General features: G+C 60.7%; 48 protein-coding genes and 1 tRNA gene (1 of these 49 running past the window's edge). 27 read left to right on the forward strand and 22 right to left on the reverse strand.

Annotated features, from left to right (window positions below; genetic code table 11):
- Positions 1-693 (forward strand): methyl-accepting chemotaxis protein (locus tag F624_RS0129000; RefSeq protein ID WP_019577892.1); only part of this gene is annotated, 693 nt, incomplete at its 5' end.
- A 158-nt stretch (positions 694-851) separates the two neighbouring features.
- Here the strand turns inward: F624_RS0129000 and F624_RS0129005 are convergent.
- The 4 genes from F624_RS0129005 to F624_RS0129020 all read right to left on the reverse strand — a co-directional run bounded on the left by F624_RS0129005 (position 852) and on the right by F624_RS0129020 (position 5,464).
- Entirely contained in the window at positions 852-1,283 is a 432-nt protein-coding gene (locus F624_RS0129005; protein WP_019577893.1) for a nuclear transport factor 2 family protein, read from the reverse strand.
- 25 nt (positions 1,284-1,308) lie between these two features.
- Positions 1,309-2,802, reverse strand: a complete 1,494-nt coding sequence (locus tag F624_RS0129010; protein ID WP_019577894.1) for a carbohydrate porin — start codon at positions 2,800-2,802, stop codon at positions 1,309-1,311.
- Between the two features lie 44 nt (positions 2,803-2,846).
- Positions 2,847-4,124 carry an MFS transporter gene (locus F624_RS0129015; protein WP_019577895.1) on the reverse strand — a complete coding sequence of 426 codons (1,278 nt, stop codon included), beginning with the start codon at positions 4,122-4,124 and terminating at the stop codon, positions 2,847-2,849.
- A gap of 62 nt (positions 4,125-4,186) precedes the next feature.
- Positions 4,187-5,464, reverse strand: coding sequence for an acyl-CoA dehydrogenase family protein (locus F624_RS0129020; RefSeq protein WP_019577896.1), 1,278 nt, complete (start codon positions 5,462-5,464; stop codon positions 4,187-4,189).
- A gap of 219 nt (positions 5,465-5,683) precedes the next feature.
- Here F624_RS0129020 and F624_RS0129025 point away from each other — a divergent pair, with 219 nt between their 5' ends.
- Entirely contained in the window at positions 5,684-6,190 is a 507-nt protein-coding gene (locus F624_RS0129025; RefSeq protein ID WP_019577897.1) for a flavin reductase family protein, read from the forward strand.
- A gap of 30 nt (positions 6,191-6,220) precedes the next feature.
- Here F624_RS0129025 and F624_RS33735 read toward each other — a convergent pair whose 3' ends face one another.
- The 3 genes from F624_RS33735 to F624_RS0129040 all read right to left on the reverse strand — a co-directional run bounded on the left by F624_RS33735 (position 6,221) and on the right by F624_RS0129040 (position 10,174).
- Positions 6,221-8,029: a tetratricopeptide repeat protein gene (locus tag F624_RS33735; RefSeq protein WP_157443683.1), complete on the reverse strand. Its 1,809-nt coding sequence runs from the start codon at positions 8,027-8,029 to the stop codon at positions 6,221-6,223.
- 196 nt (positions 8,030-8,225) lie between these two features.
- On the reverse strand, positions 8,226-9,404 hold the full coding sequence (locus F624_RS0129035; RefSeq protein WP_019577899.1) for an MFS transporter: 1,179 nt from the start codon (positions 9,402-9,404) through the stop codon (positions 8,226-8,228).
- A gap of 50 nt (positions 9,405-9,454) precedes the next feature.
- Complete coding sequence (locus tag F624_RS0129040; RefSeq protein ID WP_019577900.1) at positions 9,455-10,174, reverse strand: GntR family transcriptional regulator; 720 nt, start codon at positions 10,172-10,174, stop codon at positions 9,455-9,457.
- A 398-nt stretch (positions 10,175-10,572) separates the two neighbouring features.
- On the opposite strand from F624_RS0129040, the gene F624_RS0129050 reads away from it, so the two are divergent.
- From F624_RS0129050 to F624_RS0129090, 9 genes are all read left to right on the forward strand, one after another.
- Positions 10,573-11,505, forward strand: a complete 933-nt coding sequence (locus F624_RS0129050; protein ID WP_019577901.1) for a VOC family protein — start codon at positions 10,573-10,575, stop codon at positions 11,503-11,505.
- Positions 11,506-11,544: 39 nt separating this feature from the next.
- Positions 11,545-12,444 (forward strand): fumarylacetoacetate hydrolase family protein, encoded by a 900-nt coding sequence (locus F624_RS0129055; protein ID WP_019577902.1) that lies wholly within the window; start codon positions 11,545-11,547, stop codon positions 12,442-12,444.
- A 25-nt stretch (positions 12,445-12,469) separates the two neighbouring features.
- Positions 12,470-15,445: a molybdopterin-dependent oxidoreductase gene (locus tag F624_RS0129060; RefSeq protein WP_019577903.1), complete on the forward strand. Its 2,976-nt coding sequence runs from the start codon at positions 12,470-12,472 to the stop codon at positions 15,443-15,445.
- Position 15,446: 1 nt separating this feature from the next.
- Positions 15,447-16,307, forward strand: coding sequence for a 4Fe-4S dicluster domain-containing protein (locus F624_RS0129065; RefSeq protein WP_019577904.1), 861 nt, complete (start codon positions 15,447-15,449; stop codon positions 16,305-16,307).
- 73 nt (positions 16,308-16,380) lie between these two features.
- Positions 16,381-16,536, forward strand: a complete 156-nt coding sequence (locus tag F624_RS35175; RefSeq protein WP_157443684.1) for a hypothetical protein — start codon at positions 16,381-16,383, stop codon at positions 16,534-16,536.
- A gap of 49 nt (positions 16,537-16,585) precedes the next feature.
- Positions 16,586-18,040 carry an aldehyde dehydrogenase gene (locus F624_RS0129075; RefSeq protein ID WP_031256663.1) on the forward strand — a complete coding sequence of 485 codons (1,455 nt, stop codon included), beginning with the start codon at positions 16,586-16,588 and terminating at the stop codon, positions 18,038-18,040.
- A 34-nt stretch (positions 18,041-18,074) separates the two neighbouring features.
- Positions 18,075-18,968: an acetoacetate decarboxylase family protein gene (locus F624_RS0129080; protein WP_019577907.1), complete on the forward strand. Its 894-nt coding sequence runs from the start codon at positions 18,075-18,077 to the stop codon at positions 18,966-18,968.
- Positions 18,969-19,012: 44 nt separating this feature from the next.
- Positions 19,013-19,606 (forward strand): malonic semialdehyde reductase, encoded by a 594-nt coding sequence (locus tag F624_RS0129085; protein WP_019577908.1) that lies wholly within the window; start codon positions 19,013-19,015, stop codon positions 19,604-19,606.
- Positions 19,607-19,669: 63 nt separating this feature from the next.
- Positions 19,670-20,671, forward strand: coding sequence for a Bug family tripartite tricarboxylate transporter substrate binding protein (locus F624_RS0129090; protein WP_019577909.1), 1,002 nt, complete (start codon positions 19,670-19,672; stop codon positions 20,669-20,671).
- Positions 20,672-20,851: 180 nt separating this feature from the next.
- On the opposite strand, the gene F624_RS0129095 is transcribed toward F624_RS0129090, so the two are convergent.
- The 3 genes from F624_RS0129095 to F624_RS0129105 form a co-directional block, all read right to left on the reverse strand.
- The gene (locus tag F624_RS0129095) at positions 20,852-21,625 is read right to left on the reverse strand and encodes a pirin family protein (RefSeq protein ID WP_169426717.1); all 774 of its coding nucleotides are present in this window, start codon (positions 21,623-21,625) and stop codon (positions 20,852-20,854) included.
- 318 nt (positions 21,626-21,943) lie between these two features.
- Complete coding sequence (locus F624_RS0129100) at positions 21,944-23,494, reverse strand: linalool dehydratase/isomerase domain-containing protein (RefSeq protein WP_031256666.1); 1,551 nt, start codon at positions 23,492-23,494, stop codon at positions 21,944-21,946.
- A 90-nt stretch (positions 23,495-23,584) separates the two neighbouring features.
- On the reverse strand, positions 23,585-24,148 hold the full coding sequence (locus F624_RS0129105; RefSeq protein ID WP_211224189.1) for an SCO family protein: 564 nt from the start codon (positions 24,146-24,148) through the stop codon (positions 23,585-23,587).
- A gap of 111 nt (positions 24,149-24,259) precedes the next feature.
- On the opposite strand from F624_RS0129105, the gene F624_RS0129110 reads away from it, so the two are divergent.
- The 4 genes from F624_RS0129110 (at position 24,260) to F624_RS35180 (ending at position 27,091) form a co-directional block, all read left to right on the forward strand.
- Positions 24,260-24,925, forward strand: coding sequence for a TetR/AcrR family transcriptional regulator (locus F624_RS0129110; RefSeq protein WP_019577913.1), 666 nt, complete (start codon positions 24,260-24,262; stop codon positions 24,923-24,925).
- A 535-nt stretch (positions 24,926-25,460) separates the two neighbouring features.
- Complete coding sequence (locus F624_RS0129115) at positions 25,461-25,820, forward strand: hypothetical protein (RefSeq protein WP_031256670.1); 360 nt, start codon at positions 25,461-25,463, stop codon at positions 25,818-25,820.
- Between the two features lie 425 nt (positions 25,821-26,245).
- The gene (locus F624_RS0129120) at positions 26,246-26,821 is read left to right on the forward strand and encodes a flagellar basal body L-ring protein FlgH (RefSeq protein WP_019577915.1); all 576 of its coding nucleotides are present in this window, start codon (positions 26,246-26,248) and stop codon (positions 26,819-26,821) included.
- 114 nt (positions 26,822-26,935) lie between these two features.
- Complete coding sequence (locus F624_RS35180; RefSeq protein WP_169426719.1) at positions 26,936-27,091, forward strand: chalcone isomerase family protein; 156 nt, start codon at positions 26,936-26,938, stop codon at positions 27,089-27,091.
- Between the two features lie 182 nt (positions 27,092-27,273).
- Here F624_RS35180 and F624_RS0129130 read toward each other — a convergent pair whose 3' ends face one another.
- The 8 genes from F624_RS0129130 to F624_RS0129165 form a co-directional block, all read right to left on the reverse strand.
- The gene (locus F624_RS0129130; protein ID WP_019577917.1) at positions 27,274-28,479 is read right to left on the reverse strand and encodes an ABC transporter permease; all 1,206 of its coding nucleotides are present in this window, start codon (positions 28,477-28,479) and stop codon (positions 27,274-27,276) included.
- A complete protein-coding gene (locus F624_RS0129135) occupies positions 28,479-29,228 on the reverse strand; it encodes an ABC transporter ATP-binding protein (RefSeq protein WP_019577918.1) in 750 nt (249 codons plus the stop codon). Before F624_RS0129135 ends, F624_RS0129130 begins: the two co-directional genes overlap by 1 nt.
- On the reverse strand, positions 29,228-30,547 hold the full coding sequence (locus tag F624_RS0129140) for an efflux RND transporter periplasmic adaptor subunit (protein WP_019577919.1): 1,320 nt from the start codon (positions 30,545-30,547) through the stop codon (positions 29,228-29,230). Before F624_RS0129140 ends, F624_RS0129135 begins: the two co-directional genes overlap by 1 nt.
- Complete coding sequence (locus tag F624_RS0129145) at positions 30,544-32,040, reverse strand: efflux transporter outer membrane subunit (RefSeq protein WP_019577920.1); 1,497 nt, start codon at positions 32,038-32,040, stop codon at positions 30,544-30,546. The genes F624_RS0129140 and F624_RS0129145 overlap by 4 nt, the downstream gene beginning before the upstream one ends.
- Before the next feature lie 178 nt (positions 32,041-32,218).
- On the reverse strand, positions 32,219-34,612 hold the full coding sequence (locus F624_RS0129150) for an efflux RND transporter permease subunit (RefSeq protein ID WP_051107580.1): 2,394 nt from the start codon (positions 34,610-34,612) through the stop codon (positions 32,219-32,221).
- Positions 34,609-35,721, reverse strand: a complete 1,113-nt coding sequence (locus tag F624_RS0129155; RefSeq protein WP_019577922.1) for a WD40/YVTN/BNR-like repeat-containing protein — start codon at positions 35,719-35,721, stop codon at positions 34,609-34,611. Before F624_RS0129155 ends, F624_RS0129150 begins: the two co-directional genes overlap by 4 nt.
- A gap of 125 nt (positions 35,722-35,846) precedes the next feature.
- Positions 35,847-37,220 carry a DUF1329 domain-containing protein gene (locus F624_RS0129160; protein WP_031256678.1) on the reverse strand — a complete coding sequence of 458 codons (1,374 nt, stop codon included), beginning with the start codon at positions 37,218-37,220 and terminating at the stop codon, positions 35,847-35,849.
- 13 nt (positions 37,221-37,233) lie between these two features.
- Positions 37,234-38,865 carry a DUF1302 domain-containing protein gene (locus F624_RS0129165; RefSeq protein WP_245573765.1) on the reverse strand — a complete coding sequence of 544 codons (1,632 nt, stop codon included), beginning with the start codon at positions 38,863-38,865 and terminating at the stop codon, positions 37,234-37,236.
- A gap of 306 nt (positions 38,866-39,171) precedes the next feature.
- Between F624_RS0129165 and F624_RS0129170 the strand changes: the two genes are divergently transcribed.
- Positions 39,172-39,873, forward strand: coding sequence for a GntR family transcriptional regulator (locus F624_RS0129170; protein ID WP_245573766.1), 702 nt, complete (start codon positions 39,172-39,174; stop codon positions 39,871-39,873).
- A 460-nt stretch (positions 39,874-40,333) separates the two neighbouring features.
- Here the strand turns inward: F624_RS0129170 and F624_RS0129175 are convergent.
- Positions 40,334-40,416 (reverse strand) — tRNA-OTHER (locus tag F624_RS0129175).
- Positions 40,417-40,557: 141 nt separating this feature from the next.
- Here F624_RS0129175 and F624_RS0129180 point away from each other — a divergent pair.
- Together F624_RS0129180 and F624_RS0129185 are read left to right on the forward strand one after the other, a co-directional pair.
- Complete coding sequence (locus tag F624_RS0129180; RefSeq protein ID WP_031256683.1) at positions 40,558-41,856, forward strand: tyrosine-type recombinase/integrase; 1,299 nt, start codon at positions 40,558-40,560, stop codon at positions 41,854-41,856.
- A 273-nt stretch (positions 41,857-42,129) separates the two neighbouring features.
- On the forward strand, positions 42,130-43,398 hold the full coding sequence (locus F624_RS0129185) for an AAA family ATPase (RefSeq protein ID WP_019577927.1): 1,269 nt from the start codon (positions 42,130-42,132) through the stop codon (positions 43,396-43,398).
- A 175-nt stretch (positions 43,399-43,573) separates the two neighbouring features.
- Here the strand turns inward: F624_RS0129185 and F624_RS0129190 are convergent.
- Positions 43,574-44,820, reverse strand: a protein-coding gene (locus tag F624_RS0129190; RefSeq protein ID WP_425387347.1) for an IS3 family transposase whose coding sequence is annotated in 2 segments (ribosomal slippage) — positions 43,574-44,508 and positions 44,508-44,820 — 1,248 coding nt in all. Because the reading frame shifts where the segments join, the coding sequence is not laid out codon by codon here.
- A 97-nt stretch (positions 44,821-44,917) separates the two neighbouring features.
- Here F624_RS0129190 and F624_RS34465 point away from each other — a divergent pair.
- From F624_RS34465 to F624_RS34470, 3 genes are all read left to right on the forward strand, one after another.
- Positions 44,918-45,442, forward strand: coding sequence for an RloB family protein (locus F624_RS34465; RefSeq protein ID WP_019577931.1), 525 nt, complete (start codon positions 44,918-44,920; stop codon positions 45,440-45,442).
- A 12-nt stretch (positions 45,443-45,454) separates the two neighbouring features.
- Positions 45,455-46,108, forward strand: coding sequence for a viperin family antiviral radical SAM protein (locus F624_RS0129210; protein WP_211224190.1), 654 nt, complete (start codon positions 45,455-45,457; stop codon positions 46,106-46,108).
- Between the two features lie 202 nt (positions 46,109-46,310).
- Positions 46,311-47,858: an NYN domain-containing protein gene (locus F624_RS34470; protein ID WP_084679772.1), complete on the forward strand. Its 1,548-nt coding sequence runs from the start codon at positions 46,311-46,313 to the stop codon at positions 47,856-47,858.
- A 31-nt stretch (positions 47,859-47,889) separates the two neighbouring features.
- Here F624_RS34470 and F624_RS35185 read toward each other — a convergent pair whose 3' ends face one another.
- Together F624_RS35185 and F624_RS35190 are read right to left on the reverse strand one after the other, a co-directional pair.
- Positions 47,890-48,651 carry a hypothetical protein gene (locus tag F624_RS35185; RefSeq protein ID WP_157443689.1) on the reverse strand — a complete coding sequence of 254 codons (762 nt, stop codon included), beginning with the start codon at positions 48,649-48,651 and terminating at the stop codon, positions 47,890-47,892.
- A gap of 11 nt (positions 48,652-48,662) precedes the next feature.
- Entirely contained in the window at positions 48,663-52,352 is a 3,690-nt protein-coding gene (locus F624_RS35190) for a hypothetical protein (protein WP_157443690.1), read from the reverse strand.
- Positions 52,353-52,765: 413 nt separating this feature from the next.
- Between F624_RS35190 and F624_RS0129250 the strand changes: the two genes are divergently transcribed.
- The 6 genes from F624_RS0129250 to F624_RS0129275 form a co-directional block, all read left to right on the forward strand.
- A complete protein-coding gene (locus F624_RS0129250) occupies positions 52,766-53,254 on the forward strand; it encodes a JAB domain-containing protein (RefSeq protein ID WP_019577936.1) in 489 nt (162 codons plus the stop codon).
- 87 nt (positions 53,255-53,341) lie between these two features.
- Positions 53,342-53,662, forward strand: coding sequence for a glycine zipper domain-containing protein (locus F624_RS0129255; RefSeq protein WP_031256693.1), 321 nt, complete (start codon positions 53,342-53,344; stop codon positions 53,660-53,662).
- A 104-nt stretch (positions 53,663-53,766) separates the two neighbouring features.
- A complete protein-coding gene (locus tag F624_RS0129260) occupies positions 53,767-54,735 on the forward strand; it encodes a DUF932 domain-containing protein (protein WP_019577938.1) in 969 nt (322 codons plus the stop codon).
- Between the two features lie 159 nt (positions 54,736-54,894).
- Positions 54,895-55,899: a YqaJ viral recombinase family nuclease gene (locus F624_RS0129265; RefSeq protein WP_019577939.1), complete on the forward strand. Its 1,005-nt coding sequence runs from the start codon at positions 54,895-54,897 to the stop codon at positions 55,897-55,899.
- A gap of 96 nt (positions 55,900-55,995) precedes the next feature.
- Positions 55,996-57,060 carry a recombination directionality factor gene (locus tag F624_RS0129270; RefSeq protein WP_019577940.1) on the forward strand — a complete coding sequence of 355 codons (1,065 nt, stop codon included), beginning with the start codon at positions 55,996-55,998 and terminating at the stop codon, positions 57,058-57,060.
- A 263-nt stretch (positions 57,061-57,323) separates the two neighbouring features.
- On the forward strand, positions 57,324-57,671 hold the 5' portion of the coding sequence (locus F624_RS0129275; protein WP_211224191.1) for a hypothetical protein. 6 nt of this gene lie beyond the right edge of the window; only the first 348 of its 354 coding nucleotides appear in the window; the start codon lies at positions 57,324-57,326; its stop codon lies beyond the right edge, outside the window.

A 57,671-nucleotide genomic window follows, 5' to 3' on the forward strand; every position in this document is an offset into this window, starting at 1 on the left:
GATCTGAGCAGTCGAACAGAAAGCCAGGCCAGTGCGCTGGAAGAAACCGCGGCCTCGATGGAGCAACTGAGCAGCTCGGTGCGTCAGAACGCGGACAGTGCGCAAGTGGCCAACCAGTTGGCCCAAAATGCCAGCCAGGTTGCCGTGCGTGGCGGCGATGTGGTGACCCAGGTGGTGGAAACCATGAAGGGCATCCATGAGTCGTCCAAGAAGATCGCCGACATCATTTCCGTGGTCGACGGGATTGCATTTCAAACCAATATCCTGGCCTTGAATGCCGCGGTGGAGGCGGCCCGGGCCGGCGAGCAAGGGCGCGGGTTTGCCGTGGTGGCCTCGGAAGTGCGTAGCCTGGCCGGCCGCAGTGCGGCGGCCGCCAAAGAGATCAATACCTTGATTTCGGCCAGTGTCGAGCGAGTCGAGCAAGGCAGTACCCTGGTTGACCAGGCGGGCAACACCATGAGCGAAGTGGTCGCCTCCATCCGCAGACTGTCAGACATCGTGGCGGAGATCAGTGCCGCCAGCAGCGAGCAAAGCATGGGCGTGGCACAAGTCGGAGAAGCCGTTCAGCAAATGGACCTGGCCACGCAACAAAACGCGGCACTCGTAGAACAGATGGCAGCGGCAGCGGCCAGCCTGGAAGTACAGGCCCGCGATTTGGTGGGCACGGTCACCGTGTTCAAGTTGGACGCCTAGGGAACGCCAGGAGCTGCGGTCACGGGTAGGAGCTTCTGCCTCCGGCAAAGGCAGCGGTGATGCGGAGAACGAGGGCATCGACAGGCATGGACGCCCCGGGAAGCTGACGCGATGCCTTAAAAAGGCCAGGCGCAAGCGCCCTGGCCTTTGCATCGTCTTCAGCCGGGGTGCTTGGGTGGCGCGATCTTGTTGATGCTGCTCCAATGTTCGGCAAGCAGGCCGTCCTTGACCCGGAAGGTGTCGACGATGAAATAGTCATAGAACTCACCCGGGCGGTCTGGGTCGGGTTGCGGCAGCGCGCCGCCGATCGCGACGATGTCGTCTTCGGCGACGATGAACGCCGGCTTGTTGAGCATGTCGGGTTGCACCGGCAGCGGTGGTCGACCACCTGCCACACGGGCCACGAACTGCTCCAACCCCGCACGGCCTTGCGGCATGTGGCGGCAATGCTGGAGATAGTCCTCCCGCACAAAGTCTTTCACGGCGGCGGGATTGAGTGCGTCAAAGACGTGCCGGTACAGGTCGATCACGAGCTGCTTGTTCTTCTGTGCGCGCTCAATGCGCGCTTGTGCGTCGGGTGTGTGGTTCATGGGATGGGCTCTTTCAGTGGGTAGATCAGAAAATCTTGTCGCCAGGCATGCGGGAGAGGCCGGACACCACACCGAAATCGACCACCAGCATCAGGCTGGTCATGAAGCCGTTGCGGATGCGTTCGGTGGTGGCGGGGATCAGTGCATTGGGGTTCTTCAGGTACTGGACGCTGCCTTCCAGGAACACGCCCGGCATGAGGCCGACGCGGCCATGCACGTCGAGCAGGAACATGTTGCGGGGAACCCGCTCGTCCACGACGGGCACCGCGCCGCCGGTCATCATGTTCATGGCGGTGGTGTAGCCCTTGCGGGTTTGTTGCTCGAACAGGGCGCGCCGCTCACTCAGGCGGATGAAGCGCAGGGTGGACCCAATCATGGCCAGCGGGTTGCTGGGGGCAAAGCCGCTCCACTCCGTGCCCACATAGGCCTCCAAGGGATATTTCTCTCCTGCACCCGGGCTCAAGACCACGCCACCGTAGGCGGCCAGGTTTTCCGGTACGCCGGGGCTGCCACCGCGCCAGTACACCTTGCGCCCTTGGACATAGCCGCCGGATCGACCGTTGTGCTGCAGTGGTGTGCCGGCGCTGTTCTCAGCTTGCGAGCTGCCGTCGGTGTTGTACAGCGCGTCGCTGTAGCTTGATGTGGAATGGAACAACCCCGTCTCGAGCTTATACGGGAGCGGCGTGTCCTCGAAGCCGCGCCGCTGCGTGTAGTTCAACACGGCAATCGTGCCGATGGACGAGCCGTGACCCCAGTTCCAACCGGAGGTCTTCTGCCACTTGTCCGGGTTGTCTTCGAGGACCCCCAGCCCGATGGTGCGGTACGGGTCGAGCGCATAACGGGCGGTGGCACCCCACACCGACTTGGAGATACCAGGCTGGTTGAGCACGGTGGCCTGCGCGCTCAGGATGCAGCCGCTGCACATGTTGCCGACCATGAACTCCCTCGTCAGGTTCATGCGCCCGAATTCCAGCTTCAGCCGGTCATCCATTGACCGGTGGCTCACGGTGAAGTTGGCCAGGTCGGTGGCCTTGTTGAGCACCGGGAACGGCGTGAAGGCGGAGCCGGTCTGGAACAGGTACTGGTCGGTGTTGCTTGAAGGCCGGTGCACCACCTGGGTGATGTTCAGCTCGGTCGAAGAAAGCCCGGCGATTTTCTCGAGGTCGAGGCCGACGCTGAACATCAGCTCGCCATAGTTGGCCGACTTGCCCCGCGAGATGCCTGTGGACGGGTTGCGGAAGTTGGCGTTGATCAAGGTGAGCCCGGGACTCACGCCGCTCTCACGCAGTTGCTTGCCCAGAGCCGTGAGCGGGCCTGGGGGCAATGGCGGCGTCGGTGCGACCGGCACGGCCATGCTACCCAATGCCTCGCTGCCCAGCGCAGCCCCGGACTCTTGGGGGCCGCGCACAAGGAGCTCAGGCGTCTGCGGATTCGCTGCGTCTGTGGACTGCGCCACGGCCGGAAGGGCCAGTGAGGCCAAGCCGCCGACCAGGAGGGTGAACAAGATGGGCTTTTTCATGGTTTGTCTCCGAGTTTTCTTATTTGGAAGAACTACAACGAACGTCAAGCGGTGATGGGGTCGGCGCGCGGGGGAGACGCCATGGCGATGGCGAGGGTGGCGATGCCCGTGATCGCGGCACAGACGTAGAACACGGGTGTGTAGGTGCCGATCTGTTCAAACACCACGCCCGCAGTGGCCGCCAAAGCCGCCGCTGCGATCGTTCCCATGGCCAGCAGGAGGCCGAAGACCGACGGGAACGCACGGTGGCCGAAGTAGTTGCCGAGCAAGGCCATCAGGCACACCTGCGAGGCGCCGTACGCAAAGCCCGCCGGTAGGGCGAACGCGATCAGTCCCAACGATCCGTTGGGGTGGGCGGCCAGGAACATCCCGACCACCATCAACGCGATGGTGAAGGCGCCAATGCGGTGCGGTGGAACACGGTCGCCCAGCGAGCCCGCAATGATGTTGCCCGCCAACGATGCGCTGACCATGAGCGCCACCGTCTGAGCGGCCTGACCTGAAGAAAAGCCCAGGTCGCGCAGATGAACCACACCGTGCGCCATGAGCAAAATCCAGGAAAGCCCCACCGCGAGGTTGAAGATGGCGATGAACCAGAACGCCCGTGTTCTGATGATTTCGCGCAGTGTCCAGTCGCGAGTGGTCTTGTGGACGTGGGACAGGTGCTCCACCGGAGGGGCGTCGACGGCATAGCCACTCTCCGCACGCAGAAACAGCGCCACGGCGAGCATCCCGACGGCGGCCAGGGCCGCCATCACCAACCAACCGAGGCGCCAGTCGCGACCGGTGACCACCCACTCCAGCAGGGGGGCGGCGGCAATGCCTCCGATGTCGATCGCAGACAGCACGATCGACAGGGCGAGCGCACGCTTGTCCTGGAACCAATGGGTGACGGCGGCCTGCGCTGGAAGCACGCCGGCCATCGCGACGCCGCCGCCGAGCAAGAGGCCGAACGCAAGCTGGAAATGCCAGCCCTCCCGAACCACGGTACCGATCAGCGTGGCCCCCATCATGACCATGGCGGTCCCGCACAGCATCACGGCCTTGACGCCGTAGCGGCGTATCCCCGCGGCCACCAACGGCCCGGGGACGCCCATCATCATGACGAAGAGGCCGAATGCCATCCCGTAGAGCCCGTGATCGAATCCGAGCTCCGTGAGCATGCGCGCGTTGAGCACGCCCGAGCCCACGCTGGGCAGCGCGACCACGACGGCCACCACGAACCAGAGCACGGCGATCATGCGCCACCGGTAGCTGGAGGGCTCCGTGCGTGCCGCCGCTTTTCCGCGGTCGCCGAGGGCCAATGAAGAATCGAATGCCATGTTTGTCTCCTGTTTTATGTCGCGCGCCGGAAACGAGTCCGACGCGGTGCGGGGCTCGGTTGTCAGGCGGCCGGTGGTTTGCCAGCGACGTTGGGCAGCCCGCCCCCGAACATGTTGAACGGCGCGCGCCCGAGCAGGTGCCGCCCGTGCAACTCGGCGGTCGGGTCAACGCGCACCGCGCCGTGGGTGTTGGCCACCCGGATGTCGCGCGCGAAGCGCTGGATTGGGTTGCTCTCATGCACGGTGGAGGAGCCCAGGCACAGCTGCAGCATGCTCACCGCGTCGTCACACAACTGGCGCCCGTAGACCGAGTTCATCAGCATCGCCGACTCCAGGTCTTGTGAAATTTCGGTGTGGTCAATGGCGGCGCGGTCCACGGTCTCGGCCATCTCGTGGATCACGCTGCGCGTGAGGTTGAGCATGGCGTGTGCCTTGGCGGCCACCATCTGGGTGGAGGCAGCGTCGGCAACCGTGGCATAGGGCAAGTTGAAGGGTTTGAGTTTCTGCGCCTGCTCGATGAAACACTCCAGCGCACCCTGGGCCATGCCGTAGGTGACGGCCATGTTGGTGAGGTTGGTGATCATCATCAGACTGCGCGCACCCACTTGGTAGGCCAGGCCCTGGAAGCGACCGTTCAATGCGTCCATGCGCACCGGCAGCTCGGCCATGTCGATGAAGCGGTGCGCGGGAACGAACACTTCCTCTGCGGCGCGGAGGGAGTTGCTGCAGGTGCCTCGCATGCCCATGACCTTCCAGTCGTCGAGGATCTCGTATTGATCTCGCTGCAGCAGCACCATGCCCCGGTGCGGCACGCCCTCGGGGCTGGTGTACATGATGCCCACGGCCGCCCACGCAGCGTGCTTGCAGCCGCTGCCGAAGTGCCAAGTGCCTTTGACCATGAAACCACCGTCGACACGGCGGCCATCGCCCACCTTGGTGGCAAAGATAGAAGCACCCACCGCCCACGGGCCAACCGCCTGCCGGCCGGTTTCGGCCAGCTCCTGCAGCGCTTGCTCCGGGAAGCCGAGCAGGTTGCGCACACCGCCGGCGACAAATCCAAGCCAGCCGGCGGCACCGTCGCCACGTGCCATCTCGGCGACGATGTCCACCACGTCGCGAATGCCGAGCGCGTATCCGCCGAGCTCGACGGGCGTGGTGATCATGAAGGCCCCCGTGCGGTGCAAGGCATCCAGCGATTCCTGCGGCATGGCACCGATGCGTTCTCCTTCCAGCGCGTTGCGGCGAAGCAGCGGGATCAGCGCGGTGACTTCGTCGCGAATGCGCCGGCCTGCTTCAGTGACCAAGGGGATGTCTCGGTAGGTGGGGGTATAGGTGCTCATCTCAGATGCCTCCTGGATTCGGTTGAGATTCAAGTTGAATTCGGGCGTTTTGCCGGACACGCAGTCGCAATGCGGTGTGGATTCTCGTGACTGCCGCGCGGCATGAAAGTCACGTAACGTCACACCAGAGGCGTGTCACGAGGACGAGACCTGAAGAGTCTTTTTTTTGCCGGGCATGGGCCGTCCAATCAACGTCACCGTGTTCTCCGTGAGGTCGCCATGACAGCCCTTTCTTCTTCCATTGATTCGAACCGACTGCGCCGCGTCCTCGGCAGCTTTGCCACCGGTGTGACCATCGTTACAACGCGCTCGGCTGGCGGGCGACCTGTTGGTCTGACGGCCAACAGCTTCAGCTCGGTGTCCCTGTCGCCACCGCTGGTGCTGTGGAGTCTGCGCCGTGATTCCAGCGCCATGGAATCGTTCGTGACCGCGCGGCATTGGGCTGTTCATGTGCTCTCGGCAGAGCAGCAATCGCTGTCAGACCGGTTCGCCCGCCGCAGTGAAGATCGGTTTGCCGAGTTGGAAATCGGGCACGGTGAGGGTGGCGTTCCGCTGCTGTCCGATTGCGCGGCCGTGCTCCAGTGCTGCACGGTCGCGCAGCACCTGGCCGGCGACCATGTGATTTTTATCGGGGAGGTGCTGGCCTGCGAGCACAGGGAGGCGCAGCCGCTGGTATTTCACGCAGGCCGCTACGCGCAACTGGCCCCGACCTTGTGCGAGGCATGAGCACCGGCACACACCCTGCACGACGCGGTATCAGGCTGCGGCCGGCAGCATCATGTGTTCAATGATCTGGTGGAACCGGGCCTCGCGGCGCAACCCCTGATAGCGCGGCGCTGAGCGCAGGAGGAGCAGGTCGGGCAGGTCGTGGCGCTGCACGGCCTGGTCCAGCTGCGTCAGCGCTGCCTCGCGGTCGCCGAGGCCGATGTGGATGTCGGCCATCGCCGCGTGCGCTTGCATGCCATGAGCAACGCCTTGCTGCAGTTCGCCGAGCAGGGTGCGTGCGAGTTGCGGGCGCCCCATCACGGCGTGTGCATGCCCGAGACGCCCCAGGATGACGGGCCAGCGTCCGCTCCAGTGTCGGGTTTGCTGCAGCACGGCGATGCCTTCGTCCATCTGACCGACGCACAACTCCGCATCGGCCAACAGCACCGCCGCGGGCTCGCAGCGGCTGTCGATCGCCAGCGCATGCCGGGCTGCGTTGGCTGCGCAGTCGAATTGGTGTTGCTGGAAGTGGTGCAGACCAAGCGTGGCAAAAGCCAGCGAGGATTGCGAGTCGATGGCACAGGCCTGTGCCAGGTCGTTCTGTGCCGCACCCGAATCGCCGACATGCATCGCACACAGCCCGCGCACCACCCGAGCATCGGAGCACTGCGGGTCGGCCAGGATGGCGGTGTCGAGCAGCGACATGGCGCTGTACCAGTCAAAATCGACCATGGAAGCCAGCGCCAGGGCCTGCAGGGCGTCAATGGATTCCTCAGGCCTTGCCAGCAATGAATGCGCGCAGCGCCGCAAATGCCCGGACAGCTCACCGCGCGAAGCGGGCGCGGCGCAAGCCAGACAGGCCAGCAACATGGCAAGCTGCCGGTACGCTGCGGCGTCTTGCGGATGGTCGAGCAACCAGGCATCGATGCGCCGCACCTGACGCCGCAGAGACTCTGGGTCGGACGCCATGCGCGCAAACCCAGAGGAGAGCAGGCTGCGGACGAAACTGCCACCCGCCACGCCCAGGGGCGTGGGGCGGTTGATGCCCAGCGTTTGCACGGCGGGGCTGCTCAGGAGCTGGCGGGCGACGTTGAGGGCAAGCTCGCGTGGAAGATCCTGGGTGTCCTGAACGACCTGCGCCGGACACTGAAAGCCGTGGCTCCACACCTGCTCCTGATCGTCTGTTCGCACCACGTGCACAACAGTCCGAAGTGCACCCTGCACGCGTCGCACACTGCCGCTGAGTGTCCAGTCGGACTGTCGTGAGGTGGTCAGGCTGGTGATGGCATCGGATGTGATTGCAATTCGCAGGCCCGGGTGATCGCCGAGCTCCAGTGCCAGTTCGTCGATCAGACTGGCACCGAAACCGAAAGCTTCATCTCCCTCGGGCAAGGTCTCACGAAACTGCTGAAGCGCGAGTTGGAAGGGTTCGGTGCGGCGAAATCCGCAGGTGGGCGCCCGGCTCTCGGCATGCGTGACCGAGGGGGTGTCGGCCGCCGCGATCTGGCTGTGCAGCAGCGGTACAAAGGACCGCCGTGGCAGTTCGATCCGACAAGGATTGATCGCGCCCTCGCTGGCGTAGTAGCGCTCCAGCCTCACGCGCAGCCGCCACGTCTCGGTGCGGACGTTGGTGTCCACGCGTGGGTCGAAGTCAGACGAACGACCCAAGGCTTCGACGCCGATCACGTACTCCTTCAGGCGCCGCCCACGCTTGGCCAGCACTTCCTCGACCAGGAACGTCAGCAGGGCCCGGATGCGGGTCGCGCCGGCGAAGCTGTTGCTGGCCAGCACGCGTGCAAGCTCTTCTCGCCACAGCGCGGCGGCCGGGTCGACTGTGGGGACTGCGGAATCATCTGCCATGGCATCGCTCCTTCTTGGCCGACCGTGTGTGCAGCCGGGTATGGGTTCGGGGCTTGGGTGGCCGCTCGACCGCGCGCCCCCAGGAGAGGGTCATCGGGGAACGCCGGGGGCGCGAAGATCGACATGGATCGCAGGGGCTCCGGCCACCGGAGCCCTCTTGCGTCTTTCGCTCAAGGGGGTCTGCCGACGAGCCCGTTCAAACAGCTTGAACCGTGGTTGTTGCGCCGCTGCCACCCCGTACCCGGGCGAACGCCACAATGGCCGCGACAGCGAGCAGCGCGATCGCATACCCCAGCCATTCATAGCCGAAGTTCTGCACCAACACCCCGCCCAGAATCGGACCGATGGCCGATCCCGTCATGATCATGGCCGGGGTCGCGGCCACGGCCCGTCCCGACGGATCTTGGGCGGCGAACATGCCGAACGCGAAGATGTGGGTGAAGATCATCACGAACACATAGACGCTGCAGGCCAGCGCAAAAGGCATGTAACCCATGGATTGCGTGATGATCAGCGCCAGAATGGCCTGTACCGCCGGCCCCGCCAGGAGCACGCGGTGCGCGGGCAATCGCTTCTGGAGCCAGGTCGCGGCGATGGCTGGAAGCAAATTGATGAAACCGACCGCGATGAGCACGGCTTGCACCTGCTCAGCGCTGAAACCGCGCGACACGCCCAGACTCTCCATGAAGCTGAACATCATGGCCTGAATGAGGGCCATCAGGCCGATGCCAACAATGCCACCCCAGACAACCGACGGGATGCGCGCAGAAGACTGGCGCGCAGCCGACTCCGCAGCGCTGGCGGTCGGCGGGGAGGGGAAGGCCATCGCAGTGATCGCCGCTGCGAACAACATGAGCCCCCCGAACACACGGAACAACATGGCGCCGCCCATGGCCTCGATCAGCTTGGGTGCGAACCCGAGAAAGATCACGGCGAAGATGCCCAGCGCCAAGCCTGCCGCCGCAAACATGCGGTGAGGGTTCGACGTGCGCCCCATCGTGCCGTGCGTGAAACACAGCGCCCATCCCACACAGGTACCGGCCGCAGCGTGAAGGGCCGCCATCGTCATGAAGTCGGTGGTCGAGCCCAATGCGGCGAAGGCCAGCGCTGCCAGCGTGAATCCCACGGGAGTCATGGCCCGTGCCGGCAGTCGGCGGAACAGGGGGGCGCCGATCAGGCTGGCCAGCACCACCCCGGCCAGGAAAAGAGTCACCAGGCCACCGGCCTGCTGTGGGCTCAACTGGTACTTGGAGATCAGTGTGCCTACCCAAACAGGCAGGGAGACCATGTCGACCATGCCGGCGACGTGCGCGACGGACAGCACGGCGCGGCCACGCAGCGTGTCGATGGGTTGGGGTTGGGGCGAGGTGCTCATGGTTGTCTCCGGGTCATGGTTGGAATGAATCTCCGCCCGCGCCGGCGGTCTTACATCTGTGACGATGCACGGGTGGCGTTGAGGCGCGCGCTGGCGCCCGTTTCACCAAAGTCGGCGTTCTGGATGATGTCGGTGGTGCGGGTGAAATGGCGGCCCAGCAGCAGGGTCAGGAGCTTGACGTCACGCGCGAGCGCGGCGTCCAGCAGTTCTTTGTGCTCGACGCCCACGTGGCGTCCAGCGGATTCGCGCTGGGAATTGGCGAAGTTGCGGTAGCGCTCAGACTGGTCGTACAGCAGCGCGCACAGGCGGATCAACGAGGGAGAGCCGCAACCCGCGATGAGGGCCACATGGAACTGCCGGTGAGCTTCGGCCCAGATGGGCTGCTGGGTGGGATCGGAGGGTGGAGGGGTGCGCGAAAGCCGGTGAAAAGCGCTGATGAGACCGGACTCCCACTGGATATCGCCCTCCTCCACGGCATAACGGATGGCCAGGCTTTCGACGTCGATCCGGGTGCGGTTCATTTCCAGCAGCTCGGCCCGCGACATGGGTGCCACACAGAACCCACGCTGGTCTTCGAACACCACAAGCCAATCCGACACCAGACGAGACAGAGCCTCACGAATGGCAGTGGCCCCGACGCCATAGCGCTCGCTAAGGGCTTGAATGCGCAAGCGCTCATTGGGCCTGAGGCTGGCGCCAATGATGTCGGCGCGCAGCAGCTCTACGGCGCGTGAGGTCAGGCTGCGGTTGTCGATCTCTTGAATAACCATGGTGTGTCCTGAGAGGGATGAAGGGCCTCTTGCGAATGTCAGCCCTGGCTCATCGTCTTACGCCATCTCCATCTCTTTTTTTGAATATTATCGATAAAAGCAAATTTCAAAGATAATGGTTTTCCCCATGAATTATCGATAAAACATGACTTAGTATTCGTTCCGAATGCTGCGGGGCACCCAGTGCACAACGCCATCAGAACCCCCAACAAAGGCAGATGACCGAGGAGACGAACATGCCAATGAACAGGACGCCAGAGACCATGTCGTGGCGCGCCCACTGCTGCCGAAGCCGCACCCATGTTGCAGCCAGCGCAGGAGCACCGTCAGCCTCCCTTCACCATGTCGGCGCAGCCTGCCGATGCCAGAAACCCCACGCTCGTTAAAAGGAAACCCGCATGATTTCCGTGAAAGACATTGCATTCGTTCGCTACCAGGCGACCGACCTGGACCTGATGGAGAAGTTCATGCTGGACTTCGGGCTCTATCGCATCGAACGCACCGACCAGGTGCTTTACCTGCGCTCCAGTGGAACGGCTCACCACTGCCACATCACCGAGCTGGGTGAGACCAACGCGACCCTGGGCTTCGGCTTGCACGCCCAGAGCGAAGCCGACCTTCACAAGCTCGCGTTGGAAGTGAATAGCAGCGTGGAGGACAACCCCGAGCCCGGGGGTGGCATGCGCGTGCGTTTCCGGGATCCGATGGGCTTCCTCGTGGACGTGATCCATGGCCAGGCCACCCTGCCCGAACTTCCGCACCGCGAGCCTCTGTTGATGAACCCGGCCACAGGTCGCGCGCGCTTCGGCAAGGTGGTGCGCTTGAAGCCGCAGCCTTCAACGGTGATGCGCCTGGGTCATGCCGCGCTGCTGGTGGCGGACTTTCCGAAAGCGCTGGACTTCTACACTCGCGTGCTGGGCTTCCGCCCCTCCGACACTTACCACGCAGGCCACCCCGACAACAAGATCGCCGCCTTCATGCATTGCGGGCTCGGCTCGCAATGGACCGACCACCACACGCTGGCCGTGATCGCCTCGCCCGATGGCAGCAACCGCTTCGACCACACCGCATTCGAGGTGCTGGACCTGGACGACGTGGTGCAAGGCAACGAACACCTCAAGTCCAAGGAGTGGAAGCACTCCTGGGGCGTCGGCCGCCACATCCAGGGCAGCCAGCTCTTCGACTACTGGCGAGATCCGTTCGGCAACAAGGTTGAGCACTGGACCGATGGCGACCTCGTGAACGAGAACACGCCGGTCGGCAACGACCCCATCAGCAACGAGGAACTGCGCCAGTGGGCACCTCCTCTGAACCCCGAATTCTTTGCCTGAAGCTGCATCCATCTTCCATTCAAAACTCAGAGAAAACTTATGAAACTGGCTCGCTTTTCCCGGGATGACCGCACCACCATCGGACTCGTTCGCGAGGGCCGCGTGATCGAGTTGTCCCAACTCCTGCCCGACGCGCCATCCACCGTCACCGGAGTGCTCGCTGCCGGCGCGGCGCTGCGCCAGCAGATCAACGCCGCCCTGAGCCAGCAGCCGGCTGGCGCCGGCTATGCGCTCACCGAGGTGAAGCTCGAAGCCCCGATCCCCGACGCGCAGAAATACCTCGCCATCGGGATGAACTACCAGGACCACGCCGACGAGGCGGCACGAGCGGGCGTGGCCGTCCCCAAGAACCAGCTTTGGTTCAACAAGCAGGTCAGCTGCATCACGGGGCCCTATTCGCCGGTCTACAAGCCGCGCGTGTCTACCAAAATGGACTACGAGGCCGAGATGGGCGTGGTGATCGGCAAGCGCTGCCGCTACGTTTCTGAAGCCGATGCGCGCAGTGTGGTCGCGGGCTACTTTGTCGCCAACGACCTCACGGCGCGCGACTGGCAGTTCGCCAGCCCGACCTTCACGCTGGGCAAGTCATTCGACACGCACGGCCCGATCGGCCCCTGGATCACCACCCACGACGAAATCGACGACCCGCACGACCTCATGATGCGTTTGTGGGTCAACGGCGAACTGCGCCAGGAGCAGAACACGGGCCAGATGATCTACAACATCTGGCAGCAAATTCACCACCTGTCCCAGGTGATGACGCTGGAGCCCGGTGACCTGATAGCCACCGGCACCTGTGCCAATGTGGGCATCGCCCTGGGCAAGTTCTTGCAGCCGGGTGACGTCGTCAAGGTCGAGATCGACAAACTGGGCTACATCGAAAACCGTGTCATCGAAGAGCCCGTCGAAGACCACGTCCCCGACGCCGCCGCATTGTGATCGCCACGCCCGCATTCAGGCCTGTATGAAACGCACGATCTTCCGGACCATTCTCTTTGCGTTGGGCCCCATGCTCAACCGGGTCGCGGGCACGCGGCCTGCCTTTCGGGTACGGCTCAAACAGCACGACATCGTTGCCCAGATCGGGCTCAAGGACGGTAGCATCGTGCGCCACTTCATCATCGGCGCTGGCAAGGTGAAGTCGGTGGCCGGCGCTCACCTGCGCCCGCACGTGAACATGGTCTTCAAGGACGTGGACACGGCGCTGCTGATGATGAAGCCCGACCCGGACATGGGCGAAGTCGTGCACGCTGCCAAGAACTTCAAGGTCATGGTCATGGGGCCGGATCCCCTGGTGGTCTGGTTCATGCAGCTGCTCAATTTCTCGCAGACCTCCGGCCTGCAGATGGGCACCCCCATGCCCGACGGTTGCACGCGCTTCACGATGTTGACCAACGGGGGGCCTCTGTTCGTGCATGTGAAGGACGACATGATCGTGCGCATGACGCCGATCGACCTCGACAAGACGGACGCGCCGAGCTGGACGATCCGCGCCAGAGGACGCAGCTTCACGCCGCGCCGCCAGGCGACCATCGCCCCGCATGCCATGGCCATGAAGTCGGCGGTGTACTCCGACAAGCGCATCCTCTACCCGATGAAGCGCGTGGACTTCGACCCCCACGGCGAACGCAATCCGCAGAACCGGGGCAAGAGCGGCTACGAGCGCATCAGCTGGGACGAAGCACTGGACATCGTGGCCGGCGAGATCAAGCGCCAGAAGGCAACGTATGGCCAAGGATCGATGGTCATCCCGATGTCGTCACACCACCAGTGGGGCAATGTCGGTTACTACCTGAGCGCGCTGATGCGCTTTGGCAACCAGATCGGTTTCACCCGCATGGCCGCCAACCCCGACAGCTGGGAAGGCTGGTACTGGGGGGCCATGCACCACTGGGGACACAGCCAGCGAGTGGGCATCGCGGCAGCCTATGGCACGGTGGAAGACTGTCTCAAAGAGAGTGAGCTGATGGTGTTCTGGTCAAGCGACCCGGAGAGCACCAACGGCGCCTACATGGGTTTCGAGGGCACGCAGCGCCGGCTCTGGGCGAAAGCACTGGGCATCGAGTTCATCCACATCGACCCGCACTACAACCCCACGGCGCAACTGCTTGGCGGGCGCTGGATACCGATCAGGCCGCAAACCGATGCTGCGCTGGCTCAGGCCATCATGCAGGTGTGGGTAGCCGAGGGCTTGTACGACAAGGACTATGTCGCCACGCGCACCACGGGTTTCGACGACTGGCGCGACCACCTGCTGGGCAAGGACGACGGGGTACCGAAGACGCCGGAATGGCAGGAGCCTGAGACCGGTGTGCCGGCCCGGGTGGTGCGGGCGTTGGCCCGCCAATGGGCCAGGAAGAAGACCTACCTCGCGGCCGGTGCCAATGGCGGCGGCTTCGGGGGCGCCTGCCGGGGCGCAGGCGGCGCCCAGTGGGCCCGCTGCATGGTCATGATGATGGCCATGCAGGGCCTGGGCAAGCCCGGCGTCAACATGGGCAACCTGCAGGCAGGCGCGCCGGTGGACTACGAGTTCTATTTCCCAGGCTATGCCGATGGCGGGATCTCGGGCGAGCTGCAGTGGAACGGCAACTCGGTCAACAACTACCAGAAGATGCCGCATGTGATCTCGATGAACCCGGTGCGCCAGTTGGTGCCGCGCCAGCAGTTCCCCGAGGCCATCATCGAAGGCAAGGCGACAGGCTATCTGTGGGATGGCATTGCCACCGAGATCCAGTTCCAGCCCTATAGCTACCCGATGCCTGGTTACCCCCGCATCCACATGATCTACAAGTACGGTGGATCGGCGTTCAGCACGCTGACCGAGTCGAACCGCATGGTGGCGGCCTACCGCCACGAGAGTATCGAGTGCGTGGTCAACCAGTCGATATGGATGGAGGGCGAAACTCAGTTCGCGGACATCATCTTGCCGGCCTGCACGAACTTCGAGCGCTACGACATCGGCGAATGGGGCGCAGGTGGCGGCTACCTGCAGCACGGTTTCGATGGCGTCAACCACCGAGTCATCGCGCTGCAACACAAGTGCATCGAGCCGCTGGGCGAGTCGAAGTCCGACTACCAGATCTTCACCGACATCCTCACCCGCCTGGGTCTGGGTGCGATCTTCACCGAAGGCTGCAGCGAGCTTGACTGGGTCAAGCGGGTGTTCAAGTCATCGGACGTGGCCAAACGCATCTCCTGGCAGGCGTTCTGCAAGAAAGGTTACTACGTGGTGCCTCCGGAGCCCGAGGCCACCCGCGCACCGGTGGTCTTCCGCTGGTTTGCCGAGGGCAGGATGAAGGACGTCCCGGAAGCCCAGCCATTGCCGTCGCAATGGGCCGGCGATTTCGGCAAGGGCTTGCAGACGCCGAGCGGCAAGTTCGAGTTCATGCCCGAAACCCTGAAGCGTTCCGACCCGGACAACGCCGAGCGCCCGGTGCTCAACCGCTACATCCCGTCGTGGGAAGGGCGGCAGACCGCCGCGCTGACCGGGCGATTCCCCTTGCAGATGATTGCCACACACTCACGCTACAGCTTCCACACCAACGTGGACGGCAAGAACAGCTTCACCAACGACATCGAAGACCACCGGGTCCTGATCGCCGGCCACTACTACTGGCTGCTCAGGATGAGCGTGCAGGACGCGCGAGCCCGGGGCATTGAACACCACGACCTGGTCAAGGTGTTCAACGACAGGGGTGCCGTGATCTGCGCGGTCGACGTTTCACCGATGGTGGCGTCGGGCGTCGTCAAGTCCTTTGAATCGAGCGCTGAGTTCGAGCCGGTGGAAATCGACGGCGAATGGGTGGACCTGGGCGGGTGCATGAACACACTGACGCCGTCGCGCTCGCAGATGCGTGGCACCAGCAGCATGTCGCCGAACTCGTGTCTGGTGCAGGTGGAGAAATGGACGCATGAAGCCCGTGTGCGCAAGGTGGCCTGACATGGATAAATGGAATCTGATCATTGATGTCGCCGGCTGCGAGAACTGCAACAACTGCGTACTTGCCTCGAAAGACGAGCTGGTGGGGAATGACTTCCCGGGCTATACAGCCCCGCACCCTGCCCAGGGCCGTGGCGTGATTCACATCGAACGCACGGTGCGCGGCGCGGCCCCCTTGGTGGACGCGGCCTATGTGCCGAAGATGTGCAACCACTGTGACGATGCGCCCTGCGTGAAAGCGGGTGAAGACGGCGCGGTCCGGAAACGGGACGATGGCATTGTGATCATCGACCCGGTCAAGGCGAAAGGCCGTCGCGATCTGGTGGACGCCTGTCCCTATGGCGCCATCGTCTGGAACGATCCGCTGCAACTGCCGCAAAGCTGGTTCTTCGACGCGCACCTGCTGGACACCGGGGCTGGCGCCCCGCGTTGTGTCGGTGTGTGCCCCACGCAGGCCATTGAAGCCGTGAAGCTGGGCGACGCCCTCATGGCGCAGCGCGTGAAAACCGAAGGGCTGCGCGCGCTCCAACCCGAGCTCGGGACCAGGCCCCGCGTCTACTACAAGAACCTGCACCGCGCCGACCACGGCTTCATCGCAGGCAGCGTGGCGGCCACGGTGGGGGGGCGCCTGGAGTGCCTGGAGGGCGCCGACGTGGCGCTGTTGCGAGCGGGCGCTCAGCTCGCCACCACGGTCACCGATGTGTTCGGTGATTTCAAGTTCGATGCACTGCCGCTGCACAGCGGGGCCTACCTGGTGCGCGTCTCGCATCCCGACCATGGGGCCATCGAACGCCCGGCGAGCGTCGGTGCAGACAGTGTGGTGCTGCACGACGTCGAACTCGAAGCCATCACCCAACCCTGAACCCCGCACAGCCTTGAGACCGCCCCGACAAGGGCGGTGTGGTTTCGTGCGCTTTGTCGAAGGAGCCCTTGTCTTGAATCTCTTGAAATTCTCCATGCAGCGGCGGCCGGGTTTTACCCAGTTAGCCAAGCTAGCCGTCGTCACCCAGGCCGAAGCCGACCTACTCATCGCCGATCAGACCGAACGCGATCGCCGCCTGGCGCAGCCCGTGCAGCTCAAACCCCAGTGACCAATCACCTTCGGTCTGAAGAAACTTGTTCAACCCCCAGGAAACCACCATGTTCAATGTCAATCTGCTGATAGCCGGAAACAGCGTTCCGGCCTCGAATGGCTCCACCTTCGAGCGTCGCAATCCGATGTCCCAGGAGGTGGTCTCGCGTGCCGCCGCCGCGACACCGGCCGATGCCGTTGCAGCTGTTGAGGCCGCTTCGGCAGCCTTCAAGAATTGGTCCCAGCAAGGTCCCAGCGCACGCCGGGCGCTGCTGCTCAAGGCCGCACAGCTGCTCGAATCCAAGACGCCTCAATTCATCGAGGCGGTGTGTGCCGAAACCGGCGCGACCGGCATGTGGGCCGGCTTCAACGTCCACCTCGCTGCGGGTGTGCTGCTGGAAGCGGCTTCGCTGACCACCCAGATCACCGGAGAGGTGATCCCCTCCGATGTGCCGGGCAGCCTGGCCATGGCCGTACGCCAGCCCGCTGGCGTGGTGCTGGGAATGGCCCCGTGGAACGCACCGGTGATCCTGGCGGTTCGGGCCATTGCCACACCGCTGGCCTGTGGCAACACCGTGGTGCTCAAGGCATCGGAACTGTGCCCGCGCACGCACCAGCTGATCATTGAAACGCTGCAGGAAGCGGGCTTCCCACCGGGCGTGGTGAACTTCGTGACCAACGCGCCAGCCGATGCGGCGGCAGTGGTCGAAGCCATGATCGCGCACCCCTCCGTGCGTCGCGTCAACTTCACCGGGTCCACCCGGGTCGGTCGCATCATCGCCACCACCTGCGCCAAGCACCTCAAGCCCTCCGTGCTGGAACTCGGCGGCAAGGCGCCCCTGGTGGTGCTGGACGACGCCGATCTGGACGCCGCCGTGAACGCTGCTGCTTTCGGTGCATTCATGAACTCGGGCCAGATCTGCATGTCGACCGAGCGCATCATCGTCGCCGAGACGATCGCCGATGAGTTCGTGGCGCGCCTGGTTGCCAAGGCCAGCCGCCTGCCCCTCGGTGACCCGCGCGGCAAGGATCCGGTGGTGCTGGGTTCCGTGGTGGACAGCAGCACCGTGCAGCGCTGCAACGCGCTGATCGACGATGCGGTGGCCAAGGGCGCGAAGCTGCTGTGCGGCGGTCAGGCCGACAGCACCCTGATGCCCGCCACGCTGCTGGACCACGTGACGGCCGACATGGCCATCTACAGAGACGAGTCGTTCGGACCGGTCAAGCCGATCATCCGTGTGAACGGCGTCGAAGAAGCCATCGCCTGCGCCAATGACACCGAGTACGGGCTGTCGGCCGCCGTTTTCGGGCGCGACGTAGCGCGCGCGCTGCAAGTGGCCGGCCGCATCGAATCGGGCATCTGCCATGTCAACGCATCGACCGTGCACGACGAAGCGCAGATGCCTTTCGGCGGTGTGAAGTCCAGCGGCTTCGGTCGCTTCGGCGGCCGTGCAGGTGTGAACGAGTTCACAGAACTGCGCTGGGTCACGGTGCAGACCACGCCACGTCACTACCCCTTCTGAACATTCGCCTCTTCCCCACCCAAGGAGTTATTCCATGAGTTTCATTTTCAAACCCAATGTGCGCTATCGGATGCCGGTGGTCTTCGGGCCCGCGCCGGGCCCCCGTCAGAAACACGATGGCACGCCCTGGCAGGCCGAAGAGTCCGGCACCGCCAACGTGCAGTGGGCGACCATCGCGTACCGCACCCACAAGGACAAGCTGGAGGCCTTGCTGCCACCGGGCTTTCGCCTCAACGGCGATCCCCTGGTGTATGTCACGCTGGGGTTTTTCCGCGACCTGTACTGGCTGGCCGGACGGGGCTACGGGCTGGTCAACGTGGAAGTGCCTGTGATCTACACCGGCAAGTCCGAGACCGTCGAGGGCGGCCTCTGCCTGTCGATCTGGGAGGGGCGACCGGATGCCATCATGACCGGTCGCGAAGAGCTGGGGTTTCCCAAACTGTTTGCCGACATCCCGGATGTGCGCCTGGCCCCAGACAGCGGCACCTTGAGCGGCCAGGCCTCCTGGCTCGACTTCAAGTTCTTCGAGATGGAGATGCACGGCATTGAAGAGACCACCGTGGACAACATGAATCTGCTCGGGGCACCCGGCGGGCCCATCTTTTACAAGTACATGCCACGCACCGGCCCCTTTGGTTCTGGCGGGGCCGACGTCACGTATGTCACCACTTCGCAACCGATGCAAGGCGCGTCCCGCGGAACTTCGCCCATCAAATTTGAAGATGCTGCCTTCAGGAAGTGGAAGGCCAAGGGCGGGTCGGTGAAGTGGCACCGCGCCACCTTCGAGCAGTTGCCCACGACGTGCCATGTCGTCAACGGCATTGCCGACCTGGAGATCCTGGAGTATGTGAGCGCCGAGATGATCGAGTTCTCGGCTCCGGGCAATGCCGTGGCGACCAACAGCCACCGGGTGGTCGAGCCCGCATAAGCCGCCCTCAAGCCCAAACGTCCATCACCGAAAGACATCACAACATGACCCAAGCCCTTGACTCAACCGCCCTGGACCAGCTTTTCCTGGCCGCGCGCACCTACAACAAGTTCACGACCGAGCCCGTCAGCGACGACCTGCTCAAGCAGCTGTACGACCTGTACAAGTGGGGCCCGACTTCCATGAACACGCAGCCTGGCCGAGTGGTTTTCGTGCGCAGTGTCGAGGGCAAGGAAAGACTGAAACCCGCCCTGATGCCCAACAACGTGGAGAAGACCATGGCAGCCCCCGTGGTGGCCATCGTCGCCTTTGACTCCACCTTCTACGAGCACATGCCGACGCAGTTTCCCGCCAATCCCGGCGCACGCGACATGTTTGCCAACAACGCGGGACTGAGCGCGGAAACCGCCTCCCGCAACAGCGCCCTTCAAGGCGCCTATCTGATCATGGCGGCCCGTGCCCTGGGTCTGGCCGCCGGGCCCATGAGCGGCTTCAATCCCGCGGCAGTGAATGAGGCCTTTTTTCCCGATGGTCGCTTGAAGGTCAACTTCCTGATCAATCTCGGCTGGGGTGATCCATCGGGCAACCGTCCGCGCGGGCCCCGTCTGGCATTCGAGGACAGCGTCGTGATGGCCTGATGAGGGCGCCAGCGCGTCGTGAGTGAAATTCAACGTGATCGTGGCCGACAAGGAGACATTGAAATGAACATCAGCCCACAAATAGCCCGTCGCCGTCTGTTGCAGGCCATGGCCACACTGCCCTTGGCGGCCACCCTGCCGGTGCGAGCGCAGCAAAACTGGCCCACACGGATCGTCACGCTCGTCGTTCCCTGGCCAGCCGGGAACCCGACAGATGCCATTGCGCGCACGCTGCAGCCCCTGCTGACCAAGTCCCTTGGCCAGACCGTGGTGATCGAGAACATCGCCGGTGCCGGTGGCACCCTGGGCGCGGGGCGGGTGTTCTCGCAACCCGCTGACGGGCACACGATACTGATGGGAACCCCCACCGAGCTGATCCTCAGCCCGCTGACGATTCCATCCGTGCGCTACGCGCCCTCCGACTTCCGCATGGTTGGCCTGTTCGGACGCGTGCCGTACATCCTGGTCGCGCGTGCGAACCTGCCCCAGGTCAGCCTCGCCGACGTGGTGGCGTTGAAAAACAAGCCCGGAGGCAATCCCCTGACCGTGGGCAACATCGGGCCAGGTTCGCTCATTCACCTGATCGGTGCGCAGTTCGAGAAGGTGAGCGGGGTCCCCGTGCTGCATGTGCCGTTCAAGGGCGTGCCGCCGATGGTGCAGGACTTGCTGGGCGGCCAGCTCGACGTGGCGTTCATTCCGGTCAACGGTAGCACCATGGGGCTCATCGAGCAGGGCAAGCTGCGCTCGCTGGGCATCACGGCCGCCGCACCGTACCCGCTGTATCCCTCGCTGAAGCCGATGGCGGCCGCCAGTCAGGTGTTTGCGGGGTTCAACTACGACGTGTGGGGCGGCATGCATGTGCCACGCGCCACCCCCGAGGCCGTGCAGCTGCGTCTGAACCAGGTGTTCTATGAAGCGTGCCGAGACCCTCAGGTCCGGGAGTGGGCGCGTTCGACAGGCACCGACCTGATGGGGCCCATGAGCCTGGCTGAGCTGGACACCCTGTACCAACATGACATCGCCCGCTATCAGGCGATCGCCAAGGCCACTCCGACGGGCTCTTGACGCCGCGAATCCAGCGAGTGGGCGCTCGACGCTACCGGCTCCATGAGCGCGGCAACCGCGCTGCAAAGCTGGCTGGGCAAAGACAACGACGATTGTCGGCCCTCCTCCCTGGTCGCTCACGATCACATCGGTGTGTCGAGCTGCGCTTCGTGGGCATGCCTTCGGCCATGAGATCCACTTTCAGCCGGTCAGGCGGCCCCTTCGCAGGTCGGCATAGGCGTCTTCTATTTCAGCTCGGGTGTTCATGACAAAGGGGCCGTGTGCGACCACCGGCTCATCGATCACCGGGCTGGCATAGACCAGCAGCCGCGACGCCTGGATCGCATGCAGGGTGAACGACGGGTTGGCTGACGGGTGTTGGCCTGGCGAAGGGGCCGATCCGATGTCCATCCATGCTACCTTCGGTGCCTGTATCTCCGTGCCCGCCAAGGTGACGGCACCAGACAGCAGCACGGCAAAGGCGCGCTCGCCTGCAGGCACGGGCACCTCCGCGTGGGTACCGGCTGTGATTTCGATGTCAAACAAGCTCAGGGGCCAGGTGCTGCCATGCGCCTGCACGGCACCGCCCCACCGCCCCGCATAGACACGCGCCTGCAAGCCCGGCGCTGTATGCACCGGCACGTTATTGACCCGCAGGTCCGTGTAGCGCGCGCTGACGTGTTTGAGGCGAGCGGGGAGGTTCAACCACAGCTGAAGCAGGTGAACCCCGCCGGGTCCAGGCATCTCGCTGTGCATCACGCCGTGGCCTGCGGTCATGAACTGAGCGTCCCCCGCCTTCAACGTGCCGTTCGCGCCCGTGTGATCGGTGTGTTGCACCTCGCCTTCCAGCACCAGGGTCACGGTTTCCATGCCGCGGTGCGGATGTGTGGGGAACCCCGCTGGGGGCGCGAACCAATCCTCGGCCATCAGCAAGAAGGGCGAATGCGCTTCGAACTGCTCGGGCGCAATGAGCAAGCGTGCGCTCTGCGTGGGCGCGCGCTGCATGACGGGTGTGGGGGCGTGTACGTGGAGGACTTGCATGGGGACCGACAAATGCGGCGGTGGATGTACGTGCAAGCGATGGTAGCGAGATCGTGCGACCATCGCCTTGGTCAGAAGGTCACATCCGAACCTGAGGCCTCTTGTGACTACCGGGATTCACGGAGTGCGCCTTCCAGACTCGACTTTGCGCCTGTTCGGGCGAAGCTCGAATGGGTCGACCTTCCCCTCGGCCTGCAATGGGAGAGTGGACGGCCCCACGGCCGCTCAGGTCGTTCAGGTCGTTCAGGTCGTTCAGGTCGCACGGAAGGCAAGCACGAACCGAGCAGAATCCGAAAAGTCGCGGCAATCCAGCCTCAGGCCATGCTCCCCCAGCTGCAACGACGGCAGTGACGTGTGGGCGATCGTGGCAGAGAAACCTTCCGCCACCTTCTGCCCCTCCAGCGAAAGCGACCACTGTCCGCGCTCTGCAAGGCGCCCAATCTGGACTTCGAAGCCGTTGCGGCTGCTCGCGCAGCGGCGCAGCGTGAAATGGAGTCGCTGCGTCGGCGCATCAAAACGGGCTCGAAGTACATCGACCCCATCGCCGACCTGCACAAGCGCTGGCTGGCAGCGCTCATCTGCGCCGATGGGCTCGTTATAGAGCTTCCAAAGCCCGTTCGGCACATTCAGGCTGGCATAGCCCAGAAGGGCATTGCCACACATCGGCTCCACCAGCGTGAGGTTGCCCTCCGCGTCGTACTGAGAGTCGTTGCGCGGGAAGTAGAAGCCACCGTCACGCCAGGCAGGCCCCATGTAGCGCTCGGCATGCCGCAGCAGGCCTGTCAGCGTCTCCTGGTCCCCCATTTCCGAGGCCCAGGTCGCAGCCCAACCAAAGTCGGAATCGTCGTTGACCACCTTCTGACCCATGATGAGCGGGCGCTCGACGGAGCGAACCGACAGGGCGCCGTCTTGGCCTTCGACCAACCAGTCACGCATCTGCGTTGGATAGTGAGCATGCACAAAATCACGGTTCCACATGTTCATGAGCGTGCCGCACCAAGCGTCAACCCATGGCGAAGGGCCCGCATTCGCGCGAACCGCACGCGTGTCCTGCGCCATCATCATGTTGTAGTGCCCGTTGGCATCCAACTGGCCGAACTGTGCCCAGGCCTTCTGGTAGCCATCGGTCACCTCGGCAGCAACCGATGTCCCATTGACCAGGTCGTACATGCGAAAGCCGAGGATGGCCGGCTGATTGCAGATCTGGAAAACGCAGTTGGGCTCGCAGGCAACGCCGAGGTAGCCACTCTCGACCATCTGCCAGTAAACGGTCTCGTGGAGGCTGTTCTGGTCGTACTCAAAGCGTCGCTCCTTTCCGCCCCAGAAGAAAGACCAGTACTTGAAGGTCAACGCACCAGGCGCGGCGTAGCGATCGTCGTCGAAAAGGTAGTTATAGAGCAGCGCCACGGATTGGACGTAGGCGCTGTACATGATGTTGTCGCGCCCAACCGGGTTCCACTCTTCCTTCAGCGTCTCGGAAAGGTGCATATTGAAGACGCTGCCGCCCTGACTGACGCGGGCCCAGTACATCCACACTTCAGGCAACAGGATTTTCTCCATGAAGCGTTCAAACACAGGTTTGAAAAGCCCAGGTGCCGCCGGCAGCCTGTGCCGATGCGCCAGCGCCATCGCATAGGCCATGTATGACAACTGAAAACGGTAGCCACCAAAGTCATCCTGCCCCGTTCCGCGGCCTTGCATCATGGACCAATCGTTCTGAGGTTGCCGCGAGAGGTTGGCGAAATGACGCAGGTGCCCAGCCTGGCGGTCAGTGAGGGTATCGAGAGCTTCTGGCGAGTTCATGATGTCTTCCAATTGGATCGTTCTGGCGGCCGTGCCTGGCCGTCATTCCGGCGTCAACAAGTCCGCTGGTTTCCTGCGATGCAAAGCCACTCACACCAGGTGCTCACGCAATCGATCAGCCACGGAATCGACGGTGAGCGCATCAGGAAAGTGAGTTTTGTACCGGCCGCCCGGGGCCATCAGATACGCGAATGCCGTATGCGGTACGACGTAACCATCCGGGGCGCTGGGGTCAGGCACAGGCTCTGCAAACACCCGGAAGGCTTTTTTGGCCCTTTCGACTTGCACAGGCGTTCCGGTGAGTCCCATGAAATTGCCTGGGTAGCGCGCCACGTAAGCGCGCATCGTGTTGGGATCATCACGCTGAGGATCGACAGTGATGTAGAGGGGCTGAACGCGCTGCGCCAAGGGCCCCAGGCGTTCAATGGCCGTGCCCAACTTCTCCAGCTCCCGAGGGCACACCACCTGGCAGTGGGAAAAGCCGAAAAAGATCAACATGTATCGGTCGCCAAAGCTCAGTTCGGTCACCGGCCGGCCGAAGTGGTCTGTCAATTCGAAGCGACCGTCGACCGGTGAAGGTAGGTTCGCCAAGACCGTCGCGCCAGCTTTGGCGCAGCAGCAAGAACTGACGCCTGTCATGGGTGTTTGAGTCATGACAGCCATCTTAATTGAACACGTTCATTTAGTGAAAGGGTATTCCCGCACCATCGCCTATACTTTCCCACGCGTACCCCACCAGAGCCTCCGTTCAGTGCGCCTTGATCCATGTCTTTTCGCCAATCCAAAGCCGAAGCCCTGAGCCGCGCACGCACCCCCGCGGACAAGGCCAAGGTACGCGAGGCATTTATTGCGGCGGGGCGAAAGCTCTTCGCGGATGAAGATCCGGCCACCGTCTCCTTGCGCCGCATTGCCGCGGCAGCGGGGTATGCGCCTAGCGCGATCTATCAGTATTTCGAGCACCAGCAAGACCTTTTCTTTCAGATCCGCGCGCACGACATGCAGGCATGCACCGAGCAGTTGCGCCAGCTGATTTCACGAGAGAAAAGTCCGGCGCAGCGTGTCCTCAAACTCTTCGTCGGCACTGCCGACTATTGGCTCAAGCACATGGAGGCGTTCCTGGTGCTCTTCCCCGCGCCCACCATGCGCCCGTCACCTGGAGTCCTCGGCGGCGAGCTGCCCTTCGGGCAGTCGGTTGCCGCGCAGGAAGGTCTCAACCTCTATTACGAGACGGTCGAACAGTATTTTCAGACGCTCGCACGGCCCCCGATGAATGTGCGATTGGCGAGCGACATACTCATAGCCGCGGTGCATGGAATGATCGTCTTTCCTTGCATGACACGAACCATGGACTGGTCTGACACCCGCACGATGGTGAAGCGACTGGTCACAAGCGTGGTGGCAGACTGGGGCCAGGGCGCCGCCTTGTCTTGACTCGCCGTGCGGGCACTGTGGATGCGCGCCGCGACGTGTGGACCCAGAGGTTTCTGCGCAGGTCAGGCCGCTAACGCATCAGCCCCAGCGGGAGTCTTCATTTTCAGTACCTGGTGAGATGCGCCGATGGCTGTATCGGCCAAGCATGGGTCTTTGAGCGTGTGGATCACGCGCTCATCCATCCCGTTCTGCGCAGAACGGCAGGGGTGGTCAAGTCCTGCTGAAGGCAGAGCATTTGCTCTCGCCTCGCTGCCCTGCCCTGCAGAGAGCCCCCCCTTTTCAGCGGCATGGCACTCGCGTTTGCTTTCCAATGCGCAGCGCCCACATCCCGTACAAACTGCCCCTGACAGTAGTTGGCTGCGAGCCACTTCGCCGACAAAACACCGCGACGCAATACGTACCAAGAAGATGTGTGTTTGTATTTCGATGCATGCTTTTTTTGTTGGAATTGAAGCGAATCCCGAGGACTCATCAAGCGCTGGTTTTCCAAGCCAAAACCTACGATTCAGACACGCCAACTCTCAAGAGAAAACGCGTGAGCACCATCCATACCCGCAGTGCGGCTTACCAGGTCAGCCCCAGTCACCATGAGACCAACACCAACGCCTACCGGCCGGTCGTCGCCAGTGCCGTCGACGCAGTCGACGGGGGCGCCGATACCGCCAGTGCAGTTCCCAATTTCAGCGCGGAGAGTTTGCAAAGACTCAGCAACGCCATCAGCGGGGATTGGCACGCAGTGGAAAGCCCGGGCTCCGCAGCGAGCGGGCCGGCCAGCGAGGTCAGCGTCGCCGCGCTCTCTGTGAGCGGCAGTATCAACGACACCGTGGTCAACATAAGCGCGTACGTGACCCTGAGCACGCAGGCGACCGTGCCCCTGCTCGACACCTCGGTCTGAGCCACGCCCCTGTCAGGAGATTCACCATGACGTCAAGGCAGACCCATGATCGCGCGCAAGCCGGCCAACCCCGCGCCCAGAAGACACTAACCCAGGCCCGTCTGGGCACACCGGGCTCGGGCGCCGCCGTAGGCTGCGGCTCGTTCCTCATCCCCATTCCCTTGCCAGTTGTGGCCAACGTCACAGGCATGCCCTTGCAGTGCCGCTCGGGCGGGCTCGTTTTGCCCTGTGATAACGCCCCTGGACACCGGTTCTGAATGACGCACCCAAGCAGCCGAGACACCGCCATGCCCCACTATCCCTCTGACCTCCCACACCTCAGGTGCCTGGCCCTGTGTAGCACCCTGGCCCTGCTGGCTGCCTGCAGCAATACCCCCGTCAGCACTGTGCCGGGGCCACTGACGGCAACGCCTATTGCAGCGCCAATGAATATCGAACGAGCCAACCCTGGCTCGTTGTTCCGCCCGGGCCAGACAACGGCCACCCTGTTCACCGGCCGCCGCAAGCCGAGCGCAGTCGGTGACATTCTCAAAGTAGACATCTCCGAAAGCATCAACGCCAGCAATGCGCTGACCACCGACAACAGCCGCAGCAATGCGATGAGCACCAAGGGCCCCGGCGTCAAAGGCGTGGGCAGCGGGATCATCCGCTCGCTGCTGAACTTGGACGCCAGCGCCAAGGGCAGCGATTCGTACAAGGGCAAAGGCAAGACCACCGATGTGAGCAGCTTCACAGGGCAGCTGACGGCCACCGTGATCAACGTGCTGCCCAACGGCAATCTGGTGGTGGCCGGTGAGCGCAGCGTGGCCCTCAATGGCGGCACGCGCACCCTGCGCTTCTCGGGCGTGGTGAACCCCAAGGACCTGACCACAGGAAACGTGGTGGCCTCGTCCAACGTGGCCAATGCCCACCTTGAGGTGGCGGGCCAAGGCGAGGTGTCCAAAGCAGCCTCGCGCAACGCTGAGCAACGCACGCAGACCAACAGCCTGTCCATCTGGTAAGGCCCACAAACCGAAGGCTGTCCCCTACCAACACAAGAAAGGAAAGGACATGACACAACGACTCATCCATCTATGCCTGTCCGCAGGACTGGGCCTTGCCGGCCTGGCATGAGCATGAGCTACAACCAGAACGTGACCCCTCTGCCTGGCCATGACAGGGGTTTCTACAACACCTTGCTGGCGATCTGGCTGGGCGACAAGGCCTCAGATTCGACGCTGCGCAGCAACCTGCTGGGCCGCCCTGCGGCATCACGCGCCGCGGCAGACTGAGCCACCTGAACCACCAGGGCCTCCGATGGCATCGGTACGGGGCTGGCGCATCCCAAGTTCAAATTCCATAACCCAGCATGAGGGGCCACTCGGGGTCGTCGAGCAGCGCTTGCGAGTCCTGTGTCTGCGGAATCCATCCGCAGACTGACCTCGTGTGGATACGGCCAGCACGCCGCACGCGCTCACTCGTGCCGCAGCGCTTCGATGGGGTTCAGTCTGGCCGCGCGCTTTGCCGGTGTGTAGCCGAAAACAATACCAATGGCCGCAGAGAACATGAAAGCCAGCAGGTTGATCTGTGCATCAAAGTGGTAGGGCAGCCCCATCAGGGATGACAGCGTGATGGAGACCACTGCCGCCAGCAACAGGCCGACCAGGCCGCCAACCGCCGACAGCGACACCGCTTCGACCAGGAACTGCATCAAAACCTCACGGGCCATCGCTCCGATGGCCAGCCGGATTCCGATCTCACGTGTTCGCTCCGTCACGCTGACCAGCATGATGTTCATGATGCCAATGCCCCCCACCAGCAGGCTGACCCCGGCCACCGCGCCCAGCAGGAGTGTCAGGATGCGCGTTGTGCCCGAGAGGGTGTCAGAAAGCTGCTTGGTATCGATGACATTGAAGTTGTTGTCCTCTCCATCGGTGAGATGTCGGCGCTCCCTCATCAGACGCTCGATGCGCCCCTTGACGATATCGGTGGAAAACCCCTGGCGGACAGAAATCAGGATGGCGCCAATATCGGTATTGCCCACGACCCGTCGCTGCAGCGTGGATATCGGCACCAAGACGAAGTCATCCTGGTCTGTGCCCGTCGAACTCTGACCTTTGGCCTTGAAAAAGCCAACGATCTGGCAACTGAAGTTCTGTAGCCGCAAATCGGTGCCCAAGGGCTTCTTGTCGCCAAAGAGCTCTTTGCGCACGCGGTCCCCGACGATGCAGACCGACTTGCCGCCTCTCAGTTCGGCATCCGTGAAACTGCGGCCATCCCTGACCACCCAGTTGCTCACCACGAGGTAGTCGCCATTGGAGCCCGTGACACTGGTCCTCCAGTTCTTGGCGCTGGAGATCGCCATGAGTGACGCAGTCACCATGGGCGCCACCCGATCGACACCGGTCACCTGTGAGCGCATGACTTCGATGTCTGCCTGCTTGAATTTGGGCGGCGAGGTGCTGGTGCCCAGCTCCATGCGCTGGCCGGGCATCACAATGATCAGGTTGCTGCCGAGACTGGAGATCTGGCTGGACACAGAGGCCGTGGCGCCGTTGCCCAACGTGACCATGGTGACCACTGCCGACACACCGATCACGATTCCCAGCATCGTGAGCATTGAGCGCATGAGGTTGCGCCGAATCTCCCGCAACGCCAGCAAGAAGGTGTTGCCCCACATCACTGGCCTCCACTGTTCTGCGCCAAGGAACGGATGCCGTCTGTCGGGGTGTCACTGACCAGCCGACCATCCACGAAATGCAGGATCCGATCCGCGTAGGCGGCCATGTCCGTTTCGTGGGTCACCATCACCACCGTGATCCCTCGATCCTGGTTCAGCCGGACCAGCAATTGCATGATCTCGTCGCTTCGATGGGTGTCCAGGTTCCCGGTGGGTTCGTCAGCCAGCAACAAGGCTGGCTCGGTCACGATAGCCCGGGCAATCGCCACACGTTGCTGCTGCCCGCCAGAAAGCTCAGCCGAGGTATGGTGCTCCCAGCCTTTGAGGCCCACCTCGGCCAAAGCCGCCTGCGCCAACTGCGCCCGCTCGACGGGGCGTTGACCTCGGTAAACCAGCGGTAGTTCAACGTTCTCCTGCGCCGAAGTCCGACGCAACAGGTTGAACCCCTGGAACACAAAGCCAATGTAGTTGCGACGCAGCAGTGCGCATTGGTCCTGGCTCAGCGATTCAACGGGGGTGCCGAAAAAGCGGTAGCTTCCCGAGGTCAGCGTATCCAGGCACCCCATGATGTTCATGGCCGTGGATTTGCCCGATCCGCTGGGGCCCATGATGGCCACGAATTCGCCGCGGCGGATCTCCAGATCCACATCGGTGAGCGCCTGGAAGCGAGTCGCCCCCTCGCCATAAGTCTTGCAGACCTTGGCGTAGGCGATGACTGGCGTGTCCTCTGGCAAAGGGGCCCGCGCCATCACTTTGAAGGCTCCCTGCCGTCCACAATCAGACGGTCGCCGGCCTTCAACTCCGCCGACAGCGTTTTCAAGACCTCCGTCATCCTGCCGTCGCTGGCGCCCACCAGCAGCCTGACCTCGGTGGGCCGGCCATCGATCAGCTTCCACACGGACTGCTCGCTGCCACTCGTGACAGACGTGCTGGTCTGGGTGGATTTTTGCTGCCGAGGCACGGATATCAGCAGGCTGGTCACGCTGCTGGTGGTCTGTTGCGACACCGGAGGCGGGGCGTATCGTAGCGCGGCATTGGGAACCAGCAACGTCCGCTCCTTGCGCAGGGTGACGATGCGGGCATTCGCCGTCATTCCAGGCCGCAGGCTCAGGTCTTTATTGCTGACCTCCAACACAGCCTGGTAGGTCACCACATTGTTGGTCGTGTCAGCGCCATAGCGCAGCCGGACGATCCGGGCCGGGAAACTGCGATCGGGATAGGCATCGACCGTGAAGTCAGCCAACTGCCCTTCCTTGACCTGGCCAACGTCAGCTTCGTCGACATTGACCTCCAGTTTCATCTGGGTAAGGTCCTGGGCCAGCGTGAAGAGTGTGGTCACTTGATAACTGGCCGCCACCGTCTGCCCGGGCTCCGCCGAACGTTTCAGCACCACGCCATTGATCGGCGATCGCAAGGTCGCCTTCTTGAGGTTGGTCCGGTTGGTGTTCAAAGTGGCCTGAGTCTCATCCACTGCGGCTACCGCGCTAGCTTCATTGGCCTGTGCCTTTTCCAAGGTGATCTGCGAGCCCTCCAGTTCACTTTTCGCAGGAACCATGCCGCCAGAGAGCTTCCATGCTTCCTCATTGCGTTTGAGCCCAGCCTGGGCATCCCGAGTGGCCGCCTTGTATTGCAGCAGCGAGGCCGAGGCCTTGCGCAACGCGCTCTCCGATGCCGTGACCTGATCCTGCAAGTTGCTGGTCTGTAGCTCCGCCAGGATCTGCCCCTGGGACACCGTGTCGTTGTCCTTCACCCGGACCTTGTCGATCGTGCCTGAGAGCTCGCTGCCGACATCCACCTTCGTCAGGGGCTGTAGATTGCCCGTTGCAGAGACCCGGACAACCAGAGCGCCAGTCGAAGCCTCTTCCGTTTCGTATTGCAGTCGCGAGGCGCCGGACTGCCACTTCCAGAACAACAGGCCACCCAAGGCGGCAGTGCCCAGCAGCACGGCCAGCATCCACTTGCGTTGTTTCAATGAAAACCGCGTCCCGCCCTGCCCGTCGCCCAACTGTTTGGCGACGGCATCGGCCGTCAAGGGCCGCGTCCGTGGATGCGAGGTATCTTGAGTCATGGCAAAGCCTGATGTTGCAATTTGAATTCATCGGAGGCGATGGCGCCTACCGTGGGCCCGGACCCCGTGGGCGATCCTGCGGCTGGGGCCTGAGCCAGTTGCTGTGTCCAGCCTCCTCCAACCGCCTTGTAAAGCGCAATCCAGTACTGAACTCGGTCGCGCTGCAGCGAGATGCGCTGGACTTCAGCGGAAAGGGCCGAGCGGCGGGCTTCCTCCAGCGTCAGCAAGCTCACCTTTCCGGCTCGCCAGTTGCTGTCAGTCGCCAGGAAGTAATCCCGGTACCGTGTCTCAGCAATCAAGGCATATTGGGCACGACTTGTGGCACTGTTCAGGCGCACGAGAGATTGTTCAACGTCCTTCACGACCTGGCGCACACCCTGCTGGTAGCTGGCATACGCGGAGCGATAGGCCGCTTGCGCATTCGCGATCGCGGCTTGTCGCGACCCTCCGTCGAATATCGGCAACGAGATCGAGGGTCCGAAGGACCAAGCCGAAGAGGGCGTGCCGGTCGTCGCCGAGAGGCCGACTGAGCCACTCAGCGACAGACTGGGGTAGAGCGCAGCCTGAGCCGCGCCAATTTCGGCGTGGGTGGCGGCCACTTCGCGCTCCAGAGCGCCCAAGTCAGGCCGCTGTCGCAGGACCTGAGCCGGCACGGCGGTGACGACGAACCCCCGAGGCTCGGCAAGACGACGCGGCGCCTGCTCCAGAAGTGCTCGCAGCGCGCCCTCCTCGGCGCCGCTCAAGTACACCATGGCCTTGACCAAGAGGTCGCACTGGGCCTGCTGAGCCAGCAAGGTGTCAGATGCGCTGGCCACGCTGGCCTGCGCCAGCGCGCCATCGGCTACCGCATCGAGACCGGCGCGGACCAGGGCAGTCGTCACCGTTTCGGTCTGTTGGTTGGAGGCCAGCGCGCGGTCATACGCATCGGCCAGCAAGCCACAAGCCTGCCACTGCACATAGACATCGGCCACCTCGGCCGCCAATGAGACACGTGTGTCGTGCCAATCCCGGGTGCGCGCCTCCACCCGGGCTGTGGCCGCCTCTTCGTTGCGCCGCAACTTGCCGAACAGGTCCAGCTCCCACGAACTGTCAAAACCGGCACTGCGTGCCGTTTGGACCACCCCCAAGGAGCGTTCCCGACTGGCAGAGGCCGAGGCGTTCACGGACGGCAGCCGCCCCGAGCGCACCGACGCCAACGTGGCACGGGCCTTCTCGATGTTCGCCCAAGCGATCGTCAGGCTGGGACTGCCTGATTCGCTCATCGCCACCAGAGTGGCCACGGTGGCGTCGTCGAACTGTCCCCACCAGTCATTGATTTGGTCGAGTTGGCCGCCATGGGGCAACGAGGCCTGCCAGGATGCCGGCGGGGTCATTCCTGGTGGGACATACACCTGCCCCACAGCACAGCCTGTGAGTAGAGTCCCGGCCAACACGATCAACCCCAAGGGGCCGCTCAGGGCAAAGGGTTGCATCCGAAACTTAACTAAACTCATGGGTATAGTTTATGCAGTCGGACTGTGGCGTCAAGGCCTTGCGCACTTCCGAGACGTAAAGCCTGATGAAGTGGTCGTATCAGAACTGTGTCAACAGCCTCTGACTCAGAGAGTCACGACGCCATGCGATCCAGGTCGATCACTGGGTGGCGCACGAAGGCGATGTCGGCAACGGAAGTCAAGCTGCATCCCGGACCTTGAAGACCATCGGGTTCGGAGAAATCCGCCCCACATGAGGGGTCGGCTTGAGAAGGAAATACGCCAGTGCCGGCAGCAAGACCATCGCACCCAGCATGTTCCAAAGAAACATGAAGGCAAGCAGAAGGCCCATATCGGCCTGGAACTTGATCGGGCTGGCCACCCATGTGATGACACCGATGGCCAAGGTCACACCGGTCAACATCACCACCTTGCCGGTGAACAGCAAAGCACGGTAGTAGGCCTCGGACAAAGTGCAGCCTTCACGCAGCCGGGCCAGTACAACAGACAGGATGTACAGGGCATAGTCAACACCAATGCCCACGCCGAGCGCGATCACGGGCAGGGTCGCGACCTTGACCCCCATCCCCAGAGCCACCATCAGAGACTCAGCGAGAACGGAGGTAACCAGCAAAGGAATGATCGCGACCAGGACGGCACGCCAGGAACGGAAGGTGATGAAGGCCAGCAAGGCCACCGCGGCGTAGACCAGCCACAGCATCAGGTTCCATGCGTCTTTCACAACGATGTTGGTGGCAGCCTCGATGCCTGCCGTTCCGGCAGCGAGGAGGAAGTGCGTATCGGCGGTGTCGTTGGCCGCAGCAAACTGCTGCACGAGCTGGGTCACTCGGCGCAGCGTCTGGGCCTTGTGATCGCGCAAGTACACATAGACGGTAAGAAGATTGCAACTGTCGTTGTACAAACCACGCGGCGCATTGGCGGTGACCGTGTTGACCATCTCCTGATTGGGAAGCAGTTCATACCAACGGGGGTTGCCTTCGTTCAGCCCCGTCAGCACACGTCGATTCAGCAACGCCAGGGTGTTGGTGGATTCAACTCCATCGATCTGGCGCAATTGCCATTCCAGATCGTCAACCTTCTGAACCGTCTGCAGGTGTGTGCATTCTCCATCGGGCGTCTTCACCATCACGGCCAGCACATCGCTCGAAGCGCCATAGGCCGCATTGAGGAACGCCACGTCCCGGTTGTAGCGGCTCGACTCTCGCAACTCAGGTGCGCCCGGATCCAGATCACCAATCGAAAGCCGGCTGCCGACCACCCCTCCCAGAACAAGCAAAGCCATGCCACCAAGAACCGCCAGACGCGCCCAGAAGGGCTGCGTGAAACGGTCAAGAAAGGCCCACAACGGGTGCTTTGCAGCACCAGCCTCATCAGCCAGCTCGGCCTGCAGACTGCGTCGCGCGGCGGCGGGTTCTACGCCCGTGTAGGACAGCAGAATGGGGAGCAGGATCAGATTGGTGAAGATCAACGCCGCCACGCCAATCGAAGCAGCGATAGCAAGCTCACGAATGACCTGAATGTCGATCACCAGCAACACGGCAAAGCCCACAGCATCGGCCACGAGCGCCGTCAGACCAGCCAGAAACAGGCGGCGGAAGGTGAAGCGTGCGGCCACCAGTTTGTCCGTTCCACGACCGATGTCCTGCATGATGCCGTTCATTTTTTGGGCACCGTGACTCATGCCGATGGCAAATACCAGGAAGGGCACCAACATCGAGTACGGGTCGAGTGCAAAACCCAAGGTCGGCAGCAGTCCCAATTGCCAAACCACCGCGATCAATGAGCTGCACACCACCAGCAAGGTGGAACGCGCGCACCGGGTGTACCAATAGACCATGGCAGCGGCGATGGCAACGGCCGCGGCAAAGAACAGCAACACAGCTTGCACACCCTCGATCAGATCACCCACCAGTTTGGCAAACCCGGTGATGTGGACCGTCACGCCTTGGGCCTCGTACTTGCCGCGCAGTCCTTCCAGGGACTGCGCAAGCTGGCCATAGTCAACCGGACGTCCGTCAGCTTGCTTCGTCATCAGCGGGACGTAAATCACACTGGATCGTGTGTCAAAAGCGACCAATTGACCTATTTCGCCAGAGCGTGCAATGTTCGCTGCCAATTGGCGCAAGCTGTTCGGCCCACCATCGAAGCCATCGGGAATGACCGGGCCACCTTCCAGGCCGTCCTCAGTGACGCCCGTCCAGCGCGTCGTGGACGTCCACAGGCTCTTCATTGCGTTGCGGTCGACACCCGGCAAAAGGAAAACTTCGTCGCTGAGCTGTCGCAGTGTTTCCAGATACTGAGCGTCGTAGATAGTCGCTTTCGGATTGGCGACGGCGATTCGCAGTGCATTCCCCAGGCCCCTGAGCTCAGACTGGTTTTGCAGGTAGTTCGCGACAAAAGGATGTCGGGTCGGGATGGTCTTTTCGAAACTGGCAGAGAGTCGCAAGTGTGTGGCCTGCCACCCAAGCACCAGCGTCACCATCAGGCACAGGAATACAACCCACCGCCGATGATTGAACAACAGGCGTTCCAGGACCGACCCGGAATGGCGATCAAATTCATCGAGATTCATGGCTTTTTTGCTTCCAGGCGAGAGGTCCCGCCCATTCCAACAGTGACGACATCGCCGCCCGCCATCACGGCAACCTGCGACAAGGGACTCAGGGTGGGGAGGTCCATGGCCTGCAGGGAGGAGCCATTCCGTGCCGTGAACAACTCTCCAGCCTGGTTGGCCAGAACCACCGAGCCATCCGGCAACGCCAAAGCGCTGACAAAGGACACCGGAGGTGCTCCAGCGAGCTTGTGCCAGGAACTGCCTGCGTCTTGCGAGAAGTACGCATTGCCACGCAAACCAGCGACCACCCAGCCGCCCTCGGGAGTGACAGCCAGCGTGAACCAGCTGCCTTCATAGGGCGACGTCAAGACCTGAAAACTTCGACCTGCATCCGTAGAACGCAGCAGCAGGCCTTGCTCGCCAGCAATCATCCAAACGGGGCCGTGGGCCCGGATCGCATAGAGATGCTGGGACTTTGGGTTGTCAAGGCGGTCGAGGGCACTGGTCCATGTCACACCGCCGTCGGTGGTTTCAAAAAACAGGTTGTAGGCACCTACCACCGCCGCGCGTTGAGGGCCGAGGATGACGAGGTCCAACAAGGGCTTATCGGGTCCGTCCTGCATGAGCAGGGCGGACTCCTTCAGCAACGCAGCAGCAGCACGATCGCCGGCCATCTGACGAGACTGGGCCGCGGACTGGGCCAGCGAGGCCAGCTTGCGGCCATCTGCGGCCAGTTGCCACGATTCGCCGCGGTTGCGGGTGACCAGGATGACCCCGCCATGCCCCACGGCAATGCCGTTCTGGGAGTCCGAGAACCCGACGGCCGTCAAGGTGGTGCTCACGGGTACGCTTTTGGCTTGGCGCCAGGAGCGCCCTGCGTCATCCGACAGAATGGCCACGCCGCGCTCGCCGACCGCCACCAGGCGCTTGCCTGCTTGCGTGACCGCCAACATGACACACTTTTCCGGATACCGCACGGCCTGAGCAGGGCGATCCAACGCGCCGAATTTGCCACTGTCAGATCGCTCACCAGGTTCCGTGGCCTTGCCAGCGCCGCTGAAAAAAACAGCCAGGCAGGCCGCGCTTGCGCTGAAGCGGCGCCGGTTCACCAATTCAAAGGGCTTCATAAACTTCGATTGAGACGGCCCAAGGCTGGGCGGGCAGCAAGAGGTCTCCAATGAAGACCGCTTCGTCGAGCCATGGGCGCTGTGGCACAGCGGCTTCGAACTGGGGTGTGGTGGGTGTGTTCATCTCAACGCACGCCCTCACCGGCCATGGCGTCAGGTGTAAAGACCGAGTCGCTGTAGCGTTTCTGGATCTTGTATTGGCTCTTCTGCTGGTTCATCACCAAGGTGACAAACATGCTGCCAGCCATATGGTCGTAGGCGCCCCAGGTCGTGGCGGCTTGTGCGGGCACATCGGGCATGGCAACCGGCAAAGTGAACTGAGAGCGGGCCAGTTGGCCTTTGGAGTCCCAGCGATCACCCCACACCAGCAGCCAGGAATCCTCATCAATGTAGTAGCGCGACCTGGGTGAGGTATGGCGCTGTCCGGCCTTCAGGTTGGCCTCGACGACCCATACCCGGTGCAACTCCCAGCGCACGTTGTCAGGGTTGAGGTGATGCTCTCCGACCAGTTCGTTGTCCTTGAAGGGAACCAGCGAGCGGTTGCTGTTGTACGGAATCAGCATCTCCTGCTTACCCACCAGCTTCCAGTCGAAGCGATCCAAACGACCGGAGAAGCCCTCCACCTCATCAAACGAGGCCACGCCTGCAGAAAAAGGAGTCGGTGTGTCGCAGCAAGCATTGGGCAGCTTGCGAACTCGGCGTTGCCCGGTCAAATAAACCCACACCTGGGTCTTGTCGCCATTGAGTTGTTCACGGCCGGTGAGCGCTTCCCCTGCACGAATGGCGGGCCCCGTGTTGATCGAGCGGACCATCCAATGCTCACCGCTGAACTTTTCGGGCGAGCCATCGGGTGCGTAATACGGCATCTGGTAATCGTTGCGGGTCTGTTGAACCAGTACCTGCTTGCCGTCGGGCGTCAAGGTATACCCATTGAACTCGCTGTACCAGGACTCTCCACGCCAACGCAGCAGCACATTCCACATCACTTCTGCCCCGGTCTTGGGAATCGGGAAGGGGACGCCGGCAAACGCACCTTCAGGCACCGGGCCTGCAGAGGTTTCAACCATCTTCGCCCGCGTGGCGTTGCGGAAGGTGTTGTCGTAAACGTACTGCGGCGCCGCTGCGGTTCGCCGAGTCGGATAGACATCCACACGGAAGCTGTTTGGGTAGCGTTGCATCAACTGCTTGACTCCGTCCGGGAGGCGCGCGGCGTGCTCCTGGACATTTTTTGCGTCCACGCTGTAAACGGCCTTGTCTGAGGCGAACGGATCGGGCCGACGACCGCCATTGATGAATCCCGGCGTGACGGTCGTCAGACCTCCGTTCCAGGCCGGGATGGTGCCGTCCTTGTTGGCGGCCTTTTCTGCGCCCATCGGGGTCAGGGCGGCCTTGAGGGCTGCGGCTTCTTCGGCCGAAACGGCCGCGTGAGCCGCAGCATATGCAAGAGTCAGCGCAATCGATAAGGCGGCGAGGCCGCTCAGTTTGTGGTTACGGTTCATGGTGATCACAGGGTCAAAAGGTGTACGTGAGGGAAGCCGACACAAAGTCGCGATCCTTGAGGGTTTGGGCCCAGGTATAGGCGCCGTTCTGATTCGCGTTGTTGAACGTATTCGCTGGCCCGAAATAGTGGGTGTAGGCCATCGAGAAACGCCACGCGTCGCGGTAGATGGCATTGACCCCAATGGATAGATCACCGCCACCTGCGGGAACCCAAGCATTCGGGTTGCTCACAGCCAACGGCCGCGATCCCTTGGGGGCAAATCCCAGGCCGATCGGCAAGCCCAGGTCAACACCATCGATCACGCCGCGATACATCGGCTCCAAAACCACCCGGAGAGCCACGCCATCCCGGGTGCCGTTGGTGTCGAGTGCCGCCGCATTTCTGGACACCGACAGGAGCCGGTTCCATGCGATTTCGCCAATCAGGTTCGCTTCACGCCACAGCGGCCCCGGCCCGAGGCTGCCAATCGTGTTGACATTGAAATGCGCGGTCCTTCCGACCGCATATCCCGGATTGTTGGTGTTGTTGGTGGCCCCACCCGCGGCAAAGGCGCTCACATCAGCCGCTTGACTGCTCGCCAGGTCGGCGTTGTGCCGGATCGACCCCTCAATGGCCACATTGAAATTCCCGAATGTCTTGCTTGCGCTGGCACCCAATGCGGTCGTACCTTGGTGATAGACCAGTGAGTAGGAATCAGGCGTCGGCCCCCCAGCGGTCATGACCAGATGGGGTACCAGTTGGGGTGTCTTGGCGTGATAGCGGATCAAGTAAAAGCCATAGTCAGCCTCTTCGCCCCGCAATTTCAACTGCACCCCTCCTTGCCCGCGATCGCTGGGCCGGACATCGGCCGATCTCTGCGCAGGCGATGTCCCGGGGGATAGCAAAATGCTTTCGCCACCCGCTGGTGCTGGGTCGGTGTTGTTGAAGTAACTGCCGACCCCGGGCATGCGGCTGGGCGCCCAGCCAGTTTGCACATAGGCCCCGACTGAGGCTGTCGAGCTCAGCTGATACTGACCGGAAATTTGGGGAACCGGGCGGATGGCCTCCTTGAACTGGGTGTTGGGCACCGAGACCAGCTTGACCACATCAAAGGGTTGCTGCGCACCCGCAATCGCATTGCCGCCAAAAAACAGGCTTTCGCCCCAGAGCAGTGAGTGCCGGCCAGCACGAACGCTGGCCGAACGGCCATCCAGATCGAACTTGCCAAAAACGAAGGCATCCAGCATTTCCGCCTTGCGGCCATGAATATCGCGAGTGGCCTGCGTGAACCGGTTGCCTGCCACGGAGGTCTGATTGGGGTAGGCACCACCAGAAAAGCCAGGGTTGCCGTTGGGCCGGAGATAGACACTGTCATTCCAGGCCGCCGCACTCAGGCGCATGCCAAAGTTGCGCTGATAGCTCAGGTCCATCTCGCTGAACAGATCAAGGCGGCTGGAGATCAGCCCCTTGCTGAAGTTGCGGTCTCCATCATCGTTGTTGGGATTCGACAACAGCGTCGAGCTGGGTGACCTCACTCGAAAGGCAGAGCTGTATTTGACGGTGTTGTCCCACCGCACCGACAAGTCACTGTTGTCAGTCTGAAGCTCGAACGAATGAGCTGCGCCGCATCCCAACAGCGCAACCGCAGCAGCCAATGGGGCCATGCGCCGAGAGCCGGCGCCCCCCGTCCTCATATCTGTCCTCATTAAGTCTCCTCTTTTCCCCTTCTGGGGTGATGTGAACCTCTCACCTGGCGACCGGTACATTGCTACCGGGCTGATACATATATTAAGTTGTGTTTTATATATTTTTCTTAGGGATATCCATAGAAACAATGATCTGGACACAAAACGCAGGCTCATCCATCATTGCGAGCCTGTAAGCTTTCAGTTCGATTCCCACCCACTTGCTTCATGGCCACACCCACTGCAACTGCCCCAGTCGCCCCCAATGCCCGCAGCCTCACCACCATGGCGTTTGAAGCGCTGCGTGCCGACATCCTTCTTGGCGAGCTGCGCCCGGACGAGCGCCTGCGCATCCAGACCTTGAGCGAGCGATACAACATCGGGTCCACCGCCATCCGGGAGGCCTTGTCACGCCTGGTGACGGATGGACTGGTCGAATCGGAAGAGCAGCGCGGCTTTTGCGTCGCGCCGGTTTCACAGGAAGAGCTGGTCGACCTCACGCAAACCCGCATCCAGATCGAACAATTGGCCTTGCGCCAAGCTGTAGAGCGCGGTGATGTGGAATGGGAGACGCGGATCCTGTCGAGCTTCCACCGACTCTCACGGACCGACCTGCCTACTTCAGTTGAGAAACACGCCGCCTGGGCGCTGGCTCATCGGCAGTTCCACGAGTCGCTGGTCTCGGGTTGCCGCTCGGAATGGTTGATGCGCCTGTGCGGACTGCTCTACGACAAGTCCGAGCGCTACAGAAATCTGGCCGAGAAGTACCGAAACAGTTCAACTGACGTACCGGCAAGCCAGGGACGGAACACTGCAGATGAACATCAACAGTTGATGGAAGCGGTCATGGGCAAGGATGCAGACCTGGCCTGCAAGATCCTTGAAGACCATTTTTGGCAAACAGCCAACATCATTCTTGAAGCTGGTTTTGGCCAACGCGAAAGTCACTTTTCCAGCGCCACCGGCACTCGTAAAACGACTGGATGACGTCTTCAAGCGTCTGAGCAAGCCCAGCCTTGCAACGGACGCCAAGTCCTGCATGGGAGTTCTTGAGGATCTATTCAGGCCGGGTGAATCCAGAGCCTGCCCTTGGAATCGCTGGGCATGCCTCCTCGCCGGGCGGGCTTCTGGATGCGGCTGAATCTGAAGGCAAAGCCTGCACGTTAGCGGGGCTTCCTCACATCGCCTTGCACGGTCTTCGCCGATCTTTCGAGTCCCTTGTATTGGCTCAGTGATTTCCTGCGCAGCGTGGGGGCAAATCCAGCGCACAACAGCTCGACGGTGTCGAGGCAAGGGCTTGGGTGCTGGCTCGTGGACAAACACGTTGTAGCGCGTTTTTGCAGCCAACTTTGCTGGCGCTGATGACTGTGCCAGCTTGAAAAGCCAGTTTCAGACAGACAAAGAAAAACGGCCTGTGCTACTTTTCAGTAGCAACAGACCGTTGTCTTGGAGGAGAGAGAGGGATTCGAACCCTCGATACAGCATAACTGTATATCGGATTTCGAGTCCGACAAAATACATATTCCCCCCCGTTGATTTATGTTGATAAAATCATTACAAATCAACAACTTACAATAATTTTTGAATGTAAACTGAAACCTTCAAAGTTGATTAGAATGACTTGAAATAGACCAAATTTGCCTACAGATTGCCTACAGATTTCAAGTCACCATGAGCGAACAAAAAACAAGAGCCCGCCTGACCACAGGTCGAGTCAACGACTTCGTGTGTCCCCAGTCGAAATCCCAAGCCTTCCTTTGGGACACCGAAACACCCACGTTAGCCTTGCGCGTGACGCCCACAGGCAGAAGAACCTACGTGTTCGAATCGCGGCTGAACGGAGGCACCATCCGGATCAGTATCGGCACGGCTCCTGATTGGTCTATCGACCAAGCTCGCAAAGAGGCGATGCGGCTCAAGGTCATGATTGACTCGGGTCAAGATCCCAGAGCCATTGCTCGCGAAGAGAAGGCAAAGCTTGAAGCCCTTACCGCCCAAGAATTGCTCAGGACAACAACAGTTCGAGAAGCTTGGGATGAGTACCTTGTCGCCAGGCGGCCGCACTGGGGTGAACGACACTATGTCGACCACACAAACTTGGCTCGCCAAGGGGGCGTCCTGATCAAGCGAGGAACCAGAGGGAAAGGCATCACTTCGTCTGGCCCCCTTCACGCCCTCATGAATCTAGAGTTGAGAAATCTTGATGCAAAAACGATTGAGGCATGGGCTGCCACCGAATCGCAAACACGCCCCACGGCGGCTCGCCTAGCGTGGCGATGTCTCAAGGCTTTTCTCAATTGGTGCGCTGAGCACCCTGACTTTTCAAACGTCACACCTGAGCGAAATCCGGCAAAAACAAAGAAGGCACGAGAAGCGCTTGGAAAGCCAAGTGTGAAGAGCGACGCATTGCTTCGTGAACAACTACCCGCGTGGTTTGAGGCGGTCGGCCAGTTGAGCGCTGCCCCATCAGCGTATCTTCAAATCCTGCTACTTACCGGGGCTAGACCAGGTGAAATCCTGGAGTTGCGATGGGAGGACGTCGACCTTCGCTGGCGAACGCTAACCATCAGAGACAAAGTAGAGGGTGACAGGGTCATCCCCCTGACCCCGCATACACAGCGACTCATTACAGGGCTTCCAAACAAAGGCCTTTATGTTTTCGCCGGCTCTGGAACTCAACGTGATGAACCAAAGCCCATGGTGAAGCCGAATGTTGCCCATAGCAGAGCTTGCGCCCGAGTTGGGCTCCCGCACATCACATTGCACGGTCTTCGTCGCTCTTTCAAGTCCCTTACCGAGTGGCTGGATATCCCTGCTGGCGTTGTTGCCCAGATCATGGGCCACAAACCCAGCGCCACGGCGGAGAAGCACTACACGGTACGCCCACTCGATCTGTTGCGGGTTCATCACGAACGCATCGAGTCGTGGATTCTTGAGCAAGGCAAGGTGACGGGCACCAATCCTTCCTAACTCGGGTCAACGGGCCGTAGCGGCCCAATGTACCGAGCCAGGACACCAACGCGACGGGAAGGGTGTGAGCAGGCGGATTGCCGGGTAAGTCGTCCCCATCAAATGCGACCGTTCACAGCGGCATGCCTCATTGATCGCGAAGCAACGCGCCAAGGGATTGGGCACCACATCACGTAGACCACCATCAGTTCATTTCGCCATGAAACTTAAGATTTCATCCATTTTTGAAGTTTTTCTGCAAAAATAAGGACATTGATTGATTGGAGATAGGAAATGCTGCTTGAGTTTCGGGTTCGGAACTACCGATCCATCCGTGACGAGCAAGCCTTGACCCTGACCGCGTCAAGCGACAAGGAGTTGGCTCAGACACACTTGGCACCCACAGGACTGAAGGCCGCCCCTCATGCCCTGCGCACCGCCGTGGTCTATGGCCCCAATGCCAGCGGCAAGTCCAGCTTGTTGCGAGCCTTGGACTACATGCGCGCGGTGGTGGCCGAATCCGCAACGGTGATTCAGCCCGGCCAAACCTACAACGTGCAACCTTTCAGGCTTGATGCGACAAGCGCTCAGCAGCCCACCGAATTCGAGATCACGTTCCTGCTGTCGGGCGTACGACACCAGTATGCGTTTTCAATGACCGCTCAGCGCATCGTCAGTGAATCGCTGCTGGTCTATCGAAGCAGCAAGCCCACCCAGCTCTTCAATCGACAGCTTGTCGACGGCGACAGTTACGACTACGAATTCAGCACCTACCTGACAGGCCCGCGCAAGCTCTGGCAGGACAGCACCCGTCCCAATTCGTTGTTCCTGTCCATGGCGGCTCAACTCAACAGCGAACAACTCGGTCCTGTGTTCAATTGGATCGTGCGCAACATCACGTTTCTGCCGGCCGGCGCAACTGTGCTGCCTGACCTCACAACAGCACTGCTGACCACTGAGCAGGGACGCGCCTCAATCCGCGAATTCCTGTCAGCTGCAGACATCTCGATCGCTGACGTTCAAGCTGTTCCTCGCAAGGGCATGCGTGCCCAAATGGTCATGAACGCCAGTGGCGTACAGGCAAGCCAGGAGGAGCACGAGTTCTTGATGCCCGTTTTTGAGCACAGCACGCCCAATGGCTCAGCGAAGTTTGAGTTACACGACGAATCCGAAGGAACGCAGCGGCTATATGGCCTGATCGCTCCGGTACTGGACTGCCTTCGCGATGGGCGCCTGCTGGTGGTGGATGAGTTGGACAGCAGCCTGCACACATTGTTAGTGCGACGGCTGGTCAACATGTTCCAGACACCTGAGCTCAACCCCAATGGGGCGCAGCTCATTTTCAGCACCCATGACACTTCTTTGCTTGATCACACCTTGTTCCGGCGTGACCAGATCTGGTTCACAGAAAAGGACGCCGACCAGGCCACCCGCCTGTACCCGCTGACGGATTTCAGCGCTCGGAAGCAAGAAGCCTGGGAGCGAGGTTACCTGGCTGGGCGCTACGGTGCTGTCCCTTTTTTCAGCGACTGGCCCATTCCGATCAAAGCGGAGATGCATTGACGTCATGGGCAAGGACAACCAACCCAAGCATCGGCAGGTCGCTCGCGTCCTCCAGCGTAGAGCTGCCGTACGTCAGCCCTATGAGCGCCTGCTGATCGTCTGTGAGGGCGAAAAGACTGAGCCTCAATACTTGCGGGAGATCCAGTGGAATTGCCCCCGTATGACCGGACACGGTCTATTCGCAATTGAGCGCCTGGCCGTTTGACTGGCTCATGCGCTGGCGATGTTGCCTGAATTCACGCGGTGAGCGCATTTTCAGGCCCGAATGGGGATGCACCTCATTGAAGTGCTCGAACGCCGCTGGCAATTGGGCCAGAACCCGTGTGGCATCGCTGAGGTCCATTCTGCTCACGTAATCGCGCCGGAAGGTCTTCACGAAACTCTCAGCCATGCCGTTGCTTTGTGGGCTGCATACCGGCGTGTTGACAGGCTTCAAACCCAGGGAGCGAGCAATTCGACGGGTATCGTGGGAGATGTAGGCACCACCGTTGTCCGTTAAAAACTCCAACGGGTGATCCTCGGGAATGGCCTCCACCGCGCCAAAGCGCTTCTCCACGGCTTCGATGAGCATTTCTCGAACTGGCTCCCCCAGCAGCCCCCTGCCTGACCAGGCGCGCCAGGCCATGATCTCTCGATCACAGCAATCCTTGGCAAAGGTCGCTGTCACGATCTCACCGGAGTCACACTTGATCTCAAAGCCATCAGAGCACCAACGCTGATCGCTTTTCGGGACCGTCACCTTGCCCTTGTGCGGCCGATTCGACTGCTTCAGGCGGGGTGCTTTGGGCAGCAGCAAGTGAGCCTGCGCCATGACGCGGTAGGCACGCTTGGCGTTGACCACTGGACGCCCTTGAGCACGGCGATCCCTGTTGACGAGGGCACAAGCCCGGCGGTAGCCGTAGCTGCTCAGGTCGGCAATGTGCTGGCGAATCTCTCGGATCAAATCATCGTCAGCGGCGCACTTTCTCTGCGTGCGTCCATCAACCCAATGCTCAGGCCTACGCCGGCGCTGGTTCACATGCGAGCGCGCCACCCGCAAGCTGTCACAGACCACCTTCACAGGTCGTCCTTGGGCAACAAGGGTGAGCGCGCAATCCACTTTTTTGCGACCGAATACTCCACGGCTTCCTTGAGGATTTCATTCTCCAAGGTCTTCTTGCCCAGGATGCGTTGGAGCTTGGCGATCTCGGCGCGGGCCGCAGCCAGTTCAGATGCTGGAACCACTGACTCACCCGCAGACACAGCGACCAGAGCCCCTTCACGCTCGAGCTTGCGCCATTGAAACAACAAACTGGCGGCGACACCTTCTTGTCGAGCCACAAGCGACACCGACATCCCTGGTTCATAAGTGCGCTTGACCAGGGCGGCTTTCTCCGCAGGGGACCAGCGCCTGCGGCGCTGGTCTTTGAGGATGACCTCCACTGACTCCGTATGCCTATTCGTATTCACAGTCCTACTCCTATCTTCAAAGATAAGCGATGGACCGTGTCCTGTCATTCAAGGGGCCGTTTCATATCGATTGGCGAGCACACATCTACTGGTACTCCACAGCCAGTTCGGGACTGAGCCACAGCAAGTTCTGAAGTACGCCCTATCCATCTTCATCAAGGGAGCACCTGAGCGTGGCCTGCATCAGAGGGCATCTGACCGAATCGTTGTGGTTTTCGACCGCGATGAGCATCAGACCTACCATGCGGCGCTGGCCCAGGCTGCCGCGCAGAACGGAAAGCTCAAAAACGACGAAGGCGCTGCTGTACAACTGGATGTGGTTGTCTCGGTGCCCTGTTTTGAACTCTGGTTGCTATTGCACTTCGAAGACGTGCATGCGCCGCTACATCGACATGAAGCGCTGGAACGGTTGAAGGCCTACCTACCTGACTATGAAAAAGGCGGCGGCGGTCACTGGGGGAAAACGCAGGCTCACTTGAGCCACGCCATAGAACGAGCCCATCATCTTGCTGCGCAGAACAATCCCAACGATGGCATCCAACCTTACACAGCGATGCACGAGCTTGTCTCGCGTCTCATTCATTTAAAAGACTGACCGACCTCCCGAATGAGATCTCTGAATCGCCCCGGGGCGCTTCAACGTCGTATCTCAGACGAACTCATCTCTCAACTCGCACCACTCATCTCGATGATCGGAGTCAGTCTCGACTCAGACCACAATGCAACGAACCTCGCAATTGGTCGAGTCGACGCTCGTGGAGCATTGTTGAACAATAAGGAACTGGCTGGATTAATGGCTAAGGCAAAGACACTCAACCCAGGACTGGTCATAAAGTTGAACACTGTCGTCAGCGCCCTGAATGCTGATGCCGACATGGGCAATGCAATCGCCACATTCAGGCCAGATCGGTGGAAAGTTTTCCACATGTTGCCAGTGACCACTGATGATCTCGCCGTTTCTTATGAAAGGTTTGAGGCGTTCGTCGCCCGGCATATGCGCTACGGAGGTGTCATGTGCGTCGAGGACAACGATGCAATGAACGAGTCTTATCTCATGCTCGACCCACTGGGACGTTTCTTTCAGAACACCAGAGATTGCCGAGGCTACGAGTACAGTCGCTCGGTGGACGTTGTTGGTGCGCGGCAGGCGTTCACCGATTGGCGTTTTGCAGCAGCCTCTTTCGCCTCACGATACCGTCAACCGCCCCTTGAAGTTGTGCCAGGAACGATACAACCCGTACAAGCGGGGAGCATTCCATAGTTGCCACGCCCTGCCTGCAGTCAGACGGCTCCGAGTTACTCGCGCCCGAATTCTTGGACATTCTGATGCTGTGGGGTGAGGCAGTTCGCGGGAAATCTATGCGGCCAACTTTGCTTGGGCCGCGGTACGCCAAAAATATCATCAAATCTCGGCGCTGCCGACATGAGTGTGCTCGATACTAAGACAGCCCTAAGGAAAACCGGTGAAGATTGCTCTATTTGTCGATTTCGACAACGTTTATTCAGGGCTGCGACGCATAAGCGCCGAAGCCGCCGAACGTTTCTCTCGTCAGCCCTTGCTTTGGCTGCACTGGCTAACGCAAGGAGTCGAAGGTAGTGATGCGGATGAAAGCACCGTCCTAAGCCGGCGCGCGTTGGTGCGGCGTTGTTACCTCAACCCTGTGATGTATCAGAAGTATCGTCGGCCATTTCATGAGGCGGGATTTGAAATTGTGGATTGCCCCCCCATGACCGCCACCGGGAAAACGTCCACAGACATTCACTTAGTGCTGGACGTGATGGATGCTCTGGCGGATCGCACACACTTTGATGAGTTCGTCGTCTTCTCAGCAGATGCCGATTTCTCCCCAGTTTTGCGCCGCCTCAGACGACATGACAGACGCACAGTCGTATTTGCGGCGGGAGCAATGTCTGAGTCCTATAAGGCCTCTGCAGATCGAGTAATTGATATTCCAACGTTTCTTCAGGAGGCGCTCCAGCTCTCCTCCATGGAGGATTCGGAGCCTCCCTTGAAAGAAGAAATTTCGCAAGTTTCGAGGCACTTCGATGCTTTTCGCAATAGGGTGGCGGACCGTATCCGCGACTTGGTTACACAGGCTGAGGCACCGGTCCCGCTGAAAACTCTGGTGCAACAGCTACGTCAAGAGTTCGCGCAACTAAGTGACGGGCGTTGGGATGGTGCGGCCACCTTTGACAATCTCATGCGGGAGCTGAATATCAATGGCGTCGTCTTTGACTTTGAAAATGAGGTTGCCCGTGATTTTCGGCGAATGAGCCGAACAGGTTTGGTACCTGACGGTAGGACTCCAAGGCAACAAGTCTCAATTGAGCACGAGGAGGCCTGGAAACACGACCGCCCCTTAGAGCAAATTCCCCAGGAGTCTCTCGAGCAAGCGGCGACAACGGTTATCCGAAACGCCGTTGCGAGCTCTAGGGACCCTCTGCAACTATCTGCGCTCGGCATCATTCTTCGACAGAGGCTGCCACAACTTAAAGGTGGTTGGGGCAGTGCGCCGAATCTAGCTGCGTTCTTACGCCAGTTGAATATAGAACCTATTCGGCGTGCTGTATTGGAGGATGGAACGACTAACGTCCTTTATGATCCTGGACGACACGACGAGCCCACAGGTGCTGTTGGTGATCGCCTAGTTGCAAGCATGCTAAGTGCCGCTGAGTTGCCCACCATAAAAGGTGCGGACCTAAACCGTATCTTGAGTACCGCTCGACCATACATGGGCGGTACCGATCATTTTGAAATTGCCGAGGTTAGTCGCAACATTGCGGCAAAGATGTCTACGGAAGGTCGTTCAATCTCGCCCCGTCGCATAACGACCGTGTTGCAGCCGCTCATTTTTGGAGGACTAGACACGACAAAGCCTTATCTGGATATCAACGAACTCCTCGTAGACGCCATGGGCGTCATCATCTCCGCTTGGGCTCGAGAAATGCAAACCCAACCTGACGATGAGGCACGAAATCGTCTCATTGCGTGGTTGAGAGGTTCCTCTTAACTGTCCTCGACTATGGCCGTGACGTCGGGCATCAGGAACCAGCAGGCCCATTAATTGCGGGCCACACAGTCGTACCAAGCTGCCAAAGGTCGGCTCCGAACTTCACGACCTTAGAACCTGCATCAGCAACCCTACCAGCATTTGTGACCAACTCAAGTGCCTTCTTGAATACCTCTTGGGCGTTACCGGGCTTATCCACCTCGCACTCAGCAACGAGTTCTTCAGAGGCATTCCTGACTTCGCCGACGCTTTTATTCACTGCCTCAACGATCGGCTGCATACCTTTGACACGATATAGAAGAAGAGCAGCTTTAAGGTCAGCAACTTGTCGCTCTAGCATCTCACGCAATGCATAGGGAAGTGCGGCATCTGCCAATCGCTGTTCCTGTGCTTCAACATCGGCCCGCAAGCGACTCATGACGTCCGGATCGACGTCTGGCTCATCAAATTGCGTGAGAGACCAAGCAGCCCACTTCAGCACAATTTCGACCGATTTAGATCGAACTTGTTCTCGATACGTACTCCAGTGCTGGTTCAGGTTGGCTGGTGATAGCCACTCTCGAAGGACAGAAACGCAGTCATAGTAAAGAGCTTCAGGGACACCAAGATGTCGAAGACGAAACTCCATTGAACGTACTTCACTGACCGCGGCCATAGCTGCAATTGATGGCACTTCATTGGAGCCGGTAGGCTCCAGATTCAGATAGCTCCACCAAGATCCGCTCATCGCCTGCTGCTGATGCTGTGGCGGCGTATGTTGAACGATCGCCAAGAGTCTAGACGCTGGATTCATTCATCAACTTCCTAGTTCGATTTTGCAACAGTATTGAGATCAATTGTCGGACCATTTGGTATGGCATTTGGCAGAAGGCCATTCCTCTTCCTTGGTGCCTTACGCACCTTTGTAGCAGCAGCGGCCTTCGCCGCGCGTCGCTGCCGCTGCTGTCCGAGATTGAGCACAAGAAAGACGACCTTAACCTCACCAAAGTCTGCGGCGTACCGTGCGACGAAGCCTGGTGGCCGGGAGTCCTCATGAGGGATCGGTTCGTGCCCACGATAGGTAAACCCTGGAGGGCTGACTGTCTTAGCAGATACCTCAAGGAACTGCATTAGCGACTGCTTGTCTTCGAGGTAAGCGTAGGTGAGATGAAAAAAGATCCTCGGACTGCCATACCCAAGCAGCTTCTGGAAATGACTCTCTAGTTCAGCCTTCATCGCATCTTGCGTGAGCGGTCTGCTGCAGATTACTGCTTCAATTAGGGCAAGCACAGAGCTTCCCCATGAAACGAGCAAATCTCGTTCGCCGGCATTGCCTTTGCCGCTGAATCCACCTTTCGACTGATCGCTAACTGACCAGCCTAAAAAATGAACACGGGCCGCCAACAATTGCTGCACAAAGGCAGTCAGATCGTCTTCGACAGAGTCAATCTGGACACCCTTCATCATCGGAACGAGGGAGACGACAGCATCAGCGGCAGCGCGGACATAGTCGATCAGCAAGGCTTCGAACGGGTCAGTCCCTTGTTGAATTACTCTAGCTTGCTCCGTAGGATTCATTAGTCGAAAACGAGAAATCGCAGCGGTGACATTTTTGACCAAATCCTCATGCAGAGAGATGCCGGGCACCGAGAGGAATTGAGCCCCGCTTGCAATGTGACTCCGCGCAGCCGTAAGCAAGTCAGTTCTTCCGATAGTGTGTTCTGCGACGTCCAGCGCCGCAGTGGCCTCCGACTGCCGCCCCAATCTGGCAAGAGCTATTGCGCGATAAGCAGCCGCAGTGTCCTGCAAGCGAACAAACGTCACGGCTGATAGGATGGCAAGGGCCTGGCTCGGCTCCGCCAAGGCAAGCATCAGTAGCGCGCGATTACATTCCAAAGCTTCATCGAAGGAAGCTGCGGGAAGTAGCGAAGTCATCCGCTCAACTTCTGCAATCGCCTTCTGCCCCCTACGGATGTTCTCTCCATTCAACATTCCAAAACTATCTGCGTGAAGCAGGTCGCCAATTTCGGCAGCCAACCAGTTTGTGGCAAAGCCGAGAGATGGTCGCTCATCGAAGAGATTCGCAAACAGTGCTTTGGCCGACGCAGGATTTGGCTTCGGCCCCTTAATCAGCGCGAGTGCACGAAACTGCCGCAAAGTCTCGTTTGCGACGTCCCGGTCATGCGATGAAGAAAAGTTCGGTATCACCATAGCCATAATCGCTGCCCAATCCTCTCGAAGGAAAAGGAGGCGAACTTGGTTCCGGAACCGGACGACTTCGCGCCCGGGGATTGGGCCCATAGTCTTGAGATCGATTTCAGCCGCCATGTAGCGTGCTGCAGCATCTCCGGCGCCAGCAGTGAGCAGCTCATCAATTCGAGCCTGCATTTCCGGAAGGGAATGAATTGCTCCCGCGTCAATCGGCGCAATTGCCGCGATGCGACCTTCGATGTCAGGACGAAGACGGGGTGGGCTTCTGGACAGCAACTGCGCCAGGATGAGCGGCTCATCTGTCTCGAGGATCACTGCCAACAAAGCTTCTTGTCGATCACGGCTAAGTAACGCCAGGGTAGCCGCAAGATCAGCAGCCAGTGGCCGATCGGAGTTTGGCGTTACGACATGATTCTCGAAGTGTGGAGCAAACGCGGCGACTCGCCCCTTCTCCTGGTGGTGTAGCGCGCCCGTACGAACAGCAGTGGTCAGGGCTTCAAACAGATCTGCAGGCACATCGCCAGCTCCACCGATGATGGCGCGACAGAGAATCCGGATATGCGCTCTTAACGAACGCCCAATCGAATGTTGAATTATGAGCTCATTGTCTTGATTGGTCTCCGCAGTCAGTCGAGCGCGAACATCCTGGGGGTAAAGGAACTTCGTGCGCAGTTCTGGTGTTCGCTCAGAGATTCGGGCCAGCGTGACTGCACCAGACGCCCCTATCCGGTGAGTCGACAGCGTGTAATCGCCCGTGGCGATTGAATTCGCGTAGGCAATCACTATAGCGTGCGCATCTACTTCATCCTCAATGCCACCAAGATAGGAAAGATCGAGCACAGCGGCAAACTCAGACGCCCCCACCCCTGAATGTAAGCCTGGCCCGTCGAGCGATTGCACCATAGCCAACACAATGGGATTGGCGCACCTTGCAATCTCACTGCGAAGCGTCGCAATTAGCAAGTCGGAACTACCAACGTCATCAATAAAGCCTGGCCCGGCTCGACCATGTAGCCAACTAAGCAATGCCGCCGCCTCACCAGCATGCGCTTGTCCCTTGCGCATATGTTCTCCGAGTATCGAGACCGCATCAGCAAAGGCTTCCGCCTGGCCATCTATGTGGTCACGCTCCACGAGCAGACGATCCCAAGCGCCGGTTGGCGACCTCCACTGAGCGATCAAGAGGCAAGCAAGACCTGAACTTGGAGGATAAAGGACAAGGTCTGCGAGTAGCCTTGGGCAAGCTTGGACCCGAAACAACAAATAAATGAAGAGCTCGGCACGATCAATTGCCAGATCGACTATCTGAGCCGCGGCGGCATGAGGTGCAGGCGAATATTCTTCAGCTTCAACATCGGCAAGGAGTAGCCTAGCCAATCCGAATAGATCCCGGCAGATGGCCATTGAATCGTATGCATGAGCTTCAATTACTCTAGACTGCAACCAAAGAGCTCTGTCTACCAGGGTATCGGGAGGTTGTGGAAATCGAGACTCGGCGTTGGCTGGAGTCACGCTCTGCGCTAGCGCCGTCTTCCTAACGTAGAGATCGCGCGTTTCGGCCCATCCGCCCAAACTTTGCTCAGTCGTGAGCACTCGAAATGCAGCCTCTCGAAATGTCTTGGCGTCCGGCCCGCCCCAAGCCGCCCTTGGAACGATTGACGGGGAATCCAAGAAGCGCCACAAGTCCATCCATCGACGAAGAGCGCTATCCGCAGTTGTCTCTTGTGCCAAGGTCCTTTCCCAAAGCCTTGCGGCAACCCATTCAGGCGTTCGCGCCAAGATCTCGTGTGAATTGTTGGCTGCAACCTCAATCGCCTCGACCAACTTGCGCAACTCAGGGACCTCGCGAACGCCACCGCCTGTATCGTAGCGCCACTCGTCAAGAGCCGACAGGAGTAGCTTGAGGGCATCCATTACACCTGCCGGAGCCTGCCGTATAGCCACGCGGAGATCAAGTTCAATTTCAACACGACCCCAAATACGACGTAACCAGCCAAGATCGGCTACCGCTTGGAGGTCTGCCGGTTCATTTGCGCTCGGTTGTGCATCGACATAAGCGGCCTCTGCCAGAGACCAATCTGCATTTGAAGAAATCCTCAAATCAGCCAGTAACCGGAGCACCAAATCGTCCGATGTCACTTCTCGGTCTGGATCGATAAACCGAGACCACGGGACAACACGCAGCTTACTCGCAAAGCGATCTCGCAAAATCCGCCGGGTCTCGGTTGGGACGTGCTCAAAACTAGAGAATCGATTCATTGATGATGAGTTCGCGAGTAATTTTTTCCAGGCTGTCAAATTCACCAGCTACCATCATATTGTTCTTGATGAGCGATACCCTGAGCTACTTCTTGCCAGGCACAAGATCGCCGACGCAACTTGGTGCCCACTGCATTCGATGCCCGCTTTTGATGGATTCGTGCAACTTATGCATCCGTACGTGGATGGTTCATATCAGTCAGAAGCAGCCATCAAAGCCGGACGGAGACTTGACTCCAAACATTTTCAGTCACATATGACGACTGTGAACCAAGACAAAAGGTCTTGATTCCGACGGCCTCCTGACCACCCACGTCCCTATGAAGCCCGGCTCACCCACAGGTGACCGGGCTTTATGCCGTCTAGGCATTGCTGCAACCCACCCAATTCATTCCTTCATTCAACCCGGGCCCCGCGTGCTTCCCGCACCGGGGCCTTTTCCTTTTGGAGATCCCACCTTGAACACTCTGTCAATTTCACCCAACCCCATCAACGCCCCGATCAACGCCTACGCCCGCCCTCCCCTGGTCTCCCAGGCATTGGCACTTCTCGCCGGAGAAATCCGCCAGTCCTGTTACCTCAGCAGCCCAGTCGCGGTCCGCGACTACCTGCAACTCCTCCTCGCCGACAAACCCCACGAGGTTTTCGTGGTGGTCTTTCTGGATTCCCAGCACCAGGTTCTCGACGTCCTGGAAATGTTCCGGGGCTCCCTGACACAGACCTCGGTTTACCCACGAGAAATCGTTATCGAGAGCCTGGCCAGAAATGCCGCCGCCGTCATCCTGGCTCACAACCACCCCAGTGGTTCGGCAGATGCATCGACTGCCGATCGGGCACTGACCTCCACCTTGCAAACGGCCCTGGCACTGGTTGATGTCCGCGTTCTCGATCACTTCATCGTGACCCGAACCCGGGCACTGAGCTTCGCAGAACAGGGGCTGCTTTGAAAGCCTGTGGCTTCGCGGCCTCCACGTCCATTTCCTTCCCCTCATTCCTCGACTCCTTCCTCAACCCATTTTTTGGAGATCTTCCCCATGACTACCTGTCCTCATTGCAATTCCACCCATATCGAAACTCGCGACATCGGCAAGACCACCGGTGGTGTCCTGGGTACTGCTGCCGGCGCCGCCAGTGGCGCAGCCGGTGCCTGGCGTGGCGCCAAGGCTGGTGCTGTCGTTGGCGCATTTGCCGGTCCTGCCGGATCTGCTGTTGGAACCATGGCCGGCGCTCTGCTGGGAGCGCTATTCGGTGGTGCCCTCGGCTGCGAAGTTGGCACCGCCGTCGGTTCCCACGTCGACCAGAACCTGCTCGACAACCTCAAGTGCCGCGACTGCGGTCACACCTTCTCGGCTTGAAGCACTGCTTCTGCTGAGACCGAGTCCGCTCCCTTTCCCTTTTCCCATTTCGCTTCTGCCTCCTCTTTCACGTCCTCTTTTCATTCATTCGAAAGGATTTCCCCATGGCTCATCTGCTTCAATCCATGGCCTATGTGGGTGCCGCTCCCTGGCACGATCTGGGCAACGCACTGCCTCCCAAGCAATCCATCGAGGTCTGGGCCCAACAAGCCGGTATGGACTGGTCAATCTGCTCAACCCCGGTTCGCTACCTGGCGGACCAGGTCGGAGCTCTCGGCTCCATCATGTCGTTTGAGGACCAGAAGGTTCTCTACCGATCCGACACCAAGGCTGCCCTGGCAGTGGTCGGCAACCGCTACCAGGTCGTCCAACCCAAGGAGGTCCTGGAGTTCTACCGGGACCTGACCGAGGTCTCTGGCTTTGAGCTCGAGACGGCGGGTGTCCTAAAGGAAGGTCGCAAGTTCTGGGCTTTGGCCAAGACAGGCAAGTCTGCTGTCCTGAAGGGATCCGACGTGGTCAACGGCTATTTGCTGCTGGCCACGTCCTGTGACGGCACCTTGGCCACGACGGCTACCCCGACCACAGTCCGGGTAGTCTGCAACAACACTCTCACCATTGCACTGAACGGCGCCACCAGCGCCATCAAAGTGCCCCACAGCACAAGCTTTGACGCCCAAGCCGTCAAGAAGCAACTCGGCATTGCCGTGTCGCAGTGGGACAGCTTCATGTACCGCATGAAGACGCTCTCCGAGCGCAAGGTGAAGACCCACGAGTCTATGAACTACTTCCTGAAGGTGCTTTGCAACACGGATGGACACACCGATCCAAGCGGTGGCTTGATCAACGAACGCGCATTGAAGAAGGTTCAGGCCCTGTACGACGGTCAAGGCCGTGGTGCTGAGTTGGCTGCAGCCCAGGGCACGGCCTGGGGATTGCTCAACGCAGTGACTGAGTTTGTGGACCACGAGCGTCGAGCTCGGTCTCAGGAGTACCGCCTGGACAGCGCCTGGTTCGGCCAGGGGGCCAACCTCAAGCAACGGGCGCTGGATCAGGCACTGCAGCTGGTCTCATGAACTGGCGACAGCGTTTTCTTTCCCTCTCCGCTTCCGATTCCTCAACCCTGCCTTCGACGGCATAGCCCCGGCCCCTTTGATGGGACCGGGGCTTTTTGCTTTCTGGGGTGGGTTTGTTGGGGTCTTTGTTCTTTCTCTCAACCTACTTTGGAGATTTCCATGGCGACATTGCATGCATTGGTGAACAAGCCTGTTCGCCCTCGTCCCGCCTTGAAGCTCGTCAAGACGGCCGACCTCAACCGGGATCAATGGCTGGCCGTTCGCCAGCGTGGCATCGGCAGCTCCGACGCTGGGGCAGCTGTCGGGCTCAACCCCTATCAATCCCAGCTCGAACTCTGGATGGTCAAGACCGGGCGTGGAGGCGCCCTGCCCTTTGACGATTCCAACGATGAGAGCAGCCCCATGTACTGGGGCACCCTTCTGGAGCCCATCGTGGCGGCCCACTACACCAAGCGCACCGGCAACCGGGTTCGCAAGGTGAATGCCGTTCTGCAGCATCCGGAACACCCCTGGATGTTGGCCAACCTCGATCGCGAGGTCGTAGGCTCGCCTGGAGTTCAAATCCTGGAATGCAAGACAGCCGGCATCAATGGCGCCCGTTTGTGGAAACACGGGGTGCCCGAGTACATCCAGCTTCAAGTCATGCACCAGCTCGCAGTGACCGGCAAGCAGGCCGCTGACGTGGCGGTTCTGATCTGCGGCCAGGAGCTTCAAGTCCATCGTATCGAGCGCGATGAAACCATGATCACCCAACTCATTGAGTTGGAGCGGCAGTTTTGGACTTTGGTCGAGGAGGACAAACAACCTTCGGCTGATGGATCGGACTCCGCTGATCTGGCGCTTCGCTGCCTGTATCCCCGGGATTCGGGAGCCACCTTGGACCTCTCTGAAGACTTGGAGATGTCAGGGGTGTTCTCGGACCTGGTGGCGGTGCGTGAAGTACTGACCACCAACACCGCTTTGGAGGCTCAGTTGAAACAACGTATTCAACAGCGCATGGGAGATGCCTCCCGTGTGGTGTTTAAAGGCGGCGATATCAGCTGGAAGCGCAGCAAGGACGGCAAGGGCCTGGACACGGAGAGGTTGCTCAAAGACCAGCCCGACCTGGCAGAGCGCTACGCCCTGACCAAGCCTGGATCTCGACGGTTCTTGGTCAACACCTGAATGGTGCCACCAGCACAAAGGCCTGCCCAGCGGCAGGCCTTGTTTGTTTCAACCACTGGACTGGGCAAAGAACTCAACTTTTGAAAGGAGCACACCATGCTCAAAGGACTGGCATTGACGCCGCCCATCATTGGCCGCATCTCCATCGGACGTGTGGTGGAGAAGGACGGCAAGCGTCTTCCTGCCAAGGATGACGAATTCACCATCACCAGCCAGGTGCAAATGCGCGGGAGCTGGGTCAACCATCCCTTGGACGAAGCGCTGCGCAAAAACAAGGGCCGAGCTGAACGTGAAGACGGTACCGAGGAGCACATAGAGGGCTCACCCACCGGAAGCAGCAAGCTCCGGAGCATTCCCGTGCGCTTGCTGTTTGACGACCCGGACTTGAACCTCCGGGCTCAGTACACCTTGTTTGACCGAGTCTCAGGTCGGCCCGTGTGCGTTGGCAACGGAGAAACCTGTCGGCGCGCCACAGGCAGCGGCGTCCAAACTCTCCCCTGCTCGTCGCCTGAATCGTCCGAGTGGAGTGGCGACCGGGGGTGCAAGCCCTTTGGGCGCCTGAATGTTCGCATTGACGTGGAAGATCAAGAAGGAGATGTCCACCATGACGAACTGGGTAGCTTCGTGTTCCGGACCACTGGGTTCAACAGCATTCGGACGCTGGCTGCGCGATTGAAGTACTTCCAGGCAATCTCAGGTGGGGTGTTGTCGACGATGCCTCTGGAGCTTCGGCTCCGGGGCAAGTCGACCACGCTGTCCCGGCGAGCTGCAATTTACTACGTCGATCTGACCGTGAGGTCGGGGATGACGGCCAGTGAGGCGGTACTGCAGGCCAAGAGCGCTTGGGAGCGCCGGCAGGCCACGGGGTTTGACCAGGTGGCGCTTGATGCTGCTGCGCGTGAAGGACTGAGTCTGGGGGCGTTCGAAGAGTCGGAAGAGGACGGGCCGGCCGTCGTGGAGGAGTTCTTCGCTCCGCCACAGGATGAGCCTCCGGATCAACCTCGGAATGAACCTCAGGTTGACCAGGCCGAACACCTGACACCCGGACAGGATCAACGCCCCGGTCGCCCTGCCCGCTCAGCCCTGGCGGCCAAGCTGGGACGACGGTTGGAGCGCAGCCAGTCCACGCAAACCGATCTGGGTCAACAGGCCTCGGTCTGATCACAACTGGGTCAGCGACGAATCGGCTCGCTGATCTGGAATTTTCTTAACGCCTGCGAACGCGTCGGTTTCGACACGAGCAGCGCTTCTGGGTTTCTTTCCCCCCTTTCCTTCAACTGGATTCTCTGAGGTCACTGGCCTTGACTGTGCTTCGCTCACGCGAGGAACAGCCATGGGCGTTTGACGGATGAAGGGATCGTTTACGGGTGGAATCTGGAAGGTGCGAAGCGCGGCAGCAGGCATTCACATGGAGTCATCACATCATGGATATGTCGATCAACAACAACCAGGACTACACCGCCACCGAACCGCGGGCGTCCTCTTTGCCTCTTTTCAACTTGGGGCGGATCTTTGCAACACCTGGTGCGCTGCAGGTGCTGACCGCCATGCGGCTGTCACCGCTTCGCCTTCTGGCACGTCATGTTCGTGGCGATTGGGGGGATCTGGATGAACATGACCGCGAGCAGAACAAGATGGCGGTGCTCACGGGTCAGAGGGTGTTTGCAGCTTACGAGGTGGAACGAACCATCGACGGCCAGGTCATGAAGCAGAAGTTCTGGGTCATCACGGAGGCAGATCGTGCCAGCACAACGGTCTTGTTGCCCGATGAG

This window comes from Curvibacter lanceolatus ATCC 14669 (assembly GCF_000381265.1).
GTDB classification, from domain to species: Bacteria; Pseudomonadota; Gammaproteobacteria; order Burkholderiales; family Burkholderiaceae_C; genus Curvibacter; species Curvibacter lanceolatus.

Coding starts and splice junctions, on each gene's coding strand:
- F624_RS0129005 (WP_019577893.1), bottom strand. CDS start 1,283: ATGAACCACACACCCGACGCACAAGCGCGCATTGAGCGCGCACAGAAG.
- F624_RS0129010 (WP_019577894.1), bottom strand. CDS start 2,802: ATGAAAAAGCCCATCTTGTTCACCCTCCTGGTCGGCGGCTTGGCCTCA.
- F624_RS0129015 (WP_019577895.1), bottom strand. CDS start 4,124: ATGGCATTCGATTCTTCATTGGCCCTCGGCGACCGCGGAAAAGCGGCG.
- F624_RS0129020 (WP_019577896.1), bottom strand. CDS start 5,464: ATGAGCACCTATACCCCCACCTACCGAGACATCCCCTTGGTCACTGAA.
- F624_RS0129025 (WP_019577897.1), top strand. CDS start 5,684: ATGACAGCCCTTTCTTCTTCCATTGATTCGAACCGACTGCGCCGCGTC.
- F624_RS33735 (WP_157443683.1), bottom strand. CDS start 8,029: ATGGCAGATGATTCCGCAGTCCCCACAGTCGACCCGGCCGCCGCGCTG.
- F624_RS0129035 (WP_019577899.1), bottom strand. CDS start 9,404: ATGAGCACCTCGCCCCAACCCCAACCCATCGACACGCTGCGTGGCCGC.
- F624_RS0129040 (WP_019577900.1), bottom strand. CDS start 10,174: ATGGTTATTCAAGAGATCGACAACCGCAGCCTGACCTCACGCGCCGTA.
- F624_RS0129050 (WP_019577901.1), top strand. CDS start 10,573: ATGATTTCCGTGAAAGACATTGCATTCGTTCGCTACCAGGCGACCGAC.
- F624_RS0129055 (WP_019577902.1), top strand. CDS start 11,545: ATGAAACTGGCTCGCTTTTCCCGGGATGACCGCACCACCATCGGACTC.
- F624_RS0129060 (WP_019577903.1), top strand. CDS start 12,470: ATGAAACGCACGATCTTCCGGACCATTCTCTTTGCGTTGGGCCCCATG.
- F624_RS0129065 (WP_019577904.1), top strand. CDS start 15,447: ATGGATAAATGGAATCTGATCATTGATGTCGCCGGCTGCGAGAACTGC.
- F624_RS0129075 (WP_031256663.1), top strand. CDS start 16,586: ATGTTCAATGTCAATCTGCTGATAGCCGGAAACAGCGTTCCGGCCTCG.
- F624_RS0129080 (WP_019577907.1), top strand. CDS start 18,075: ATGAGTTTCATTTTCAAACCCAATGTGCGCTATCGGATGCCGGTGGTC.
- F624_RS0129085 (WP_019577908.1), top strand. CDS start 19,013: ATGACCCAAGCCCTTGACTCAACCGCCCTGGACCAGCTTTTCCTGGCC.
- F624_RS0129090 (WP_019577909.1), top strand. CDS start 19,670: ATGAACATCAGCCCACAAATAGCCCGTCGCCGTCTGTTGCAGGCCATG.
- F624_RS0129100 (WP_031256666.1), bottom strand. CDS start 23,494: ATGAACTCGCCAGAAGCTCTCGATACCCTCACTGACCGCCAGGCTGGG.
- F624_RS0129105 (WP_211224189.1), bottom strand. CDS start 24,148: ATGACTCAAACACCCATGACAGGCGTCAGTTCTTGCTGCTGCGCCAAA.
- F624_RS0129110 (WP_019577913.1), top strand. CDS start 24,260: ATGTCTTTTCGCCAATCCAAAGCCGAAGCCCTGAGCCGCGCACGCACC.
- F624_RS0129120 (WP_019577915.1), top strand. CDS start 26,246: ATGAATATCGAACGAGCCAACCCTGGCTCGTTGTTCCGCCCGGGCCAG.
- F624_RS35180 (WP_169426719.1), top strand. CDS start 26,936: ATGAGCTACAACCAGAACGTGACCCCTCTGCCTGGCCATGACAGGGGT.
- F624_RS0129130 (WP_019577917.1), bottom strand. CDS start 28,479: ATGTGGGGCAACACCTTCTTGCTGGCGTTGCGGGAGATTCGGCGCAAC.
- F624_RS0129135 (WP_019577918.1), bottom strand. CDS start 29,228: ATGGCGCGGGCCCCTTTGCCAGAGGACACGCCAGTCATCGCCTACGCC.
- F624_RS0129140 (WP_019577919.1), bottom strand. CDS start 30,547: ATGACTCAAGATACCTCGCATCCACGGACGCGGCCCTTGACGGCCGAT.
- F624_RS0129145 (WP_019577920.1), bottom strand. CDS start 32,040: ATGAGTTTAGTTAAGTTTCGGATGCAACCCTTTGCCCTGAGCGGCCCC.
- F624_RS0129150 (WP_051107580.1), bottom strand. CDS start 34,612: ATGAATCTCGATGAATTTGATCGCCATTCCGGGTCGGTCCTGGAACGC.
- F624_RS0129155 (WP_019577922.1), bottom strand. CDS start 35,721: ATGAAGCCCTTTGAATTGGTGAACCGGCGCCGCTTCAGCGCAAGCGCG.
- F624_RS0129160 (WP_031256678.1), bottom strand. CDS start 37,220: ATGAACCGTAACCACAAACTGAGCGGCCTCGCCGCCTTATCGATTGCG.
- F624_RS0129165 (WP_245573765.1), bottom strand. CDS start 38,865: ATGGCCCCATTGGCTGCTGCGGTTGCGCTGTTGGGATGCGGCGCAGCT.
- F624_RS0129170 (WP_245573766.1), top strand. CDS start 39,172: ATGGCGTTTGAAGCGCTGCGTGCCGACATCCTTCTTGGCGAGCTGCGC.
- F624_RS0129180 (WP_031256683.1), top strand. CDS start 40,558: ATGAGCGAACAAAAAACAAGAGCCCGCCTGACCACAGGTCGAGTCAAC.
- F624_RS0129185 (WP_019577927.1), top strand. CDS start 42,130: ATGCTGCTTGAGTTTCGGGTTCGGAACTACCGATCCATCCGTGACGAG.
- F624_RS0129210 (WP_211224190.1), top strand. CDS start 45,455: ATGAGATCTCTGAATCGCCCCGGGGCGCTTCAACGTCGTATCTCAGAC.
- F624_RS35185 (WP_157443689.1), bottom strand. CDS start 48,651: ATGAATCCAGCGTCTAGACTCTTGGCGATCGTTCAACATACGCCGCCA.
- F624_RS0129255 (WP_031256693.1), top strand. CDS start 53,342: ATGACTACCTGTCCTCATTGCAATTCCACCCATATCGAAACTCGCGAC.
- F624_RS0129260 (WP_019577938.1), top strand. CDS start 53,767: ATGGCTCATCTGCTTCAATCCATGGCCTATGTGGGTGCCGCTCCCTGG.
- F624_RS0129265 (WP_019577939.1), top strand. CDS start 54,895: ATGGCGACATTGCATGCATTGGTGAACAAGCCTGTTCGCCCTCGTCCC.
- F624_RS0129270 (WP_019577940.1), top strand. CDS start 55,996: ATGCTCAAAGGACTGGCATTGACGCCGCCCATCATTGGCCGCATCTCC.